Genomic DNA, 44,103 nt, shown 5'->3' with positions numbered 1-44,103 from the left:
AAGTAGGTCGCGACGTTGCCGGCGCTGCACTTGGTCAGGTTGATCGCGAACGGGGTACGACCCGCAACGGCACCGGCATTGGCCAGGGTGTTCTTGGACACGGTCGGCAGGTTGACGGCGAAGTCCTTGCCGCCCGGGGTCGAGATGGTGCAGGTCTTGTCGGTCACCTTGCCGTTGAAGGTGATGGTGCCGTCGGCGGCGTTGGCGGCCAGCGGAGCGGCGGCCAGCATCAGAGCGGCGATGATATTGATCTTGTGCATTCGCTTTTACCTAACCCTACTGAAGAGATGAGAAGTAGAGGAGGAAGCAAGGAGCACTGCCGGGCTATCAAGACCCATCCTTGCGTCTCACCTGTGGCCGGACTCGGACATACCTTCCCCTGAATCCGTGACGCAAGTATAGGCACAACTGTGATGAAAGTCACATTATTTTTCTGAACGACGGTTTATTGACGCCTCAAATGTGACGTGGTAGCCGAAATCGAGTCAGCGGGAGCGAGCGGTCACCCGCAACCTTCGCTGAGGCAGCTGGCTGCGCCGGGCGCGCACGCAAAAAGTCGCTATTTCCCCCTGAAAATCAGCTTTCTTGATGCGCATCACTCTTTCTCGGTGATGGCCCTAGCAGATTCGGATTTGTCCTATTAAAGCCGGGTCCAACCTGTCGCTAACTAGGAAACACCGAACGAACCAGAGAACGTGTCATGAGGAACTCCATCCTGCTGTGTGTGGCCCTGATGTCCGTCAGTGCACTGGCCCAGGCTAGCAGCGGCAGCATCCGTTTCAGCGGTCGCATCGCTGAGCCGGGCTGCACGACGAACCTGTCCCAGGGCGAGTTGAGCCTGGCGGCCTGCCCGCCATCGGCCAAGGGCTCGACGGTGGCCGTGACGGCGCTGGCCGATGGCCAGGCCGCAACGCTGCGCGATGGCAAGCGCCAGGGCCAGAAGCTGTCGGTGTCGGCCAGCGCGATGCGCGCCGGTGATATCGCCTTCTCCGAGCGCTACAGCGTGCAGGCCTCGAAGCAGCAGCCGCTGCAGGGCGCCTACCTGGTGGTGGTCGACTACCTGTAAGACCCGCAGGCCGGCATTACTCCGGCTGCGGCAGCTCGAAGACCTGGCGCAGGTAAGCCAGGTAACCAGGGTCGTCGCACATGCTCTTGCCCGGCGAATCGCTGAGCTTGGCCACCGGCTGGCCGTTGCAGCGGACCATCTTGATGACGATGTTGAGCGGCGTTGGCCCCAGATCATTGGTCAGGTGGGTGCCGACGCCGAAGGCGACCTGGCAGCGACCACGGAAGTAGTCGTACAGGCGCATCACCTTGACGATGTCGAGGCCATCGCTGAACACCAGCACCTTGCTGCGTGGATCGACACGGCGCTGCTGGAAATGCGCCAGCATGCGGTCACCCCAGTCGAACGGATCGCCCGAGTCGTGGCGCACGCCGTCGAACAACTTGCAGAAGTACATGTCGAAGTCGCGCAGGAACGCGTCCAGGCCGACCACATCGGACAGCGCGATGCCGAGGTCGCCGCGATATTCGCGTGCCCATGACTCCAGTGCCGCCACCTGCGAATCACGCAGGCGCGGGCCCAGCGCCTGGAACGCCTGCAGGTACTCATGGGCCATGGTGCCGTGCGGAGTCATGCCATACAGGCGCGCGAAGTGCACGTTGCTGGTACCGACCAGCTGCGGCCCGAGTGCATCGCGCAGCAATGGCAGCAGGCGGGCATGCCAGTCACGCGAGTAGCGGCGGCGGCTGCCGTAGTCGGCGATACGGCACTGCTCGAAGCCGGGGGTATCACGCAGCAACGCGGCCTTGGCCTGCAGGCGGCGCTCGCCTTCGGCGAAGTCGGCGGTGGTGGTGTTGCGGAACCAGACCTCGTTGATGATCGCCAGCAGCGGCACTTCAAACAGGATGGTGTGCAGCCACGGGCCGGTGATATCCAGCTCGATCTCGCCGGGCACCGCTTTCGATGCGCGCAGTTGGATGTACTTGCGGTCGAGGTGGAACAGGCCAAGGAAGTCGGCAAAGTCGGGCTTCACGAAGCGCAGGCCACGCATGTAGTCCAGCTCCACGTCACTGAAGCGCAGGCTGCACAGGTGGTCGATCTCTTCGTCGATCTGGTCGATGTAGCGGGCCAGTTCGATGCCGGGCGTGCGGCACTTGAACCGGTACTGCACCTGGGCGCCGGGATGCTGGTGGAGCACCGCCTGCATCATGGTGAACTTGTACAGGTCGGTGTCGAGCAGGGACTGGATGATAGGCATGGGGCGGATTATGCGCCCGACGGAGTGAACCGTGGGCGCGCCGGCCTTCTGTAGAGCCGAGCCCACGTTCGGCTGGATGTTGCCTGAGCCGAGCGTGGGCTCGGCTCTACAACGACCTGCGCAGCAGGCGCGGCACCAGCATCAGCGCGTGCGCCCAGATCGCGCCCCACACCGCCACGCGTACCGGCAGCGAACGCTGCCTGGCCTCGAACTTCTGGAAATAGCGCCACAGGCCCTTGTGCTTGTGCCACTCGACGAAGAACGGACGTGAGCGGCTGGATACGCCGCGCACGTGGGTGACCTGCAGATCGTTGGCGATCGCCACCACTGCGCCGGCCTCGCGGGCACGACGGCACAGGTCCAGGTCTTCGGCATGCAGGCGGTAACCAGCGTCCCAGCCACCGATACGGTCGAACAGTGTGCGCGACATCATCAGCAAGGCACCGGACAACGCCGGTACCCGCTGCAGTGCCTGCTGCGCGTCACGCGGAACGGCCAGTTTCGAGCCTTTGCCCGGCGAGCGCAGCATCAACAGGAAATCCGGGTCGCGGCGGCGCACGGCCTCATCGGCGTGGCCATGCTCATCCAGCTGTTCGACACCGAGCAGGCAGTCACCGAGCGCGTCGGCGCGGCTGCGCAATCCGGCCAGCGTTTCCGGTTCGACCATCAGGTCCGGATTGATGAAGGCCAGCCACGGGCTGCCCGAATCGGCCACGCCCTGGTTGTTGGCGGCGGCGAAGCCGGGATTGTCCGGATTACCGATGAAGCGCACGCGCGGGTCATGGCTGGCGTGTCGCTGCACGATCTCCAGCGTGCCATCCACCGAGCCATTGTCGATCACCCGGATCTCGGCCACGTCCTGCGCTTGGCGCAGCCGTGAGAGGCAGGCATCGATGGTGCTGCCGCTCTGGTAGGTGACGACGATGGCGGCAATGGCAACATTCAAGCGTGAGGCTCCGGCGCGGATGACGGGACGAACAGGTCACCCTGCTCGGCCGGTATTATCGCCTGCTGCATGCGCTGCTGCAGATCGGCGCGCATCCCGTGCAACGGATCGTGCATCAGGAAATCGGCCAGCCGCGGCACCCAGGCCGGCCAGCGCGCGGCCAGCGCTTCAAGATCGCCATCGCGGCTGATGGCCTCCCCTGCGCGGCCGACGAAGGCTGTTTCGCACAGGACATTGCGCCAGCCCAGCCCGGCCATGCGCAGGCTCAGGTCGACCAGCGCCGCGTTCCACCCCGCATAACTCTCCACGTCCAGGCCACCGGCGCGGCGACGCGCGTTGCCGCGCACCAGTACCGCGTGGGTGACTGCCGAGGGCAGCTCCGGATGCAGCACTGGCAGCGTGGCACAGGCGTGTGCCAGCAGCGCCGGGTCCTCCGGCTCGGGATTGATTTCGCCCAATCGCGGCCACGCGGCGGTTTCGCCGGCATTGCACCACGGTGTTGCGGTGGCGATGGCGGCATCGCGGGCGAAGGCGTCCTGCAGCTGCTGCAGCCAGCCGGGTGCGGGCACGCTGTCCGGCGCCAGCACGGCCACGTCCAGGCCCTCGCAGGCGCGCAGCATCTCATCCAGATGGGCGACCTCGCCCAGCGGCCGCGCGCGGCGGGTGTATTCGGCCTGCAACGGCGTATTCGCCAACCAGTGCTCCACCACCGCCTGCGCACGCGGCCCGGTCTGCGCGTCATCGGCCAGCCAGACCGCGGTTCCCGGCGCGGTGCCGGCATCCAGCGCGGCCAGGCAGCGGTCGAGCGCAGCATCGTCCACGCACAGCGGCAACAACACGATCGCCCCCATCCCGCCTCCGTGGTTGTCGGTGGACACAGCCTAGCACCGGGAGGGTATCGGCCGGGTTGCACCCGGCACCTGCTTCAGGCCGGGACAACAGCAACAGCCGGAGCAGAAGCTGGGTTCCTGGGGGATGGCGGGGTGGGTCCGGTTGCGGGGGACGCTGCAAGTACGTCCATGTAAGCTCGGTCGCCGCTTGCTCGTGTGCGCTGTCCTGCGCACACGGCAAGGCCCGGGTTGGGCGTCCTGCCCAACCCGCCCGAGGCATGCCTCGGGCCCATGCGGCTCACGCCCCCGCAACCGGACCCACCCCGCCTTCGACAGTTTTCCGCGATCTGTCGGGCATTGCCTTCTGTAGAGCCGAGCCATGCTCGGCTCAGATATTTCGGATCTCGAAATATTCGATTTCGATGGAGAGTCATCCACGCATGGCGTGGATCCAGCGTGTCGACCAAGGTCGACACCTACCGACAGCAGCAGGAAACTGTCAGAGGTGGGGCGGTGTGGGTTGGCAGGACCGTTGGCGCCATGGGCCCGAGGCATGCCTCGGGCGGGTTGGGCAGGACGCCCAACCCCGGTCTTGCCGTGTGCGCAGGACAGCGCACACGAGCAAGGCGCCATCGAGCCCCCAAGGACGGGTTTACGGCGTGTCCTTACAACCCACACCGCCCCACCCTCCCCCAGAAATCCGCTGTTGCTGTTGCTGTTGCTGTTGCTCCAGCTCTGGCCTCTGCGGTTGCCGGGCGCAGCCCGGCCGTAAACCCCTTACTTCTTTGCGCGCGGCTGGTTCAGCGGTTCCATTGCGCGGAAGCGCTGGCTGTACTCGTCGGTCAGGTTGCGCGCTTCCTGGCTGTTGCGGACGATGCTCGGCGTCAGCAGCACGATCACTTCCGAACGACGGCTGGTGCGGGTCTTCTGCCCGAACAGCGCGCCCACCACCGGAATCCGGCTCAGGCCTGGAATGCCGCTGCTGCCATCGGTGGCCGTATCGGTGATCAGGCCGGCCAGCATGATGGTGTCACCGCTCTGCACCGCCGCTTCGGTCGACAGCTTCTTGGTGGAGATGCGCGGGTTGCAGTTGCGCTCGGTCGGGTTGCAGTTCTCCGGCACGTCGGAAGCGCTGCTCACTTCCTGCACGATGTCGAGGAACACCGTGCCGTCGCGGGTCACCCGCGGGCGTACCTTGAGGATCACGCCGGTGTCGATGTACTGCACCGAGCTGTAGCTGCTGGTGCCGATGCCGGTGTTCACCGTGGTGGTGTTGATCGGCACCTTGTCGCCCACGTTGAGCGTGGCTTCGGCGTTGTTGCGCACGAACACCGAAGGGGTCTGCAGCAGGCGTACATCGGTGACCTTGTCCAGCGCGCTCACCACCGCTGCGCCATTGTGGCCGGTGAACGCCCAACCAGCGCCTTCGGCACCGGTCACCGCGCCCGCGAAGGTGCTCCACGAACCGCCGGCGGCCGGCGGCAGCGTCAGCGCACCCAGCGCGCCGCCCAGTGCACGCCCGGCTACGGCGTTGTCGAAGAACCAGTTCACGCCGTACTTCAGGTCGCCGGTCAGTGCGACTTCGGCCACCTGCGCTTCGATGTGCACCTGCAGCGGCATCACGTCCAGCTTCTCGATCACCTCGCGGATCGAGCGCCAGGCCTGCGGGCTCGAACGGACCAGCAGGGTGTTGGTCTCTTCCACCGCCGACACGCCGACACGGTCGCCCTCCACTTCCAGGCTGACGCTGACGTTGCCGGCCTGGCGCTGCGGCAGGTTCATGCTGCCGTTGCCGGTACCACTGGAACCACTACCTGACGTCGAACCGAAGTTGCTGCTGTTGTTGCTGTCCATGCCACGATCACCATCGCTGCCCAACTGCGACGGAATCGCGCCGGGCGCCAATGAGCCGGAGCTGGAGCCGCCGCGGTTGCCGCTGCTGGCGAAGGCTTCACTGAGGCGTTCGGCGAGGTCGCGTGCCTTGATGTAGCGCAGCTCATAGGAGAACAGGCGGGCGCTGCCACCGGCGGTATCGATGCGATCCAGCCATTGCTGGATCTGGTCCAGGTAACGCACCTGCGGGGTGATCACCAGCACCGCGTTGGCGTTCTCAAGCGGCAGGAAGCGGAACATGCCGGCGCTGGGGGTCTTGCTCTCTTCACCGAACACCTTTTCCAGATCGGCTGCAACCTGCTCGGCCTTGCCCGACTGGATCGGGAACACGCCCACCGACATGCCCGACAACCAGTCGACGTCGAAGATCTCGACGGTGCGCATGTAGTTTTCCAGCTCGGCGCGAGTGCCACCAAGGGTGATCACGTTGCGGCCGCTGTCGACGTTGACGATGGCGTTGGGGCGCGCGTACGGCTCCAGCACCTTCTTCATTTCAGTTGCGGAGATGAACTGCAGCGGGATCACCCGGACCTCGAAACCGCGTGCGCTGGCCGCCGGCGCCGTACTTGGTGCGACAGTGCCGGCCAATGCCTGGTCGGCAGCCACGATGTTGTAGCGACCACCGCTGTACACCATGCGTGCGTTGTTCCAGCCCAGCACCATCTCCAGCAGGTTCAGCGCCTGCGCCGGCGACACCGGTTTCGGCGTGGCCAGGGTGACCGTGCCCTGCACGCCCGGTGCGATCACGTAGTTCTGCCCGAGCATGTCACCGAGGATGGCCTTGACCACCGCGTGCACCGATTCCCCCTCGAAGTTGAAGGTGGCCTCGCCGGTACTGGCGCCGTGCAGTGCCGGCGCCGGCGCGCGCGCGGCTTCGCGGTTGATCATGGTGCCGGTGCCGCGGCGGATGACCGCCTGGGGCGCGCCCTGGCTGTCACGGGCGGCATCGGCAGCCACTTCCGCCGCCTGGCCGGCATCGGTCGTGGACGTCAGGTTGCCTTTGCGCTGCACGTGCGGCGCGGACACCGTGCTGCAGCCAACCAGCAGCGCGAGGGCAAAGGACCAGGGAAGGAAACGCAGGTTCATGCATTCACTCTATCGGTTGGTGCCATCGCCCGGGGGCGGCGACGGTTGTTGCTGCTGTTGTTGCTGCAGCTGGCGGCGGCGGGCCTGGATGCGTTCGCGGATGGCCTGCATCTGCGCTTCGCTGGGACCGTTGGTGTTGGCGGGAGGCGTAGCGGCCGCCGGTGTGGCCGCCGGTGCTGCGCTGCCACCTGGCGGCTGCTGTGCCGTTGCTGCAGCGGCAGGCGGTGGCGGGGGAGCACCTGCCGGGGGCGGCGCAATGATTCCACCCGCTGGCGGTGCACCGTTGGCGCCGCGCAGCACGGTGGGCGGCTCACCGCCCTGACCGTTGAACACCGCCAGCTCCAGCACCTGGTTGCCACCGGGACCGATCACGGTAGCCTGGCGTGGCGCCAGCGCGACCAGCTGCCAGCCATCAACGGCCTCACCATTGAGGCGCAGGCGCAGCGAGCGGTTCTGTTCGGTAGTGAACGTGGCCATGCCGAAATCGCCGGTCAGCAGCACGCCGGTCAGGCGCAATGCGGCGCTGGCAGCGGGCTCGCTGCCACCAAGCAGATAGGGCTTTGGCTTGCGGTCCTCGGCGAACAACGGGCGCTCGCCGATCGCGCTGTAGCTGTCCGCACTGGCCATGCGTTCGGCGGCAAGCGACGGCAGGCCGGGCAGTGACGGCGCCGCATCAGCATTGCCATCGGCGCCCGGCAACTGGCTGCCGAGGCCGAAGCCGGTGGCCAGCCAGACCGCTGCCGCCCAGCCCGCCAGGGCCAGCAGGAAACCGGTGCGCAGGCTGATCTGCTCAAGTTTCATCAGCCACCTCCTGTCCCTCGGCCGGTGCATCCGGTACCGGTGCAGCCACCGGTGCCGCTGCAGGCGGCTGCGGGGTGGCGGCCGGCCCGTTCGCGGGTGTTGGCGCGGCCCCTTCGGCCGCAGCACCCGGCAACAGATAACCGGCCAGTTCGAAGGACACATCCAGGCCCAGCCCGGATTCGTTCGGCGATTGCTGGAAACGCTGTGCGATCAGGTTGAGGTTGTCGACGAACAGGCGCGGGCTGCCGGTTTCCAGGCTGTGCAGCACGGTGGCCAGTTCGGCCACGCCGCAACGCAGGCGTACCTGCATTGCGACGCGCACGAACTCGGCATCGCGACGGTTGTCGGTCAGCGGCGTACGGTTGCTGATGGTGCAGCTGCGGTTACCCGGGCTGGCCATCGCCACGGCATCCTGCAGCTTGCCACCCAGCGCGGCGGCGGCGGCTTCGGCGGTGGCTTCGCGCAGGAAGCCCGGCCGCTGCTGCAACGCTTCGCGGGTAGCGCGCAGGCGCTGTTCGATCTGCGGCTGCTGCTGCAGCTGCGCCTGTACACGCTGCTCGCGCTCGCGCAGGGCAGCCACATCGGCATCGATCTCACGCAGCGGCTGGGTGAACCAGGGGTGCACCAGCAACAGATAGGCCAGGCCGAGCACTGCCAGCAGCAGTGCCAGTGCCAGCCAGCGGTCACGGCGCGCGCTTGGCATCGGCATCGGCCGCCTCCCCTTCCGGAGCCGCAGCCGCCATCGGCTGCAGTTCAGCGGTCATGGTGAAACGGTCACGGCCACTGGCCGCACCGTCGGCCTGCAGCACGCCGGTCAGGTTGACCTTGCGCCACTGCGGCGCATCCTGCAGCAGCTGCACCAGCTGCGAGGCCTCGCGGCTGAGCCCGATCAGCTGCAGGTTGTTGTTCTCGATGGCCAGTTTTTCCAGGTAGGTGCCCTCCGGCAGGCGCCGGGTCAGTTCATTCCAGATTTCCACCGTGCCGGCGCGCTGGCTGCGCTGCTTTTCGAGGAACGCGGCACCGTCGATCAGCGCCTGCAGCTGCGTACGTTCGCTGGCCACTCCACGCGCACTGCGCGCGCTGCGTTCAACCTGGGCACGCAGTTCATCGGCGGCGGCGCGGCGGTTGTCGAGCAGCTGCAGGGCGGCCAGCACCAGCATCACCAGCGCGGCCAGGGCCAGCAGCAGGTTCCAGCGCCGCATCGGGTCCGGTCGCAGCTGGCGCTGCGCGGGCGGCAGCAGATTCACGTGCAGCGGATCGCCCTGCGCATCAATCGCGTCGACGGCGGCCAACATATCGGCCCACTCGCCCACGCTGCCACGCCAAGCCTCCAGCTGGCGCAGCGGCCAGGCGATCAGTTCAACCTGCAACTGGCCTTCGCCGGCGCTGCCCAGTTCACGCACGTCATAGCTGACCTGGCTGGATTCGAACGGTGTCTGCCGGTCGATCTCGAAGCCGACCACCGCGCGCAGGCGGTCGGCCGCCGCCGCCGGCAGCCGAAGATGGCGGCGCAGCACTTCACTGGCCGGCAACAGCCACACCCGCGGCAGGCTGCGCAGGCGCGGCTCCAGAACGCGGTCCAGTTCAGCCGGCGACAACGGCCACGACAAGGTCGCCACCGCTTCGCGGCGTTCGCCGGCCTCACGCCAGATCTGCAACTGGTCACCCTCGCGCAGCAGCAGCAGGCGCGCCTGTGCCCAACCCAGCGCCCACTGCCAACGTGCCGGCACCCACGCCAGCAGCGATTGCCGCCACCAGCGCAGGAAGCGGCCAGCGCCCGGGCCGATCCGGCCCTGAACCTGCCGCAGACTGTCCTGCCAAGCCGTCATCTTGCTGTCATTCCCTGCTCCCAGCGAAGCACTGTGTAGGACCGCCCGGGAACCCCGCCCGAGCCATTGCGAACCACTGCCTGCAACACCGACCGGCGTCCACTGCCGTCGATGACACGGGACTCGATACTATAGGTGCCACTGCTGCTGGCAAGCGTTGTCGCACCCGCAGCGGTATCGGCATCACGCTCCTGCTGGGCGCGCTGGGCCAGCACGGTGTCGGCATCCAGCCCCAATGCGGTCAACACCGGTGCGCTGGCGAACTGCGGATCCGGGCGTGCCTGGCGGCTGTACAGGGTCAGGTGCGGCAGCATCTTCTGGTACAACGGCCCGGGCATGCCGAGCACCCGCTGCAGTTCGCCCAGGGTCTCGAAACGCTTGTTGCGCGGGCCATACGGCAACCCGGCCGCGGCGTAGTCGGGCGCCTCGGCACCGCCACCGGGCTGCAGTAGGCTGTCCTCGTCGCGCCAGTCGACAATGGCACCGGCCAGCTGCCGTGCGGCTCCTTCGTCTTCGCCCAGCGCCTTGAGGAAAGCGGTCAGCAGAGCCACGTCGGCCAGATTCAGGTTGATCTTGCCGTTCTCGTCCAGCACCTTGATCTCGATGCTGGCGTCATCGAACGTCCAGCGATAGGTACGGCCATCGGCCCGCCACGGGGCCCGCTGCGGATCGGCGGACAGGCGCATCAGCGCGTATTCCAGGCCGGCCCGTGCACGCTCCTGGCCGCGCGCGTCGTCATCGAGCACCCGCTGCTGCAGGTGCTCGACCCGCGCGCTCAGTGCAAAGGCGCCGACCAGTGCAGTCATCAACGCGATCAGCCACAACACCAGCACCAGCGCGGCGCCACCCTGCCGGTTCATCGCGCACCTCCGCTGCCACCGGCACGCGGTGCGACCACCAGCACCGGCCAAGGCGCGCCCTTGGCCGGCACGATCTGTACTTCCACCAGCATCGGCAGGCGCCGCGTATCGTCCCAGCGCGGCAGCCAATCGGTCACCTGGCCGGTGCTGGCGTCAATGCCGCGATAGCGCAGTTGCACCGACTTCAGGCCGTCCACCAGCACTTCCGGTGGACGCGGCGGCGTTTCTGCGATGCGCTCGCCCTCCTGCAGCAGCACCAGGTCCAGCAGCAGGCGCTGCTGGCCACTGCGGCCGTCCACCTGCAACGCGTGCAGGTACGGTCCGCCGCGGCCGAGATAGCCGGGCAGGTCGGCGGCGAACAGCATGCGCTGTTCTTCGCCCTGGAAGAAGATCGGCTCACGGGTGGGGTCGGGTACTTCCAGCGGTGTGCGCAGCGCGCCGGCCAGCTGACGCCGCAGCAGCGCCTGCACCGCGCGCATGCGTTCGCTCTCGGCAGCGATCTGCTCGCCGCGCTGGCTGACCGCCATCGCCGAGCGCACGCTGGCGAACGCCAGGGCCAGGCCACCGGCCAGCAGCACCGTGGCCAGCATCACCTCGATCAGGGTGAAACCCGCAGCGCGCCGCATCATCGCGCGCTCTCCAGATCCGGCGGCAACAGGCGCAGGCTGCGCCAGCGCAGCTGTTCGCGCTCGCTGTCACCCCAGCGCACCTGCAGCTGCAGCTCGGCCAGCCAGGGCGCACCCGGCGACTGTGACTGCACCACGCTACCTGCACGCGGCTCCACCCACGGCTGCACCTGCAGCTCCCAGTGATAGCGGCCCTGCTCCCAGTCGCCCTGCTGGCGGCCGACCTGCAGCGGCGTGGCGACTCCCGTCTCGGCCAGCAGCGACTGCGCATGCAGCACCGCGCGCGTGCGCAGCCCGGCCTCGCGTACCTGCTTCGCACCACCGGACAGGCTGCCCAGCAGCAGCGTCAGCGCCAACCCGAGCAGGGCGAAGGCGATGATCACTTCCAGCAGGGTGAAGCCACGCGCACGCCGCTTCATTGCGCCCGCCATGGGCCGGAGCGCACTTCGCCGGTCAGCCAGCCAACATCGATGCGCCACTCGGCACCGTCGCGCTGCAGGCGGATGCGGCCGCCACTGGAACCACCATCGGGATGGAACTCGATCACGCCCTGCCCTGGTGCGGTGGCCAGCTGCGCGGCGCCTTCGAACTGCACCTGCAGCTGCGCAGGCACTTCACCCTGGCGTTGATTGGCACCTTCCCAGCGGCGTCGCGCCGGTTCAATCACGAAGCGCTGCGGTTCACCCCGGGTGATCGCCTGCGCGCGTACCACCCGCAGCTGGTTGGCGATGTCCTTGCCGGCACTGCGCAGTTGCATGCCGGCAAAGCCACGTGACAGGCCGGCAGCAGTGATCAGGCCGATCGCTGCGGTCAGCGCGATCACCAGCAGCATTTCCAGCAGCGACAGGCCCGCTGCGCGCCTGCCGTGCAGGCGCGGGCGAGGCAGCCGGCGCGGCAGGAAATACGTCATGCAGGATCAAGGCTGGTAGCGGATGTCGGCGTCGACGCTGCTGCCGCCGGCCTTGCCATCCTTGCCGAGGCTGATCAGCTCGTACGGCTGGCCTTCACCCGGCGCACGGTATTCCAGCGCGTGGCCCCACGGATCGTTCAGGTCAGCCGGCTTGGCATACGGACCCAGCCAGCCGCCGACGCCCGCCGGTGCGGTCACCAGATCGTTGAGCGAGCCAGGCAGCTTGCCGGTATCGATCTGGTAGTTGTCGACCTTGGACGCGACGGTCTGCACCTGCGCCTTGGCGATGTTGGCCTTGCCGCGATCGGCGCCGCCCAGCACGCGGCTCGCGACCAGGGTCAGCACCGCACCGATCAGCACGATGACGATGATGATTTCCAGCAGGCTCATGCCTGACTGGTTGCGCGCGGCGGTGAAGGAAAGGCGGATCGGTCGACGGGAAGCAATCATGGTCGGTCCTTTCAGTTACGAAGTGTCGGGGTTGCGTAGGAATCCATCGTCAACCGATGGCATTGGTCAGGTCGTACAGCGGCACCAGCACGGCCACGATCACCGCGCCGACCACCGAGGCCAGCACCAGGGTGATCGCCGGCACCATCGCTGCCAGCAGGCGGTCGATGCGGCGGGCACTGTCCTGTTCGAAGGTATCGGCCGCCTTCAGCAGCATGGTATCGAGTGCGCCGGATTCCTCGCCCACCTGGATCATCTGCAGGGCCAGCCGCGGGAACCGCTTGCCGCGCGACAGCGCCAGCGACAGGCCGGCGCCGTTCTTCACTTCATCCGCGGCGGCCTCGACATCGGCGGCCAGCGCGCGGTTGCCCAGCACGTTGCGGGCGATGCCCAGCGCGCCCAGCAATGGCACGCCGTTGCGCAACAGGGTACCCAGCGTGCGTGCCAGCCGTGCGGTTTCCAGTTCGCCCAGCAGGCGGCCGATGCCGCGCCGCTGCAGCAGCCAGCCATCCAGCGCCAGGCGGAACACCGGTTGCCGCGCCTTGCGTTCGAAGAACAGCGCCAGCACGGCGGGCACCACCAGCAGCAGCACCCACCAGTCGCGCACGAACAGGCCCAACTGCAGCACCGCGTTGGTGAACCACGGCAGCGCCACGTCCAGGCTCTCGTACATCTGCGCGAACTGCGGCACCACATAGCCGAGCAGGAACAGCAGTGCACCGCCCACCACCACCAGCAGGATGGCCGGGTACACCAGCGCGTTGATCACCTTGCCCTGCAGCGCACGGCTGCGTTCAAGGTAGTCAGCCAGCCGCTGCAGGGTGTCGTGCAGGCTGCCACCCGCCTCGCCGGCGCGCACCATGTTCACGTACAGGCGCGAGAACAGCCCGTGCTGACGCTCCAGCGCAGTGGACAGCGGCGCACCACCGCGCACCACGTCGCGGATGTCGGTGATCGCACGCCGCGAACGTTCGTCTTCCGGCAGGCCGAGCAGGATCGACAGCGCGCGGTCGAGTGGCTGGCCGGCACCGAGCAGTGTCGCCAGCTGCTGGGTGAACTGCAGCAGTGCCGCGCCCTGCAGCGGGCGTTGGCGGAACAGGTTGCGCCAGGTGCTGCCGCCGATCGCCCCGCCGTCAGCCAGCTGCGTCTCCATCGGAAGGTGGCCCTGGTCCTGCAGGCGCGCGACCAGCTCGGCCTCGCTGGCCGCTTCCATCTGCCCGTCGAAGATCTCGCCGTGCGTGTTGAGCGCCTTGTAGCGGTAGTTCGGCATGTCAGCCCCTGCGTCCTGCGCGCATCAGCTTTCCTCGGTCACGCGCAGCACTTCCTCGATGGTCGTCTGCCCGCTCAGCGCCTTGGACAGGCCATCCTCGTACATGGTGCGCATGCCGGCCTCGCGGGCGATGCGCTCGATCTCGCCCATGCCATCACGGCGCATCACCGCACGCCGCAGCGCGTCGTTCATCACCAGGAATTCCATGATGGTGGTACGTCCCAGGTAGCCGGTCGGTGCCAGCGCCGAGGGCTTCGGGCGGTACAGGTGGATCGGCCCCTGCGGCTGCAGGCGGCGCAGTTCGAAGCGTTCGATCTCCTCCGGCGAGGCTTCGTAGCGTTCGGCGTGGGTCGGTTCCAGCCGGCGCACCAGGCGCTGGGCGAGGATGCCGTTGATGGTGGAGGTGAGCAGATAGTCTTCCACGCCCATGTCGAGCAGGCGGGTGATGCCGCCGGCCGCATTGTTGGTATGCAGGGTGGACAGCACCAGGTGGCCGGTCAGCGCCGACTGGATCGCGATGCGCGCGGTTTCCAGGTCGCGCATTTCGCCGATCATGATGATGTCCGGGTCCTGGCGCACGATGCTGCGCAGGGCATTGGCGAAGTCCAGCCCGATCTGCGGCTTGGCCTGGATCTGGTTGATACCCTCGATCTGGTACTCGACCGGGTCTTCGACCGTGATGATCTTGACGTCGGCAGTGTTCAGCTGGCTCAGCGCGGTATAGAGCGTGGTGGTCTTGCCCGAACCGGTCGGGCCGGTCACCAGCAGGATGCCGTGCGGCTGTTCCAGCACCTTGCGGAACTGCGGCAGGAAGGCGTCGGTGAAGCCGAGGCGGTGGAAATCGAACACCACCGTTTCGCGGTCGAGCAGGCGCATCACCACGCTTTCGCCGTGCGCGGTCGGCACGGTACTGACGCGCAGGTCCAGTTCCTTGCCCTGCACGCGCAGCATGATGCGGCCATCCTGCGGCAGGCGGCGCTCGGCAATGTTGAGCCGGGCCATGATCTTGATGCGACTGATCACCGCCGCGGTGAGGTTGGCCGGCGGGCTTTCGCCCTCCACCAGCACGCCATCGACGCGGTAACGGACCTTCAACCGGCTTTCGAACGGTTCGACATGGATGTCCGAGGCGCGCAGCTCCACCGCGCGCTGTATCACCAGGTTGACCAGGCGGATCACCGGCGCTTCCGAGGCAAGGTCGCGCAGGTGCTCGATGTCATCCACCGCACCGCCCTCGCCATCGGCGGTCTCGACAATCGCGCCCATCGCACTACGGCCCTGGCCGAACCAGCGCTCGACCAGATCATCGATCTCGGCGCGCATGCCCAGCACTGGCGTCACCGGTACGCCCAATGCCAGCTGCACGGCCTGCTGCGGATAGGGATCGTGGGCATCGGCCAGCCACAGCCGCACGCCCTGTTCATCAAGCGCCAACGGGCACACATGGAACTGCTTGAGGAAGCGCAGCGACAGCGGCAGGCCCTCGGCCAGCCCCTGTGGCGGCGCCTCGGGCAGCTGCTTGCCTTCCAGCAGCGGCAGCCCCAGCACCTCGGCGCTGGCCTGCGCCTGGTCACGTTCGGAGACCAGCCCCAGCCGCACCAGCAGGCCGAGCAGGCTGCCACCGGCTTCGGCGTGCAGCGGCCGCGCCCGTGCCAGGTCGCCTTCCTTCAGCCGGCCACGCGCCAGCAACGCATCCAGGATGCGACCTTCGGCGGTGTCGGCGGCGGTTGCAGCAAGCGCGTTCACATGACTCTCCTGTCAATCGGTTCGACTTTAGCAGTTAAGCCATGATTTCCGCCGCCCCTCCGCCACCTTTCGTAAAAAGACGAAGCCCGTCACATGGGATGACGGGCTTCGGCCATTCAACTACGACAGTTCAAGCTTACTGCGTGGCGAGAATGCTCACCCCGCTGTAGGCCGCTTCACCCACCACCTTGATGTAGTAGGTGGTCGCCACCGGCTTGGTCACCCGCACTGTCTCGGAGGTGCCCGGACGGGTCGACTTGGCATCATTGTCGCTGGCACTGGGCTCACGGCCTTCAGCCACGTAGACCGAAACGTTGCCGGTGCCACCGTAGGTGATCACGCTGAACTGCTTGCCGGCAGCCGCTTCGAAGCTGTAGAGCCTGCTGCTGCCGGCTGCACCTGACAGGCCACCGATGGCCGCCTTGTTGGTCAGTGGCGTGGCCACCGGCCCGCAGTTCTCGGTGCATGGTTCTTCCAGTGCCTTGGCCAGCGCGGCCTTGGCATCGAGGATGCCGGTACCGATCGGGGTGGCCGCCGGAATGGCGACCGGGAACGGACGCGCGGTTTCCTTCAGCAGGGTGCGCATCGCCGCCGGGGTCAGCGGATCCTTGCCCTTGGCGATCAGCGCGCTCTGCACCAGTGCGGCAACGGCTGCCACATGCGGCGAGGCCATCGAGGTACCGCCCATGCCCATGTAGCCCGGCGTGCCCGATTCCGGCGTGGTCGCCGCATTGGAGCCGGTCTGCCAGATGTAGCCACCGGGATTGCCATCGACGCTGCCGCCACCGCCCGGGCCGGAAAGATCCACGCGGGTACCGTAGTTGGAGTAGTAGGTGATGCCGCCGGTGATGCGGGTGGCACCCACGGTCACCACGCCTTCGCAGCTGGCCGGCTGGTACTTGGACGCGTTGTCGGTTTCATTGCCGGCGGCCACCACCACCGTGGTACCGCGCGAGATGGCGCCGTTGATGGCGTCCTGGTAGGTGCTGGCGCAGGCGCCACCGCCGCCCAGGCTCATGTTGATGATCTCGGCCGGATTGGTGTTGGCCGGGATGCCGGTCACCGTGCCACCCGATGCCCAGACCACCGCATCGGCGATGTCGGACAGGTAGCCGCCGCACTTGCCCAGCACGCGTACCGGCAGCACCTTGGCCTTGTAGGCGACACCGGCCATGCCGACGCCGTTGTTGGTCTGCTCGGCCACGGTGCCAGCAACGTGCGTGCCGTGCCAGGAACTGTCCTCGGCCAGCGAGCCGTCATAGCACTCGTTGTCGTTCTCGACCCAATCACCGTAGTCCTGCGCGCCCGGCACGCGATCGTTGGTTGGGCGCCGCGAGGTCTCCGCATCGCTGATGAAGTCGTAACCCTCCAGCAGGTTGCCGACCAGGTCCGGATGCTGCGGCAGGATGCCGGTATCGATCACCGCCACCACGATGCCCTCGCCCTGCGAGACATCCCACGCCGCCGGTGCGTTGATGCCGCCGACGGCGTTGTGCAGGTGCCACTGGTTCTGCTGGTAGAAGGGATCGTTCGGCACCAGCGCCGGCTGTACGTTGCCGGCACGCAGTTCGGTGCGGCGCAGCTTCACGTCGGCTTCGGCGTACTGCACCGACGGGTCGGCCTTCAGTTCCTTCAGCACGCGCTGCAGTTCGGCCGGGGCCAGGCGGCCCTGCACGCGGATCAGGTCCGCACCGGTAGCGAGCTTGCGTACCACCTGCGGGCCAAGGGTACTGGCACGTGAGGTACCGCCGGACAGGCTGGCCCGGGTCAGCGCCGACTGCACGGTGGACAGCTTCGCCGAGCGGTCGGTGGCGGCAGCAGCGCCGGCCCGGTACTTGACGATGATGCGCTCAGCACCCGGTTGGGCGGTGCTGGCCTGGCGCACCGGCTCACGGGTCGGCAGGCCGGCGGCGTGGACGGCACCGACGGCCGTCATCGACAGCACGGCGGCGGCAAGCACATTGATGCGAAGGTTCTGCTTCTTGATCACGTCGAAATTCCTCTTCTGGGTCATGGTTCGAACCAACACTGCGGCCATCATTCCTTGACGACTCCCGGCCGGCCCAGCCGGGATTGCCGTGACCTCCCCCCAGGCCCTCACTGCAGGTGCTGCGCCGGCGTGGGTGGCCGCCGGCGCGATGGAATGGCTTACCAGCCGAAGCCGGCACCGACGCCGACCGAGCTGTCGTCACTGCTGAAGGCACCGCCGAAGGTGACCGTGGCGCGATCGCTGATCGCACGCTGGTAGCCCAGCGACAACGCCGATTCGCCGCCCTGGAAACCGATGCCGACGCCGACCCGGTTCTGGGTACGGATACCGGCAGCACTGGTGGCCATGTTGAGCATTGCTGCGCTCATCGCGCCCTGGCGGTCGATGCGGCGATCCATGTGGCGCAGGCGTCCGTCGATCTCGCCCTTGAACACATCGAAGCTGTCGGTGACAGCCTGGACGCGGCTGTCGGTGTAGCTGTTGGCCGTGGCCATGCCACGATCAAGCTGGCCCTTGTTGACCGCATCGGTAGCCGTGGTACCGGCCGCCACGTTGGTGACCTGGCGTTCGTTGCCCTCGCTGCCCACCGACACCGTGTTGGCCCGATCGGCGACCGAGCCCTGTCCCAGCGCCACGGCATTGGCCGCACTGGCATTCGCCCCCTGGCCGATGGCAGTGGACGAGGCACCGCTGGCGACGGCGCCATCCCCCATGGCGACGGCATTGAGGCCGCTCGCCGGGGTGCCGACCGGAATGCCGGCACCTGCTGCGGCGGCCGTCGGCGTGCCCTGCACGCGTGCGGTGCTGGCCGCTGCCGCATCCGCCGTCACAGGGGCATCGGCGGTGCTGGCCAACGAAGTGTCATCCAGCGAGGCGCTCATCGCGCGCAGGCTGGACGCACCGGCACGCGTGCCACCGGCGCTGCGGCGGTCGATCTCGCTGACCTTGCGGTCGAGTGCGCCCAGTGCATCGCCGACGTTGCTGTAGGTAGCACCCTGGATCACATAGTTCGGCGCCACGAACACACCCTGCATGCCGACACTGGCACCACCGCCGAGGAAGCTGGCGGCATCGCTGAGCGACTGGAACAACTGGCCGCCGTTGATCGCCTGCCGGCTGCCTGCCGCAATGCTGCCGGCACCGACGTTGTCGATGGTGGTGCCCTGGAAGCCGGACAGGGTCAGGCGATCACGGCTGGCGTCGTCGTAGCCCACCGCGCTGGCCGCCGTGGTTTCAACGGTGGCGATGCGCGAATCGAAATCACCAACGCGGGTTTCCACTGCGCCCACGCGCTGGTTGGTGACGTTGAGCTGCGAACCGGTGATCGCATCGGTGCTGCCGGCGGCGATGCGGCCATCGGCCACATTGACGATGCGGCGCGTGGCCGGACCATCGGTGCCGTTGCCACCACCGACCGACACCACGTTGGCATCGAGCGCTCGCGAACCCGCGCCGAGCGCGACCGAGTTGGCACCCGTTGCACCGGCACTGGTACCCAGGGCCAATGCACCGTTGCCGATGGCCAGCGCATTGGCACCCAGCGCGTTGCTGCGTGCACCACTGGCGCTGGCTGCCGAACCGATGGCTGCGGCGTCGGTACCGCTGGCGCTGGCCGTGCCGTTGCCGGTGGCCTTGACGTAGCGCGCCGTGCCGTCTGCGGTGGCGGCAACGGCATCCAGCTGGCCACGGTTGACCGCATCGGTACGCTCGGTACCGGCGGCGACACGGGTGATCTGGCGATCGCTGCTGGCACTGCCAACCGACACGGTGTTGGCACGGTCGGCAACCGAACCAGCACCCAGCGCGACGCTGCCGGCAGCGCTGGCATTGGCGCTGACACCGACCGCTGTCGCATTGGCGCCGGTGGCCTTGCTGCCATAACCGACGGCGGTGCCAAGACGGCCGCTGGCATCGGCGTAGCTGCCAATGGCCGACGCGCCGTCAGCCGAAGCACTGGCGCGGAAACCATTGGCCTGCGACTGCGTGCCGCTGGCGGTGGCCTGCGCACCGCTGGCGGTGCTGTAGGCGCCCTTGGCCTGGGCGCCGGCACCGGTGGCGCTGGTACCCAGCTCACTGGCACTGGCGCCACTGCCGAGGGCGACGCTGTCGACACCGCTGGCCTGCGCCGTGTTGCCCAGTGCAGCGGCATTGTTGCCGGTAGCCAGCGCATCGAAGCCCACCGCGGTGGCATTGGCCGCCATCGCGTTGGCTCCGCTGCCCAGTGCGGTGGCGCCGTTGCCGATGGCGTTGGCCGCATTACCGGCAGCCAGTGCGTTGTCACCATCCACCAGTGCACCGGCCTCGCCATCGGCATTGCCGCTGGCCTGGAACTGGCGGCTGGTCTTGTCGGCGACACTGGCCACTGCATCCAGCTGGCCCTTGTTCACCGCATCGGTGGCTTCGCTGCCTGCTGCGACATGGGTCACCTGGCGCTCGCTACCGGTCTTGCCGACAGCCACGGTGTTGTCACGGTCAGCCTTGGAACCGGCGCCCAGCGCGACGCTGTTGCTGCCATTGGCGGTGGCGTTGGCACCCAGTGCGGTGGCGCTGCCGCCTGCCGCCCACGAGTTCCAGCCGATCGCCGTGGCGTAGTCTTCGGTGGCCCAGGCGCCTGCGCCGAATGCTGCCGCACCGGTACCACTGGCACGCGACGGGATCAGGCCGAAGAAGGTGCTGCCACCTATCGCCACGCTTTCTTCGCCACTGGCTTCGCTGGACTGACCCACGGCAACGGCGCCGGTACCGGCCGCAGCGGCACCGAAGCCGACTGCCGTGGTGTTGGCACCACTGGCTGCCGAGCCGTAGCCCAATGCCGTGCCGAGCCGACCGCTGGCTTCGGCATAGCCGCCGACGGCGGTGGTGCCATCGGCCGACGCGGCGCTGCGGAAGCCACTGGCCAATGCCTGGGTGCCGCTGGCATTGGCTTCGGCGCCGCTGGCGGTGCTGTACGCACCACTGGCCTGCGCACGCGCGCCGGTGGCACTGGCGCCCAGTTCACTGGCACTGGCACCACTGCCCAGCGCCAGGCTGTCTTCGCCGGTGGCCTGTGCCGTGCTGCCCAGAGCAGCCGCGTTGTTGCCGGTGGCCAGCGCATCGAAGCCTACCGCCGTGGCGTTGGCCGCGATCGCGTTGGCACCACTGCCGAGCGCGGTGGCACCGTTGCCGATGGCATTGGCGGCGTCACCTGCGGCCAGCGCATTGTCACCCTCGACCAGCGCCCCGGTTTCGCCATCGGCATTGCCACTGGCCTGGAACTGCTTGCTGGTCTTTTCCGCCGCAGCGGCCACCGCATCGAGCTGGTTCTTGTTGACCGCGTCGTTGCCCTGGGTGCCGTCGGCCACGTTGGTGATCTGGCGGGTGTTGCCACCGCCGCCCACCGATACGGTGTTGTCGCGGTCGGCAATCGAGTCCGCACCCAGCGCCACGCTGTTGGCACCACGCGATTCGGCGGCGTTGCCCAGTGCGGTGCTGTTGATGCCCCCCGACCAGGCACCACCACCCACCGCAGTGGAGTAGTTGCCCGAGGCCTCGGTGGCCAGCACGCCGAACAGCGAGCCACCGACGGCGACACTGTTGGTGCCGGTGGCCAGGCTGCCCTGGCCGGTGGCGGTGCTGTAGGCGCCGGACGCTTCCGAGTCGCCACCCACTGCCACGCTGTTGGAACCGGACGCATTGGCGAAATTGCCGAACGCCGTGGCATTGAAGGCCGATGCCTGTGCATAGCCACCGATGGCGGTGCTGTAGCCACCGGTGGCTTCGGCACCGATACCGAACGCCGCTGACGCCGTGCCGCTGGCCACGCTTTCGCTACCCACGGCGGTTGCCGCGTCACCGCTGGCATTGCTGAAGTAACCCACAGCTACGGCTTCTTCGCCAGAGGCTTCGGACAGCACGCCGGTAGCGGTACTGCCGGCACCGCTGGCGATGCTGGCCGCACCGAACGCTGCACTCTGCTCGCCGCTGGCCTCGCTTTCCGCACCGTGCGCGGTGGCGTACTCGCCGGTGGCCTGTGCGTTGGCGCCGACGGCGCTGGCATTGGCTGCGCTGGCAAGGGCATTGAAGCCCACCGCCTGCGCATTGTTGGCCAACGCATTGGCGCCGCTGCCCAGCGCAGTGGCGCCATTGCCGATGGCATTGGCCGCATCACCGGCGGCCAGTGCGTTGTCACCGTCCACGAGCGCACCGGCTACGTCATCGCCGTTGCCGCTGGCCTGGAAGAAGCGGCTGGTGGTTGTCGCCGTGGTCGCAACCGCATCCAGCTGCGCCTTGTTCACCGCATCGGTGGCCTGGGTGCCGGCGGCGACGTTGGTGACCTGGCGTTCGTTGCCGGCGCTGCCCACCGACACCGTGCGCGCGCGATTGGCGACCGAACCGGCGCCCAGCGCGACCGTGTTGCTGGCGCTGGCATTGCTGCCGGCACCGAGCGCGATGGCACTTTCACCACCGGCCACCGTATTGGTGCCGATGGCGATGCTGTTGATGCTGTTGCCCAGCGCCTGGAAGCCCAACGCCACGCTGTTGTCGCCATAGCCGAAGGCGCCGCGACCGACAGCGGTGGAGCTGGCACCGTTGGCCCAGCTGTTGTAACCGATGGACGTTGCGCCGCTGCCGCTGGCCCAGGCCGCGTTGCCGAACGCCGACGCGTTGGTGGCAGTCGCCCATGCACCCGAACCGAATGCCGCGGCGCCACTGGCGGTGGCCCAGCTGTATCCACCGACGGCGGTGCTGTCATCGCTGCTGGCGAACGCACTGTCGCCGACTGCAACCGCATAGCTGCCGGTGGCGCGTGACTTGCCGCCTGCGGCGAAGCTGTTGTCACCACTGGCCTTGGCAGCATTGCCGAATGCGCTGCTGGCAGCCCCGGTGGCCTGTGCGCCGCTGCCGACTGCGGTGGCATCGGCAACGGCGGTGGTGCCGACCTGTTGTGCCTTGCCGTCGGCACCGATGATCGGCTGGTTGAATTCATCATAGGCCTGGCCGAGGCCACCGATGGCAACGCCACCATTGCCGGTGGCAGCACTGTTGCGGCCTACCGCCACACTGTCATCGCCGATGGCCGACGCGGCGGCGCCATGCGCAACGGCGCCGGCACCGATCGCATTGCTCGAGGAACCGACGGCGATGGCGCCCTCGCCATCAGCCAGTGCGCCGGCGTCACTGCCCGCCTCCGGCTGCGCCTGGAAGAAACGAGCGGTGGTGTCGGCGGTGCTGGCCACGGCATCCAGCTGCGCCTTGTTCACCGCATCAGTAGCTTCGCTGCCGGCGGCAACGCTGGTGATCTGCCGCTCGTTGCCGGCACTGCCCACCGCCACGCTGTTGGCGCGCACCGCTTCGGAATTCGCGCCGAGCGCGACGCTGTTGGCGCCGCGTGCGGTGGCGTAGTAGCCCACGGCAGTGCTCTGCGCGCCACTGGCCCAGGTCTGAGCGCCGAGGGCACTGGCGTTCTCGCCCGGTGCATAGGCGAAGTAGCCAACGGCAGTGGCTTCGGCACCGGAGGCCTCGCTCAGGCTGCCGTTGGCCACCGCGCGATCGCCACTGGCAATTGCGCCCGCGCCGACGGCGGTCGCGGCTTCGCCACTGGCCTGGGTCTGCACGAAGAAGCCCAGGCCGGGAATCAGATCGGCCGGGCCGCCGATGGCGACGCTGCTGGTGCCGGTGGCATTGCTCTGCGTACCCAACGCGGTGGAGTAATCACCGATGGCATTGGCCACCGCACCGAACGCCGACGCTTGTGCGCCGGCAGCATAGGCACCCACGCCGTAGGACGACGCGGCAAAGCCGCTGGCTTCAGCGCTGGCACCGACGGCAGTGCCACCGACGCCGGCGCTGGTGGCGCCGGTTTCCACCGGTACGCCACCGCTGGTGATCAGCGGGTTGCCGTTGGCGTCCACCGCAGCACCGCCCACGGCAACACTGCCCGGGCCGTTGGCCTGTGCGTTGTTGCCGAACGCTGCACTGTTCTGGCCCGAGGCCAACGCGTTGTTGCCGACGGCGGTGGCGTTCTGCGCGACGGCGCCAGCACCAGCGCCAACTGCAGTAGCACCGTTGCCGATCGCGTTGGCGGCCTCGCCTGCAGCCAGTGCGTCGTCGCCCTCGGCCAGCGCACCGGCATCACTGTTGCTGCTGCCGGTGGCCTGGAAGCGCTTGGCGGTGGCATCGGCCACGGCGGCAACGCCCTTCAACTGGCCGACGTTGACCGCATCGTTATCTTCCGTACCGGCAGCCACGCTGGTGATCTGGCGGGTCAGGCCGTATTCGGCGGCACCGACGGACACGGTATCAACGCGGTCGGCCAGCGAGCCGGCACCGAGCGCCACGCTGCCGGTGGCCACCGCAGCGGAGTTCGAGCCCAGCGCCGTGCTGTATTCACCGACGGCGGTGCTGAATGCACCCACTGCAATCGACGCTTCGTTGGCGGCGGTAGCGCCGCGACCGAGCGCGGTGCTGCCCGGGCCCATCGCAACGGCACCGCCGCCGACGGCCGTCGCACCATCAGCGGTGGCTTCGGACAGTGCACCGAGTGCGGTAGCCGCGCCGTTTTCGCTGGCCGCGGTAGCGCTTGCGCCAACCGCGGTGTCGCCGAGACCGAATGCCGCGGCGCTCTGCCCGACCACGACGCTGGCATCGCCGAGCGCGAGTGCGCCCTGGCCGAAGGCGCTCGCGCCGATGCCAGCGGCGATGGCCTGCGTGCCGACTGCCGTGGTGGCGTTGGCCAGCGACTGTGCGCCGGCACCGGCCGCCAGAGCGCCCTGCCCGTCGATCTTCGCCGCGTCGCTGTCATCGCCAGCGCCGTCGGCCTTGAAATAACGGTTACCGTCTGCGGCGACGTCGGCCAGCGCGGCCTGCGTTGCACGCGCCTGCGCATCGAGCTGCGCCTTGTTCACCGCATCGGTGGCCTGGCTGCCTGCGGCAACATTGGTGATCTGCCGTTCCTTGCCGGTGTCACCGACGGACACGGTGTTTGCACGGGTGGCCTTGGAGCCGGCGCCGAGCGCCACGCTGTTGGCAGCACTGGCGCTGCTGTTGCTGCCGATCGCCACCGCGTTGCTGCCCTTGGCCGTAGCCGTGCCTTCGATCAGGCACTTTTCGAGCAGCTTGCCGCTGAATGCGACGCAGGTGGCGCTGCCGCCGATCTGCACCGACTGTGCCGCAGCGATACCGCTCATGCCCAATCCCAATACCAGGCCCAGTGCCATCGCCAACCGTGCGGGCGCAGCCTGCGTTGCATCGCGGCGCTGGTCGACGACCCCGCCGCTGCTGCCGGAGGAGGCCAGTTCCGAGGCCACCACCAACTGACCCAATGCTTTGTTCCAGACCTTGCGATAAATCCGATTCATCGGTACGGCTCCTGATTGGACTGGTTTTGGGCAAAGCAACGCCACCGCTGGGCTTTCCGGCCCAACGTCCCCTGGGGGCGTTTATTCGCGTGATTTACTGCGGGGTATTGCCGAACGGCGCGCAGCGACAGAAAACCGAGCGCGTGCGCCAAGCGGTTACTGCGAAATGAATGATTCTGAAACGGGGTTCAAGTGTTAACGGCAACTTTGCAGATCGTCAAGACTTTGACACGGCAAATCCTATTGCCGTGAAGCACATCACTATTTCACCTGTTTATGAAAGGATTTTGTTATGCATGCGTGACGATTCCTCGACGCATGAAAATGCATGTAACTAGCGGTCACAACTGGAGTTTCAATCGCGCAAAGAAAAACCCGCCGATCAACGGCGGGTTTTTCCATACGCGTTGGCATTGAGGCCTGCGCGATGCAGTGCGATCAGCCGCACCACACCCGCGCGTTGCGGAACATGCGCATCCACGGCGAATCGCCCTGCCACTCGGCCGGGGCCCAGCTCATGTTGAGCGCGCGCGGGGTGCGTTCCGGGTGCGGCATCATGATGGTGACACGGCCGTCGGTGCTGGTCAGGCCGGTGATACCGTCCGGCGAACCGTTCGGATTCAGCGGGTACTGGCTGGCGACGTTGCCATTGCCATCGATGTAGCGCAGCGAGACGCGCGCGGCGGCCTGGTCGACGGCGTTGTCGAACACCGCTTGGCCTTCACCATGCGCCACCGCCACCTGCAGGCGTGATCCGGCCATGCCACGCAGCAGGATCGACGGCGATTCCACCACCTCCAGCAGTGCAGTGCGGGCTTCGAACTGCTCGCTGGCGTTGCGACGGAACTGCGGCCAGTGCTCGGCACCGGGGATGATGCCCTTCAGCTGGCTCATCATCTGGCAGCCGTTGCACACACCCAGCGCGAAGCTGTCCTCGCGGGCGAAGAACGCAGCAAAGGCATCACGCAGCGCGCTGCGCTCCAGGATCGAGGTCGCCCAGCCACGGCCGGCACCCAGCACGTCGCCGTAGCTGAAGCCACCGCAGGCGACCAGGCCGGTGAAGTCCTGCAGCGCCACGCGGCCTTCGATGAGGTCGCTCATGTGCACGTCGAACGAGCGGAAGCCTGCACGTTCGAAGATATTCGCCATTTCGATCTGACCATTGACGCCCTGCTCGCGCAGCACGGCCACGCGCGGACGCGCACCGGTGCTGATGAACGGAGCGGCCACGTCTTCGTTGAGGTCGAAGCTGAGCTTCGGCTTCAGGCCCGGCGCCGTGAAGGCGCGGGCAATCTCGCGCTCGGCGTCGGCGTTGGCCGGGTTGTCACGGCGCTTCTGCATGGCATGGGTGACCGACCACCAGGCATCGAACAGCGCGTCCCAGCGCCATTCAGCCAGGTTCTCGCCGCCCAGCGACACGCGCACCACCGGTGCGGTGGTCGGCTTGGCGATGCGCTGCGCGCATTCGGTCAGGGCATGGCGCTCGACCAGGTCGGCGAAGGCAGCGCGGTCTTCGCGCGCGATCTGCACCACTGCACCCAGTTCTTCGTTGAACAGGCTGCGGAACGGATCATCGCCCCAGGCATCGAGGGTGATGTCCAGGCCCAGGCGCGAAGTGAAGGCCATTTCGCACAGTGCGGCGAAGGCACCACCGTCGCTGCGGTCGTGGTAGGCCAGCAGCAGCCCGGACTGGCGCGCATCGCGGATCAATTCGAAGAAGCCACGCAGGCGCTGCGGGTCATCCAGATCCGGGGCGGCGCCGGCGAAGGCCGGCAGGTCGCCATGGTCGGCGTGCACCTGGGCCAGGATCGAACCGCCGAGGCGCTGCTTGCCGGCGCCGAGGCCGATCAGCCACAGCTCGCTCTCCACCTCGCGGTCGAGCAGCGGGGTCAACTGCTGGCGCACGTCGGCGACCGGCGCGAACGCGGTGATCACCAGCGACACCGGCGACACGCTCTTGTGCGCCTCACCCTGGTCGTGCCACTGCGCCTGCATCGACAGCGAGTCCTTGCCGACCGGGATGCTGATGTCCAGCTGCGGGCACAATTCCATGCCCACCGCCTTCACCGCGTCGTACAGCAGCGCATCTTCGCCCGGGTGGCCGGCAGCGGCCATCCAGTTCGCCGACAGCTTGATCTCGTCCAGCGCATCGACCGGCGCAGCGCACAGGTTGGTCAATGCTTCACCCACCGCCATGCGTGCCGACGCTGCGGCATCCAGCAGCGCCAGCGGGGTGCGCTCGCCGAGCGCCATGGCTTCACCGGCCACGCCGTTGAAGTCGGCCAGGGTGATCGCCACGTCGGCCACCGGCAACTGCCACGGGCCGACCATCTGCTCGCGCGCGGTCAGGCCACCAACGCTGCGGTCGCCGATGGTGACCAGGAAGTTCTTCGAGGCCACCGTCGGGTGCGAAAGCACGCGCAGGCCGGCTTCCTGCAGGTCCAGGCCGCCGGTCTTCAGCGCCGGCCAGCGCGGTGCCGGCGGGTGCGCAGTGTCGCGGTGCATCTTCGGCGGCTTGCCGAACAGCACGTCCATCGGCAGGTCGATCGGCGCATCGGCCGGAATGTTGCCCGGAACAGCACCGTAGGCCACCACCAGGTGTTCTTCGGCGGTGGCCACGCCGACCGCGGCGAACGGGCAGCGCTCGCGGGCACACAGTGCGGCGAACTCGGCCAGGCGCTCCTGCGCGACACCGAGCACATAGCGTTCCTGCGACTCGTTGCACCACAACTGCATCGGCGACAGCGACGGGTCGTCGGTCGGTACCTTGCCCAGATCGATGATGCCGCCGACCTTGGAGTCGTGCAGCAGCTCGGGGATGGCATTGGACAGGCCACCGGCACCGACGTCATGGAAGAACTTGATCGGGTTGTCGGCACCCATCGCCACGCAGCGGTCGATGACCTCCTGGCAGCGGCGCTCCATTTCCGGGTTGTCGCGCTGCACGCTGGCGAAGTCCAGGTCCTCGGCGCTTTCGCCGGAGGCTACCGAGCTGGCGGCACCGCCGCCGAGACCGATCAGCATCGCCGGGCCGCCGAGCACGATCACAGCGTCGCCATCCTGCAGCAGGATCTTGTCGACCTGCACGCGGTCGATCGCACCGAGGCCGCCGGCCAGCATGATCGGCTTGTCGTAGGCACGCACCAGGTCGGCGCCTTCCGGCAGCTCGAAGCTGCGGAAGTAGCCGAGCAGGGCCGGGCGGCCGAACTCGTTGTTGAATGCAGCGCCGCCCAGCGGGCCGTCGGTCATGATTTCGAGCGCCGGCGCCATGCGCGGGTTCAGCGCGCGCGGCGCCTCCCACGGCTGCGGCAGCTCGGGAATGCGCAGGTGCGAGACCGAGAAGCCGCTCAGGCCGGCCTTCGGCTTGCCACCGCGACCGGTCGCGCCTTCGTCGCGAATCTCGCCGCCGGCGCCGGTCGAGGCGCCCGGGAACGGAGCGATCGCGGTCGGATGGTTGTGCGTTTCCACCTTGATCTGGAACGCGCTGGGCACGCTCGGCTCGCTGCGGTACTCGCCGCTGGCCGGGTCCGGGCGATAGCGCGACGCCGGATGCCCTTCGATCACTGCGGCATTGTCGCTGTACGCGCTGAGCGTGTGCTGCGGGGTCTGCTGGTGGGTGTTCTTGATCATCCGGAACAGCGAGCGGTCCTGCTCCTGGCCGTCGATGGTCCAGCTGGCATTGAAGATCTTGTGGCGGCAGTGCTCGGAGTTGGCCTGCGCGAACATCATCAGTTCCACGTCCGACGGCGAACGACCCAGCGCGCTGAAGCGCTCGCGCAGGTAATCGATCTCGTCCTGCGCCATGGCCAGACCGAGGCGCTGGTTGGCGGCCTCCAGCTGGTCCACCGGCACGCGCTCCAGTTCGCCCCGGGCCGGAGTCGAGAACAGGGACTGACCCTGCTCGACGTTCTCCAGCACCGACTGCGTCATCGGGTCGTGCAGCGCCTTGACCAGCGCCTGCTGGGTGGCGGCATCGGCCGGCCAGCCCTGCACATCGATGCGCAGGCCACGTTCGACCCGGCTGACCGGCTGCCCAGCACCGCGCACCAGTTCGGTGGCCTTGCTCGACCACGGCGACAGCGTGCCCAGGCGCGGCACCACGAAGCGGCTGACCGCACCTTCGGCCACGGCCTCGGCCTGCGGCGCAGCTTCGAGGATGCGGCACAGGGTGGTGAGGTCGGGGGCGGCGCTGCCTTCGGGCTGCACGAAGTAGACGTGCCAGGCACCGCTGATGCGCAGGGAGGGAGCGATGGACTGCAGGCGGGATTCAAGACGTTCGCGGCGGAACGGCGACAGGGCGGGCGCGCCCTCGAGGACCATCATGTCCGGGGAACCGTAGTTGGGAAACGGGCCCGACATTGTACCGGAAGCGGCGGATGGGCTCTGGCCGGGCGGCGCCCGGCACCCGCAGAGGCGCCCAAGCCAAGGCCACAGCCAGAGCAAGGGCAAAAGCCACAGCAATAGCGGGTTTCCTGTGGGATGGCGGGGTGGGTCCGGTTGCGGGGGACGCCGTAAACCCATCCATGGGGGCTTGGTCGCGGCATCCATGCCGCTCACACCCCCGCAACCGGACCCACCCCGCCTTCAACAATTTCCCGCGATCTGCGGTCGATCCACGCCATGCGTGGATGCTCTGCGGTAATGCCGGCCGCTGGCCGGCAACCAGGGAACATCGGAAATCAGGCATTGAAGAGCGAAGCGACCGGCTTCTGCTTTTGATTTTTTGTTCTGCCTTTCGTGGCTGACCGCGCAGGAATCTGTCAGGGGCCGGATGGGTGGGCTGCGCAGGGGCGTGAGCCGCATGGATGCGGCGATCGAGCTTACATGGACGTACTTGCAGCGTCCCCTGCGCAGCCCACCCATCCGGCCCCCCCCCAGAAATCCGCTGTTCGCGGAAAGCCCCAGCCACGAGGGGGCTCCGCCGATGGCTGCCGACCGCGCGCAGCGCCGCTCTCCGCCCGAATCCCCGAACCATGCGCTTGCTCACGGATTGACCACGCGATTGATGACAACGTTGTCCCTACCTGGCGCCGGACTCTCTCCCCGGCCTCCCAGGTACCTCCGTCCGTCCCCCTCCGTCGCCCTCCCGGGCGATGTCCGGACCTGCGTTACGTGCGGCGCCATCCGGGCCCGCGCGCCAACCGATCGATCGGAGACACACCATGTACGACCCGCTTGTGCTGAGTGCCGATGTCCGCAGTGCCGAACGCTCCCTCCACCGCTGTCGCCCGCGCCGTCTGGCCTGGCTGCTGGCCCTTGCCGGGGCCGTTGCCCTGCCCGGCCTGGCGCAGGCCGCCAGCTGTGCCGGGGTGGCCCAGTGGGACCAGGCCAAGATCTACCGGGCCGGCGATACCCTGCAGAAGGGAGGCGTCCTCTATCGGGCGAACCAGGACATCTGGAACGCGCCGCCGGACCATCCGGCCGGTGCGCCCTACTACACCAACCTCGGTGCCTGTGATGGCAGCGGCAGCAACCAGCCGCCGGTGGTCAGCCTGACCTCGCCGGCCAATGGCGCCACCTTCAGCGCCGGCAGCACGGTCAACGTGACCGCCAATGCCAGCGATGCGGACGGAAGCGTCGCCAAGGTCGAATTCTTCCGCGATGGCAGCTCGCTGGGCGTGGCCACCAATGCGCCGTATGCGGCCAGCTGGGCCAATGCCAGCGCCGGCAGCCACACCCTTCGCGCAGTAGCCACCGACAACAACAACGCCACCGCCAGCACGGCGACCATCAGCATCACCGTCAACGCCGCCAGTGGCGATACCACCGCGCCGAGCGTGCCGGGCGGGCTGGCGGTCGGCACCCGCACCGCCAACAGCATCGCGCTGAGCTGGAGCCCCTCCACCGACAACACCGGCGGCAGCGGCCTGGCCGGCTATGACGTGTACCGCAACGGCAGCCTGGTCGGCTCGCCGTCCAGTGCCAGCTATGTCGATGGCGGGCTGACCGCGTCGACCACCTACCGCTACCGCGTGCGCGCCCGCGACAACGCCGGCAATGCGTCGGCACAGGGCACCGAAATCAGCGCCACCACGCTGGCCGGCAATGGCGGCGGCACCGGCAAGCGGGTCATCGGTTACTTCACCCAGTGGGGCATCTACGGCCGCAACTACCGGGTCAAGAACATCGACAGCAGCGGTTCGGCCGCGCGCCTGACCCACATCAACTACGCCTTCGGCAACGTGCGCAACAACCGCTGCGAAGTGGGCATCACCCAACCGTCGGATCCGAACAGCGGTGCCGGTGGCGACGCCTTCGCCGATTACACCAAGGCCTTCAGCGCCGCCGAGAGTGTCAGTGGCAGCGCCGATACCTGGGACCAGCCGCTGCGCGGCAACTGGAACCAGCTCAAGCAGCTCAAGGCCAAGTACCCGGGCATGAAGGTGCTGATCTCGCTGGGTGGCTGGACCTGGTCGCGCGGCTTCTCCAGCGCGGCGCGCCCGGAAAACCGCCAGGCCTTCGTCGCCTCGTGCATCGACGCTTACATCAAGGGCAACCTGCCGGTGACCGACGGTGCCGGTGGCGCCGGTGCCGCGCTGGGCGTGTTCGACGGCATCGACATCGACTGGGAATACCCGGTGGCGTGTGGCATCGAATGTGGCAAGCCGGAAGACAACGCCAACTTCACCGCGCTGATGGCCGAATTCCGCCGCCAGCTCGATGCGGTGCGCCCGGGCCTGTTGCTGACGGTGGCGGTGGGTGCGGGCATCGACAAGATCCGCGTCACCGACCCTGCCGCCTACCACCCGTACCTGGACTACATCAACGTGATGACCTACGACTTCCACGGCGCGTGGGATGCGAAGACCAATCACCAGTCGGCGCTGTTCGATTCACCCAATGATCCTTCGACCGGCGACCAGAAGCTGTACAACAGCAACGACGCCATCGAGGCCTTCATCAGCCGTGGCGTGCCTGCAGCCAAGCTCAACCTGGGCATTGGTTACTACGGGCGTGGCTGGACCGGTGTGGCCAACGCCAACAACGGCCTGTACCAGACCGCGACCGGCGCCGCCCCGGGCACCTACGAGGCCGGCATCGAAGACTGGAAGGTACTGAAGAACCTGGCGTGGCCGGGCTACACCGACAACACCGCCGGTGCCACCTGGATCTACAACGGCAGCACGTTGTGGAGCTTCGATACCCCGGCCAACATCACCCGCAAGATGGGTTACGTGAAAACCCAGGGCCTGGGTGGCGCGTTCGTCTGGGAGTTCAGTGGTGACGACGCGCAGGGCACGCTGACCAAGGCGGTCAGTGACGGCCTGCAATAAGAAAAAGCCGGGGATGCGACACGCGTCCCCGGCCTCGCTCGCATGATGCATCCCCGGGCATGGCCCGGCGGTGTCCTGATCAGCGCTTGGCCGACAGCTTTTCCAACGCGGCGCGCAGCTGCGCCGGCGGCAGGTAGCCGCCCAGCTGGGTACCGTCCGGGGCGAAGATCGCCGGGGTACCGTTCACGCCCAGCTGCTGGCCCAGTGCGTACTGCATCGCCACCGGGTTGGTGCAGTTCTTGGCCGGCACGCTGCCACCGCGCTTGGCGCTGGTCAGCGCCTGGCGACGATCGGCCGCACACCAGACCGAGATCATGTCGGTGTAGTCCTTGCTGCCCAGGCCCATGCGCGGGAACGCGAGGTACTCGACACTGATGCCGTTGCGGTTGAGCTCGGCGATGTCCTGGTGCAGCTTGCGGCAGTAACCACACTCGATGTCGGTGAACACGCTGATGGTGTACTTGGCATTGGGCGCAGCGAACACGATGCGGTCGCCGTGGTTGGCCTTGGCCAGCAGGTCGCGGCGGTAGCCCAGCAGGCCCTCGCTGTTGGCCGGGCCCTTGGCGCGGGTGTCGTAGGGCTGCGACTGGAACAGGTAGCGACCGTCATCGGACACGTACAGCAGCTGGCCGGAGACCACCACTTCGCGGAAGCCGGGGAACGGCGCGGCGCCGATGTAATCCACTTCGAAACCCGGATTGAGCGCGGTCAGCGCGGCACGCACGGCCTGGTCGGCCGAGCCGTTGGCAGCCGGGCTGGCAGCCTTGGCCGCAGCAGCGGTAACGGGTGCCTTGGCGGCCGGCGGGGCCGGCTGGGCGCAGGCAGTCAGGCTGAGCGCACCGAACACGGCGGCGATGGCAAATCGGAGCATGGAGCGGTCCGCAGCAGAAGAAGACCCCGGATTCTGACACAGCCACCTGTACCGGGCCGCGACATTGCGCACGGCCTGGGGCCCGGGTTCAGGCCCCCGCTCAGCCGCGCGGGTGATGGCGGGCGTGCAGTTTCTGCAGGTGTTCGCGCGCCACCAGCGTGTAGATCTGGGTGGTCGATAGCGAGCTGTGCCCCAGCAGCATCTGCAGCGCGCGCAGGTCGGCACCGCGGTTGAGCAGGTGGGTGGCGAAGCTGTGGCGCAGGCCATGCGGGCTGATCCGTGCCGGATCGATGCCCGCCACCTGCGCGTGGCGCTTGACCAGATGCCAGAACGCCTGGCGGGTCAGCGCATGCAGCGTGGGCTCTACAAACAATGGGGTCTGCCCATCGGCCAAGGCCTGCACCTTGCCCTTGCCGACCAGCAGCGGCCGCGACTGCTGCAGATAGCGCTCCAGCCAATGCTGCGACTCCTCGCCCAACGGCACCAGCCGTTCCTTGCTGCCTTTGCCGGTGACCCGCAACACTCCCTGACGCAGGTTGACCGCCGTGGCCGGCAGCAGCACCAGCTCGCTCACGCGCAGCCCGGCGGCATACATCAGCTCCAGCATGGCGCGATCGCGCAGGCCCAGCGGGCTGTCGATGTCCGGCGCCGCCAGCAGTGCGTCGATCTGGCTTTCGGCCAACGCCTTGGGCAGCAGCCTCGGCAGCTTCGGCGGATCCAGCAGTGCACTGGGGTCCTCGCTGCGATCACCCCGGCGCAGACCATCAGCGAAGAACGCGCGCAGCGCCGACAGCAGGCGCGCGTTGCTGCGCGGCGACCAGCCATGCCGGGTACGCCACGCCAGGTAGTCGAACAACCCGGGACGTTCGATGCCGGCCAGGCCACCCTCGCGCCCATCGATCCAGCGTGCCAACCCTTCCAGGTCGCGCCGGTAGCTGTCGAGGGTGGCGCGGGCCAGGCCGTTCTCGGCCCAGATCGCATCGAGGAAGCGCTGGATGCGCAGGCTGTCATCGGCCCGGAGCTCGGGCAGTTGCTGCACCAGCTGGCGGCGTTCGGCGGGGGTGGAAACAAGGGCCATGCGTGCAGGATACGAGGGCGACTGCGGATGCGGCCAGCATTGCGTATGCTCGGCGCATGTCCCGCCCTGCCACCGACACGGCCACTGCGGCCGCCACCGAGATGCCCCGCCCGCGCGCACTGCTGCTGTGGCGCTTGCTGGCAATGGTCTACGACACGTTGCCGGTGCTGGCCCTGTGGATGCTGGCCGGCACGCTGTTCACCCTCGCCTACACCCTCGACGGCCACACCCAGCGCGAGAACATCGCACCGTTCAGTGCCTGGCAGTGGCTGCTGTGGGCGGTGTGCTGGGCGATCACCGGGTGGTACGCCACCGCCAGCTGGCGCCGCGGCGGGCAGACACTGGGCATGCGGCCATGGCGGCTGAAGCTGGAATCAAGCGATGGCACGCCGCTGCGACGCCGGCAGCTGTGGCTGCGTTTCGCAGTGGGCACGCTGTCTCTGCTGCTGGGCGGCATCGGCTTCTGGTGGGCGTGGTTCGACCGCCAACGGCTGACCTGGCACGACCGTGCCAGCGGCACGCGGCTGGTGCGCATGCCGAAGCGGTGATTTGCCACCCTTCAAATCCGATGCTGCACGGCGCTCATGTGGAGCCGAGCCCATGCTCGGCTGGCCTGCGATGCGCGAAAAGCAGCCGAGCATAGGCTATGCCGGCCGTCCTGGCCGGCACCCTTCAGGCCGTCGCCAGCGACGTTGGCAGCGGCTCCTGCCGCTACCTTCGGCTCTACAGAAATCCGCGCGTTGGCCGTCCTGCCCGGCGCTACCGGAATCAGCCCGATTTGCGCCGGAACAGCAGTCCGGATATCGCCAGCATCACGATCGGTGGCAGCGCATAGGCAATGCGGTAATCGAACTTCAGCGCACCGGCCATGCGGCCGAAGAACAGCTGCAGCAACCAGAAGCCCAGCGCGAACAGGATGCCCAGGAACAGGCGCTTGCCCATGCCGCCGCTGCGCAGCGAGCCGAATGCGAACGGCACCGCCGCCAGGCACAGCGCCAGCACGTTCATCGGGTAGAACCAACGGCTCCAGTACACATCCTCATAGTCGCGCGCATCCAGCCCATTGCGTTCGCGGTACTCGATGCTGGTACGGAGCTCGGCCACGCTGAGGTTGCGCGGCTTGGCGATACCGGTCGCCAGCGCGCCGGCATCCAGCTTGGAATTCCACGGCTCGCGCGCCACTTCCTCGCGCGTGGCCGAACGTTCGCCGAACGTATCCCGGCGCACACCGGTCAACACCCAGCCATCGTTGTCGTGCTCGGCGGTGGCCGCGTGGGTCAGCGAGGCGATCTGTCCGTCCTCGGCGATGCGGTACAGGCGCACGTCGCGCAGGATCAACCGCGTGCCCTTGTCACCCACCAGCTGCTCTTCGCCACCGGCGGCGCTGAGGAAGGTGTCGCCCTCCCGCGCCCACAGCCCGGAGTAGCGTGCAGTGGAAATGTCCTGGCCCCATTTGGCGCTGGACTTCAGCGCATCGGCACGATCCTGGCCCCAGGGTCCCAGCGTTTCGGCGCTGAGCACCATCATTGCGGTGAGCAGTGACAGCGCGATCGCCACCGACACGCTCAGGCGCTTGCGCGACAGCCCCAGCGCGCGCAGCGCGGTCAGTTCGGACGTGGCCGCCAGCTGGCCCAGACCCATCAGCGCACCGATCACCGCGGCGGTCGGGAACATGGTGTAAGCGCGGCGCGGCACCGTATACAGCACCCATGCCGCGGCATGGCCCAGCGAATAACCGTTCTTGCCGATGTCCTTGAACTCGCCGGAGAACGCCATCACTACGTCCAGGCCGACCAGCACCGCCCAGGTCAACAGCACCGTGGTGAACACCGACTGGCCCAGGTACAGATCGAAACGCATCGGGCGCAGCCTCATGCGTGGGCTCCCTTCGGACGGCCCAGGCGGCCATCACGTGCATACATCCAGATCGCCAGCCCCAACAGCGGCAGGGTCAGCCACCACAGGCCGAGCGCGGCCGGGATCTTGCCAGTGGCAATCCAGCCGCTGCCGATGAACATCAGGTTGGTGCCAACCATGTAGGCCAGCAGGGCCAGCATCATCCGTCCGTAGCGCTGCTGGCGCGGAGAGCTGCGGCCCAGCGGCACGGTCAACAGGGCGAAGGCCAGTGCGATCAGCGGCGGGGCCAGCCGGCGATGCAGCTGCGCCTGTGCCTCGGGCCGGGCATCACCGAACAGCTTCGTGGTCGGCATCAGCTCCGGATCGTTCTCGGTACGGGTCTGCGCACCGTCGGGCAGGGCCACGTCGTTGCGCGCGAAGGTCGCCAGGCGGTAGTCCAGCCCACCCGCTACCGGGCCCTCCACCTGGTGCCCGTCATCCAGCTCCAGGAAGCGCTGGCGGGCGCCTTCAAAGAACATCCGGCCACCGGCGGCGGACACCACCTCGAGGCGGTCGTCCTTCTGCCGCTGCAGGAACACCTTGCCCAGCCGGGTGCCATCGGGCGAGATCGAGGACAGGTAGACCACGCCGCCATTGGGCAGCGGGGTGAAGCGGCCCGGCTCCAGGCCGGCCATCAGCACGCTGCGGTTGGCCTCGATGATCATCTGCTCTGCCATCCGCCCGGCCCAGGGCCCCAGCCACAGCGAGCAGGCACCCACCAGGGCCACGACCGGCAGCACCAGCATCAGCAGCGGCCGCAGCAGGCGCTTGGGGCCCACGCCCACGGCGGTGATGACCGCCATTTCCGAGTCCCGGTACAGGCGGGCGACCGCCAGCAGCAGGCCCAGCATCAGCGCCAGCGGCAGGATCAGCGGCAGGTAGGCGATGAACTGCAGGCCCAGCTGCGAGAACAGCAGCTTGGCCGGCAGGCGCCCATCGGCGATGTTGCCGAGGATGTCCACCAGCACGCCGCCCACGCTGACCACCAGCAGGACGATCAGGGTAGCCAGGAAACTCTGGACGAAATCGCCCAGCAGGTATCGGTCGAGCTTCAACATGGGGCGGTGGTTTAAACTCTGGGGTTCGTTCGCGGTGCCGCCCAGTCTACTGTCTGGGCGTAAACGGTCCGCGATTGTACGGACTTGCCAATGGAATCTGCTCAATGGCTCTCGAATTCACCCTGAACCACCTCGCCGCGGCTTCGGCCGCCGTTGATTGCCTGGTCGTCGGCGCCTATGCCGACCATACCCTGACTGCGGCCGCTCAGGCACTGGATGCCGCCAGCGGTGGCCGCCTGGCCGCCCTGGCCCAGCGTGGCGACCTGTCCGGCAAGACCGGCGCGACCACCCTGCTGCACGACCTGCCGGGCGTGACCGCCCCGCGCGTGCTGGTGGTCGGCCTGGGCGAAGCGGCCCGTTTCGGCGTGCCGCAGTACCTGAAGGCGGTCGGCGATGCCGTACGCGCGCTGAAGGCCGGCGCTGTCCGCAGCGCACTGTTCACCCTGTCCGAAGTGGCAGTGAAGGACCGCGACGCGGCCTGGGCGATCCGCCAGGCGGTGATCGCCGCCGACCACGCCGCCTACCGCTACACCGCCACCCTGGGCAAGAAGAAGGCCGATGACGCCGGCCTGGCCCAGTTGGCGATCGCCGGTGACGATGCACTGGCACTGGCGCTGGCCCAGGGCCAGGCCATTGCCGCCGGCGTCGAATTCGCCCGCGAGCTGGGCAACCTGCCGCCGAACTACTGCACCCCGGCCTACCTGGCCGAGGTCGGCGTGAAGTTCGCCGGCGAGCACGAGGGTGCCGAAGCCGAGATCCTCGACGAGCACCAGATGGAAGCGCTGGGCATGGGCTCGCTGCTGGCCGTGGCCCGTGGCTCGGCCAACCGCCCGCGCCTGGTCGTGCTGAAGTGGAACAATGGCGGCGACGCCAAGCCGTACGTGCTGGTCGGCAAGGGCATCACCTTCGATACCGGTGGCGTCAACCTGAAGACCCAGGGCGGCATCGAAGAGATGAAGTACGACATGTGCGGTGGCGCCAACGTCATCGGCACCTTCGTCGCCGCGGTCAAGGCCAAGCTGCCGTTGAATCTTGTGGTGGTGGTCCCGGCGGTGGAAAACGCCATCGACGGCAATGCCTACCGTCCGTCCGACGTCATCACCTCGATGTCGGGCAAGACCATCGAAGTGGGCAACACCGACGCCGAAGGCCGCCTGATCCTGTGCGACGCACTGACCTACGCGCAGCGCTTCGAGCCGGCTGCGCTGGTCGACGTCGCCACCCTGACCGGCGCCTGCATGGTTGCCCTCGGCCACCAGACCGCCGGCCTGATGAGCAAGCACGACGACCTGGCCAATGAGCTGCTGGCCGCCGGCGAGCAGGTGTTCGACCGCGCCTGGCGCCTGCCGCTGTGGGACGAATACCAGCCGATGCTGGATTCCAGCTTCGCCGACGTCTACAACATCGGCGGTCGCTGGGCCGGTGCGATCACCGCCGGCTGCTTCCTGTCGCGCTTCGCCGAAGGCCAGCGCTGGGCCCACCTGGACATCGCCGGTGTGGCCAGCGATGAAGGCAAGCGTGGCATGGCCACCGGCCGCCCGGTCGGCCTGCTGAGCCAGTGGCTGCTGGACCAGGTCGCCCGCGCCTGATGCCGTACCCGACCCTGGCCGGCGCCCGCCGGCCAGGGCCTCGCCCGGCAGCGCCGGGCCCCTGCCTGACCCGGATCCTGCCATGCCCCGCGCCGACTTCTACCTGATCGCCAAGCCCCGCTTCCTGACCGAGCCGCTGCGCCTGGTCTGCGAGCTGGCGCGCAAGGCCAACGACGCTGGGCTGTTCACCCTGGTGCTGGCCCGCGACCAGGCCCAGGCCGAGGAGCTGGACGAACTGCTGTGGGCGTTTGACAACGATGCCTACATCCCGCACCAGATCGCCGGCGAAGACATGGACGAGGAAGAAGCCCTGGTGCTGATCGCCGTGCCCGGCACCGAAGCGCCAGCCCGCCCGCTGGTGATCAACCTGCGCGACGAACCCTGGCTGGGCCAGTGCGAGCGCGTGCTGGAAGTGGTCCCGGCCGACCCGGAAGCGCGCGAACCGCTGCGCGAGCGCTGGCGCCAGTACAAGGCCGCCGGTTACGACCTGAACAAGCACGACATGTAAGTCCAGCGAGGCCCCCTTGATGCGCCTGCTGATCGCCCTGATTCTTCCCTGGCTGTCCTTTTTCACCATCGGCCGGCCGTTTGCCGGCATCGTCTGCCTGATCCTGCAGATCACCCTGATCGGCTGGCTGCCCGCCGCCATCTGGGCCGCCTACGCGGTCAGCCAGTACCACACCGACCAGAAGATCCGGCGCGCCCTCGGGCCGCGCTGATCTCCCTTCCGCCTTGATTACCGGTTGCCCCGCATGACCCAACTCGCCTCCAGCTACGACCCGAAGTCCTTCGAGACCGACCTCTACGAGGCCTGGGAGAAGGCCGGCCACTTCAAGCCGTCCGGCACGGGCGAGCCGTACACCATCCTGTTGCCGCCGCCGAACGTGACCGGCACCCTGCACATGGGCCATGCCTTCCAGCAGACCCTGATGGATGCGCTGGTGCGCTACCACCGCATGCGCGGCTACGACACGCTGTGGCAGGTGGGTACCGACCACGCCGGCATCGCCACCGAAATGGTGGTCAGCCGCAACCTGGCGCTGGAAGGCAAGGGCGAGACCCGCGATTCGCTGGGCCGCGAGGGCTTCATCGGCAAGGTCTGGGAGTGGAAGCAGCAATCCGGTGACATCATCGAACGCCAGATGCGCCGCCTCGGTACCTCGGCCGACTGGTCGCGCAGCACCTTCACCATGGATCCGCAGCCCTCGGCGGCGGTGAACGAAGCCTTCGTGCGCTGGTACGAACAGGGCCTGATCTACCGCGGCCAGCGCCTGGTCAACTGGGATCCGGTGCTGAAGACCGCCATCTCCGACCTGGAAGTGGAGAGCGCCGAGGAAGACGGCTTCCTGTGGTCGATCGCCTACACGCTGGATGACGGCCTGAGCTACGAGCACGTCGAGCGCGATGCCGACGGCGTGGAAACCCTGCGCGAAACCCGAGACTACCTGGTCGTCGCCACTACCCGTCCGGAAACCCTGCTGGGCGATACCGCGGTGATGGTGCACCCGGAAGACGCGCGCTACGCGCACCTGATCGGCAAGAGCGTGGTGCTGCCGCTGACCGGCCGCCGCGTGCCGGTGATCGCCGACGACTACGTCGACCGTGCCTTCGGCACTGGCGTGGTCAAGGTCACCCCGGCGCATGACTTCAACGACTACGAAGTGGGCGTGCGCCACAGCCTGCCGATGATCAACCTGTTCACCCCGGTGGCGGCGCTGAATGAAAATGCGCCGGAACGCTTCCAGGGCCTGGACCGCTACGAAGCCCGCAAGGCCGTGCTGGCCGAGCTGGAAGACCTGGGCATCCTGGTCGAGACCAAGGCGCACAAGCTGCAGGTGCCGCGCGGTGACCGTACCGGCCAGGTGATCGAGCCGTACCTGACCGACCAGTGGTTCGTGAAGATGGACGACCTGGCCAAGCGTGGTCTGGAGCTGGTCGAAGACGGCAGTATTTCCTTCGTGCCGCCGAACTGGATCAACACCTACCGCCACTGGATGAACAACATCCAGGACTGGTGCATCAGCCGCCAGCTGTGGTGGGGCCACCGCATTCCGGCGTGGTTCGACGAAGCCACCGGCAGCTGCTACGTCGGTCGCAGCGAAGAGGAAGTGCGGGCGAAGCACAACCTGGGCAGCGACGTGGTGCTGAACCAGGAAAGCGACGTGCTGGAGACCTGGTTCTCCTCGCAGCTGTGGCCGTTCTCCACCCTTGGCTGGCCGAACGAGCAGGCCATGGCCGAGCGTGGCTTCGACCGTTACCTGCCGTCGTCGGTGCTGATCACCGGTTTCGACATCATCTTCTTCTGGGTGGCGCGCATGATCATGGCCACCGACAACCTGGTCGGGAAGATCCCGTTCAAGGACGTCTACTTCACCGGCCTGATCCGCGACGGCCAGGGCCAGAAGATGTCCAAGAGCAAGGGCAACGTGCTCGACCCGCTGGACATCATCGACGGCATCAGCATCGACGACCTGGTCGCCAAGCGCACCGGCGGCCTGATGCAGCCGAAGATGGTGGAGAAGATCGAGAAGGCCACCCGCAGGGAATTCCCGGACGGCATCGCCGCCCACGGTGCCGATGCGCTGCGCTTCACCATCGCCGCGCTGGCTACCCACGGCCGCGACATCAAGTTCGACATGAACCGCGCCGAGGGCTACAAGAACTTCTGCAACAAGCTGTGGAACGCCAGCCGCTTCACCCTGATGAACACCGAGGGTGCAGCGTTCACCGGCGTGCCGACCCCGCGGACCGATGCGGAGCGCTGGATCCTTTCGCGCCTTGCGGCCGTGTCCAGCGAGGCTCAGGGCCACTACGCCAACTACCGCTTCGACCTGCTGGCGCAGTGCCTGTACGAGTTTGCCTGGAACGAGTTCTGCGACTGGTTCCTGGAACTGAGCAAGCCGGCGCTGAACGGTGCCGATGCCGCCGACGCCGAAAGCACCCGTCACACCCTGCTGTACGTGCTGGAAGCGCTGCTGCGCCTGCTGCACCCGCTGACCCCGTTCATCACCGAACAGCTGTGGCAGCAGCTGGCGCCGCGCCTGGGCTTGGCCGAAACCACGCTGTCGCTGCGCCCGTACCCGACCGCCGCTGAGTTCGAAGGCGATTTCGCCCAGGCCGAGGCCGACGTCGAATGGCTGAAGGCCGTGATCAGTGCAGTGCGCCGTGTGCGCAGTGAACTGAACGTCGCGCCCTCCAAGCTGGTGCCGCTGCGCCTGCAGGCCGGGCTTGAGCAGGATCGCGTGCGCATCGAACGTTTCAGCGCGTCGCTGTCGTTCCTGCTCAAGCTGGACAGCATCCAGTGGCTGGCTGAAGGCGAAAGTGCACCGCCAGCTGCCGCCGCGATCGTCGGTGAGCTGAAGCTGCTGGTGCCGCTGGAAGGCCTGGTTGATCTCGACGCCGAGCGTGCGCGCCTGGACAAGGAGATCAAGCGCGTGGAAGGCGAGCAGGAGAAGAGCGAGACCAAGCTGGCCAAGTTCACCGACAAGGTGCCACCGGCGGTGGTCGAGCAGGAGCGCGTGCGTCTGGTCGACTGGAACACCCAGCTGGCCGGCCTGCGCGAGCAGCGCGCGAAGCTGTAAGCGCCGGGCTGGTGGGTGCGGACCTCGGTCCGCACCAATGCAATGTGCCAACCAGGGTTGGCAACCACCGAAGCAGAATCGGAAACGCTGGGCGATGCCCGGCGTTTTCATTTCCCCGCATGGCATCATCGCTGGATGCCTCTTTCCATCTTCCTGCTGGTCCTCGCGGCTGCGGCCCTGCATGCCAGCTGGAATGCGATCGTCAAGCGCGGACCAGACAAGTTCCTCGGCACGGTGCTGGTCACCGGCAGTGCCGCGCTGCTGTCGGCCGCTGCCCTGCCCTTCCTGCCATTTCCCGCAGCACACAGTTGGCCGTGGCTGGGCGCGTCGGTGCTGCTGCAGGTGACCTACTACGGCCTGGTCGCACGTTGTTACCAGCAGGTCGACATGAGCCTGGCCTATCCGCTGATGCGTGGCAGCGCACCGATTCTGGTTGCCCTGGCGGGCACGCTGCTGGGCGAGCGGCTGCCACCGGCGGCGTGGCTGGGCGTTGTGCTGGTCAGCACCGGCATCCTCTGCATGGCACTGGGTGCGCGTGGCGGCCAGCTGCGCCTGCCGCTGCTGACCGCGGCGATGATCGCCACCTACACCCTGGTCGATGCGCAGGGCGCGCGCCAGTCCGGCAGCGCGCTCAGTTACACGCTGTGGCTGTTCCTGCTGTCAGGCATTCCACTGCCACTGTGGGCGTTGTACACCCGCGGCGGCTCGGTGCTGGCCTATGCGCGGCAGCATTGGCCGCTGGGGCTGGCCGGCGGCGCTGGCACCACCGCCTCTTACGCGATGGCGCTGTGGGCAATGACCCAGGCACCGGTGGCGATGGTTTCAGCGCTGCGCGAATCGTCGATCCTGTTCGCGCTGCTGATCTCGGCATTCCTGTTGCGCGAGCGCGTTCCGCGTGCGCGATGGCTCGCGGCGGCGCTGATCGTAGGCGGTGTGTTGGCGTTGCGGTTGGCGTGAGCAGGGCGTGCCAACCAAGGTTGGCCGCTACCGGAGATGCCATTGCACGCCTTGGTAGTGGCCGACCTTGGTCAGCGCATTCCTGCCAACCAAGGTCGGCAGCTACTGGTAGTGCCGGCCGCTGGCCGGCAACCCTTCTTCGTTACAGCGGCGGCATCACCTGCAGGTCACCGTGGACCAGTTCGATCGCCATCACCACCGCGTCCTCGCGGCCCTGTGCCGCCGGGTAGTAGCGCGGGCGACGGCCGATCTCGTTGAAACCTTCACTGTGGTACAGCGCCAGCGCCGGTGTATTCGAAGGCCGCACTTCCAGGAACACACGCTGCGCGCCACGATCGCCGGCCAGTTGCACCAGCGCGCGCAGCAACTGGCGACCCAGGCCACGCGACTGCGTCAACGGATCGATGCAGATGTTGAGGACATGTGCCTCGTCGGCGGCGATGCTGAGCATGCCGTAGCCGATCAGCTCGCCGTCGCGCTCCATGACCAGGCCGGGGTAACCGGCACGCAGGCAATCCACGAAGATGCCGCGGGTCCAAGGAAACGGATAACCGCGCACCTCGATCGCCATCACCACCGTGAGGTCGCTCTCGCGCAGCGCGCGCAGGCTGACCGGACCGGGCTGCCGGACCGCACTCACGGCGTACCCCGCTTGCGCAGGGCGCGCAGCTGCGGCCACAGCGCGCGTTTGGCGGCCGGATCGTGACGCAGCTGGTCCAGCGGCCACCCCTCCATCAGTGTCTGTGTGGCCGGATCGTTGGGATTGCAGCCGGAGGCGCGCAACAAGGCGATCTGCAGACGATCCGGCAGGCGCACGACCGGCTGCCGCGCATTGCCGCTGGGCAGCGGCCGGGCCGGCGCAGGCGCCGTATCCGGTGCGCTGACCGGCGTCTCGCGGCGCGGCGGAGCCGGGCGTTCCGCACGGAGCGCGGGGACGGCTTCGGCAGGGTGCTCGCGGGCG

General features: G+C 67.9%; 32 protein-coding genes (1 of these 32 running past the window's edge). 8 read left to right on the top strand and 24 right to left on the bottom strand.

Going from position 1 to position 44,103, the window contains the following annotated elements:
- Nucleotides 1-260, bottom strand: a 260-nt coding sequence (locus AC07M7_RS14815) for a fimbrial protein (RefSeq protein ID WP_495207740.1), incomplete at its 3' end; no start/stop codon positions are given.
- Between the two features lie 440 nt (nt 261-700).
- Between AC07M7_RS14815 and AC07M7_RS14810 the strand changes: the two genes are divergently transcribed.
- Nucleotides 701-1,066 (top strand): hypothetical protein, encoded by a 366-nt coding sequence (locus tag AC07M7_RS14810; RefSeq protein ID WP_014645902.1) that lies wholly within the window; start codon nt 701-703, stop codon nt 1,064-1,066.
- A 16-nt stretch (nt 1,067-1,082) separates the two neighbouring features.
- Here AC07M7_RS14810 and pncB read toward each other — a convergent pair whose 3' ends face one another.
- From pncB to purL, 17 genes are all read right to left on the bottom strand, one after another.
- Nucleotides 1,083-2,264 carry a nicotinate phosphoribosyltransferase gene (gene pncB, locus AC07M7_RS14805; protein WP_495207739.1) on the bottom strand — a complete coding sequence of 394 codons (1,182 nt, stop codon included), beginning with the start codon at nt 2,262-2,264 and terminating at the stop codon, nt 1,083-1,085.
- Nucleotides 2,265-2,370: 106 nt separating this feature from the next.
- Nucleotides 2,371-3,210, bottom strand: a complete 840-nt coding sequence (locus tag AC07M7_RS14800; protein WP_495207738.1) for a glycosyltransferase family 2 protein — start codon at nt 3,208-3,210, stop codon at nt 2,371-2,373.
- Complete coding sequence (locus AC07M7_RS14795; RefSeq protein WP_495207737.1) at nt 3,207-4,061, bottom strand: glycosyltransferase family 2 protein; 855 nt, start codon at nt 4,059-4,061, stop codon at nt 3,207-3,209. The genes AC07M7_RS14800 and AC07M7_RS14795 overlap by 4 nt, the downstream gene beginning before the upstream one ends.
- A 756-nt stretch (nt 4,062-4,817) precedes the next feature.
- Entirely contained in the window at nt 4,818-7,019 is a 2,202-nt protein-coding gene (gene gspD / locus AC07M7_RS14790; protein ID WP_136638596.1) for a type II secretion system secretin GspD, read from the bottom strand.
- Nucleotides 7,020-7,028: 9 nt separating this feature from the next.
- On the bottom strand, nt 7,029-7,820 hold the full coding sequence (locus tag AC07M7_RS14785) for a type II secretion system protein, XpsN-like (protein WP_495207736.1): 792 nt from the start codon (nt 7,818-7,820) through the stop codon (nt 7,029-7,031).
- Nucleotides 7,810-8,529: a type II secretion system protein GspM gene (gspM, locus tag AC07M7_RS14780; protein ID WP_426354401.1), complete on the bottom strand. Its 720-nt coding sequence runs from the start codon at nt 8,527-8,529 to the stop codon at nt 7,810-7,812. The genes AC07M7_RS14785 and gspM overlap by 11 nt, the downstream gene beginning before the upstream one ends.
- The gene (locus AC07M7_RS14775) at nt 8,504-9,649 is read right to left on the bottom strand and encodes a PilN domain-containing protein (RefSeq protein ID WP_495207735.1); all 1,146 of its coding nucleotides are present in this window, start codon (nt 9,647-9,649) and stop codon (nt 8,504-8,506) included. Before AC07M7_RS14775 ends, gspM begins: the two co-directional genes overlap by 26 nt.
- Nucleotides 9,646-10,509 (bottom strand): type II secretion system minor pseudopilin, encoded by an 864-nt coding sequence (locus AC07M7_RS14770; RefSeq protein WP_004142842.1) that lies wholly within the window; start codon nt 10,507-10,509, stop codon nt 9,646-9,648. Before AC07M7_RS14770 ends, AC07M7_RS14775 begins: the two co-directional genes overlap by 4 nt.
- The gene (locus AC07M7_RS14765; RefSeq protein WP_495207734.1) at nt 10,506-11,138 is read right to left on the bottom strand and encodes a type II secretion system protein J; all 633 of its coding nucleotides are present in this window, start codon (nt 11,136-11,138) and stop codon (nt 10,506-10,508) included. Before AC07M7_RS14765 ends, AC07M7_RS14770 begins: the two co-directional genes overlap by 4 nt.
- On the bottom strand, nt 11,135-11,554 hold the full coding sequence (xpsI, locus tag AC07M7_RS14760; RefSeq protein ID WP_136638601.1) for a type II secretion system protein XpsI: 420 nt from the start codon (nt 11,552-11,554) through the stop codon (nt 11,135-11,137). Before xpsI ends, AC07M7_RS14765 begins: the two co-directional genes overlap by 4 nt.
- Nucleotides 11,551-12,045: a type II secretion system protein XpsH gene (xpsH, locus tag AC07M7_RS14755; protein WP_495207733.1), complete on the bottom strand. Its 495-nt coding sequence runs from the start codon at nt 12,043-12,045 to the stop codon at nt 11,551-11,553. Before xpsH ends, xpsI begins: the two co-directional genes overlap by 4 nt.
- 6 nt (nt 12,046-12,051) lie before the next feature.
- Nucleotides 12,052-12,495 (bottom strand): type II secretion system major pseudopilin GspG, encoded by a 444-nt coding sequence (gene gspG, locus AC07M7_RS14750; protein ID WP_004142831.1) that lies wholly within the window; start codon nt 12,493-12,495, stop codon nt 12,052-12,054.
- 49 nt (nt 12,496-12,544) lie between these two features.
- On the bottom strand, nt 12,545-13,765 hold the full coding sequence (xpsF, locus tag AC07M7_RS14745; RefSeq protein ID WP_136638603.1) for a type II secretion system protein XpsF: 1,221 nt from the start codon (nt 13,763-13,765) through the stop codon (nt 12,545-12,547).
- Between the two features lie 24 nt (nt 13,766-13,789).
- Nucleotides 13,790-15,511 (bottom strand): type II secretion system ATPase GspE, encoded by a 1,722-nt coding sequence (gspE, locus tag AC07M7_RS14740; RefSeq protein WP_136638604.1) that lies wholly within the window; start codon nt 15,509-15,511, stop codon nt 13,790-13,792.
- A gap of 136 nt (nt 15,512-15,647) precedes the next feature.
- The gene (locus tag AC07M7_RS14735) at nt 15,648-17,501 is read right to left on the bottom strand and encodes a S8 family peptidase (protein WP_295380585.1); all 1,854 of its coding nucleotides are present in this window, start codon (nt 17,499-17,501) and stop codon (nt 15,648-15,650) included.
- Nucleotides 17,502-17,659: 158 nt separating this feature from the next.
- Nucleotides 17,660-24,838 (bottom strand): ESPR-type extended signal peptide-containing protein, encoded by a 7,179-nt coding sequence (locus AC07M7_RS14730; protein ID WP_495207732.1) that lies wholly within the window; start codon nt 24,836-24,838, stop codon nt 17,660-17,662.
- Between the two features lie 438 nt (nt 24,839-25,276).
- The gene (gene purL, locus AC07M7_RS14725) at nt 25,277-29,161 is read right to left on the bottom strand and encodes a phosphoribosylformylglycinamidine synthase (RefSeq protein ID WP_495207731.1); all 3,885 of its coding nucleotides are present in this window, start codon (nt 29,159-29,161) and stop codon (nt 25,277-25,279) included.
- A gap of 839 nt (nt 29,162-30,000) precedes the next feature.
- Here purL and AC07M7_RS14720 point away from each other — a divergent pair.
- Entirely contained in the window at nt 30,001-32,112 is a 2,112-nt protein-coding gene (locus AC07M7_RS14720; RefSeq protein ID WP_253077834.1) for a glycosyl hydrolase family 18 protein, read from the top strand.
- Between the two features lie 79 nt (nt 32,113-32,191).
- Here AC07M7_RS14720 and AC07M7_RS14715 read toward each other — a convergent pair whose 3' ends face one another.
- Both AC07M7_RS14715 and xerD read right to left on the bottom strand, forming a co-directional pair.
- Nucleotides 32,192-32,983, bottom strand: a complete 792-nt coding sequence (locus AC07M7_RS14715; RefSeq protein ID WP_495207730.1) for a DsbC family protein — start codon at nt 32,981-32,983, stop codon at nt 32,192-32,194.
- A gap of 100 nt (nt 32,984-33,083) precedes the next feature.
- On the bottom strand, nt 33,084-34,061 hold the full coding sequence (gene xerD / locus AC07M7_RS14710; RefSeq protein WP_046983858.1) for a site-specific tyrosine recombinase XerD: 978 nt from the start codon (nt 34,059-34,061) through the stop codon (nt 33,084-33,086).
- Between the two features lie 56 nt (nt 34,062-34,117).
- Between xerD and AC07M7_RS14705 the strand changes: the two genes are divergently transcribed.
- A complete protein-coding gene (locus AC07M7_RS14705; protein ID WP_430766219.1) occupies nt 34,118-34,609 on the top strand; it encodes an RDD family protein in 492 nt (163 codons plus the stop codon).
- A gap of 220 nt (nt 34,610-34,829) precedes the next feature.
- On the opposite strand, the gene lptG is transcribed toward AC07M7_RS14705, so the two are convergent.
- Together lptG and lptF are read right to left on the bottom strand one after the other, a co-directional pair.
- Entirely contained in the window at nt 34,830-35,936 is a 1,107-nt protein-coding gene (gene lptG / locus AC07M7_RS14700) for an LPS export ABC transporter permease LptG (RefSeq protein WP_046983856.1), read from the bottom strand.
- Nucleotides 35,933-37,015 (bottom strand): LPS export ABC transporter permease LptF, encoded by a 1,083-nt coding sequence (lptF, locus tag AC07M7_RS14695; RefSeq protein ID WP_136638610.1) that lies wholly within the window; start codon nt 37,013-37,015, stop codon nt 35,933-35,935. Before lptF ends, lptG begins: the two co-directional genes overlap by 4 nt.
- 104 nt (nt 37,016-37,119) lie before the next feature.
- Between lptF and AC07M7_RS14690 the strand changes: the two genes are divergently transcribed.
- The 5 genes from AC07M7_RS14690 to AC07M7_RS14670 all read left to right on the top strand — a co-directional run bounded on the left by AC07M7_RS14690 (nt 37,120) and on the right by AC07M7_RS14670 (nt 43,142).
- Nucleotides 37,120-38,604 (top strand): leucyl aminopeptidase, encoded by a 1,485-nt coding sequence (locus AC07M7_RS14690; RefSeq protein ID WP_495207729.1) that lies wholly within the window; start codon nt 37,120-37,122, stop codon nt 38,602-38,604.
- A gap of 82 nt (nt 38,605-38,686) precedes the next feature.
- The gene (locus tag AC07M7_RS14685; protein WP_005415211.1) at nt 38,687-39,112 is read left to right on the top strand and encodes a DNA polymerase III subunit chi; all 426 of its coding nucleotides are present in this window, start codon (nt 38,687-38,689) and stop codon (nt 39,110-39,112) included.
- 19 nt (nt 39,113-39,131) lie between these two features.
- Nucleotides 39,132-39,323, top strand: coding sequence for a YqaE/Pmp3 family membrane protein (locus AC07M7_RS14680; RefSeq protein WP_012510005.1), 192 nt, complete (start codon nt 39,132-39,134; stop codon nt 39,321-39,323).
- A gap of 33 nt (nt 39,324-39,356) precedes the next feature.
- Nucleotides 39,357-42,185: a valine--tRNA ligase gene (locus AC07M7_RS14675; protein WP_136638612.1), complete on the top strand. Its 2,829-nt coding sequence runs from the start codon at nt 39,357-39,359 to the stop codon at nt 42,183-42,185.
- 135 nt (nt 42,186-42,320) lie between these two features.
- Nucleotides 42,321-43,142, top strand: coding sequence for an EamA family transporter (locus tag AC07M7_RS14670; RefSeq protein ID WP_253077837.1), 822 nt, complete (start codon nt 42,321-42,323; stop codon nt 43,140-43,142).
- A gap of 142 nt (nt 43,143-43,284) precedes the next feature.
- Here the strand turns inward: AC07M7_RS14670 and rimI are convergent, their stop codons facing one another.
- A complete protein-coding gene (gene rimI, locus AC07M7_RS14665; protein WP_046983852.1) occupies nt 43,285-43,782 on the bottom strand; it encodes a ribosomal protein S18-alanine N-acetyltransferase in 498 nt (165 codons plus the stop codon).
- Nucleotides 43,779-44,103, bottom strand: the 3' portion of a protein-coding gene (locus AC07M7_RS14660) for a hypothetical protein (RefSeq protein ID WP_426354416.1). 179 nt of this gene lie beyond the right edge of the window; 325 of the gene's 504 nt are visible here — the last part of the coding sequence; the start codon falls outside the window, past its right edge — the gene reads right to left on this strand; it ends in the stop codon at nt 43,779-43,781. The genes rimI and AC07M7_RS14660 overlap by 4 nt, the downstream gene beginning before the upstream one ends.

It is taken from the genome of Stenotrophomonas sp. GW821-FHT09E08, from assembly GCF_059416125.1.
Note: the sequence above shows the minus strand (reverse complement) of the source record. Positions and strands in the feature narration are given on the sequence as shown.

What these genes read in the sequence shown, in the direction of transcription:
- AC07M7_RS14810 (WP_014645902.1), top strand. Translation starts at nt 701, where the DNA reads ATGAGGAACTCCATCCTGCTGTGTGTGGCCCTGATGTCCGTCAGTGCA.
- pncB (WP_495207739.1), bottom strand. Translation starts at nt 2,264, where the DNA reads ATGCCTATCATCCAGTCCCTGCTCGACACCGACCTGTACAAGTTCACC.
- AC07M7_RS14795 (WP_495207737.1), bottom strand. Translation starts at nt 4,061, where the DNA reads ATGGGGGCGATCGTGTTGTTGCCGCTGTGCGTGGACGATGCTGCGCTC.
- gspD (WP_136638596.1), bottom strand. Translation starts at nt 7,019, where the DNA reads ATGAACCTGCGTTTCCTTCCCTGGTCCTTTGCCCTCGCGCTGCTGGTT.
- AC07M7_RS14785 (WP_495207736.1), bottom strand. Translation starts at nt 7,820, where the DNA reads ATGAAACTTGAGCAGATCAGCCTGCGCACCGGTTTCCTGCTGGCCCTG.
- gspM (WP_426354401.1), bottom strand. Translation starts at nt 8,529, where the DNA reads ATGCCGATGCCAAGCGCGCGCCGTGACCGCTGGCTGGCACTGGCACTG.
- AC07M7_RS14775 (WP_495207735.1), bottom strand. Translation starts at nt 9,649, where the DNA reads ATGACGGCTTGGCAGGACAGTCTGCGGCAGGTTCAGGGCCGGATCGGC.
- AC07M7_RS14770 (WP_004142842.1), bottom strand. Translation starts at nt 10,509, where the DNA reads ATGAACCGGCAGGGTGGCGCCGCGCTGGTGCTGGTGTTGTGGCTGATC.
- AC07M7_RS14765 (WP_495207734.1), bottom strand. Translation starts at nt 11,138, where the DNA reads ATGATGCGGCGCGCTGCGGGTTTCACCCTGATCGAGGTGATGCTGGCC.
- xpsI (WP_136638601.1), bottom strand. Translation starts at nt 11,554, where the DNA reads ATGAAGCGGCGTGCGCGTGGCTTCACCCTGCTGGAAGTGATCATCGCC.
- xpsH (WP_495207733.1), bottom strand. Translation starts at nt 12,045, where the DNA reads ATGACGTATTTCCTGCCGCGCCGGCTGCCTCGCCCGCGCCTGCACGGC.
- gspG (WP_004142831.1), bottom strand. Translation starts at nt 12,495, where the DNA reads ATGATTGCTTCCCGTCGACCGATCCGCCTTTCCTTCACCGCCGCGCGC.
- xpsF (WP_136638603.1), bottom strand. Translation starts at nt 13,765, where the DNA reads ATGCCGAACTACCGCTACAAGGCGCTCAACACGCACGGCGAGATCTTC.
- AC07M7_RS14730 (WP_495207732.1), bottom strand. Translation starts at nt 24,838, where the DNA reads ATGAATCGGATTTATCGCAAGGTCTGGAACAAAGCATTGGGTCAGTTG.
- purL (WP_495207731.1), bottom strand. Translation starts at nt 29,161, where the DNA reads ATGATGGTCCTCGAGGGCGCGCCCGCCCTGTCGCCGTTCCGCCGCGAA.
- AC07M7_RS14720 (WP_253077834.1), top strand. Translation starts at nt 30,001, where the DNA reads ATGTACGACCCGCTTGTGCTGAGTGCCGATGTCCGCAGTGCCGAACGC.
- AC07M7_RS14715 (WP_495207730.1), bottom strand. Translation starts at nt 32,983, where the DNA reads ATGCTCCGATTTGCCATCGCCGCCGTGTTCGGTGCGCTCAGCCTGACT.
- xerD (WP_046983858.1), bottom strand. Translation starts at nt 34,061, where the DNA reads ATGGCCCTTGTTTCCACCCCCGCCGAACGCCGCCAGCTGGTGCAGCAA.
- AC07M7_RS14705 (WP_430766219.1), top strand. Translation starts at nt 34,118, where the DNA reads ATGTCCCGCCCTGCCACCGACACGGCCACTGCGGCCGCCACCGAGATG.
- lptG (WP_046983856.1), bottom strand. Translation starts at nt 35,936, where the DNA reads ATGAGGCTGCGCCCGATGCGTTTCGATCTGTACCTGGGCCAGTCGGTG.
- lptF (WP_136638610.1), bottom strand. Translation starts at nt 37,015, where the DNA reads ATGTTGAAGCTCGACCGATACCTGCTGGGCGATTTCGTCCAGAGTTTC.
- AC07M7_RS14690 (WP_495207729.1), top strand. Translation starts at nt 37,120, where the DNA reads ATGGCTCTCGAATTCACCCTGAACCACCTCGCCGCGGCTTCGGCCGCC.
- AC07M7_RS14685 (WP_005415211.1), top strand. Translation starts at nt 38,687, where the DNA reads ATGCCCCGCGCCGACTTCTACCTGATCGCCAAGCCCCGCTTCCTGACC.
- AC07M7_RS14680 (WP_012510005.1), top strand. Translation starts at nt 39,132, where the DNA reads ATGCGCCTGCTGATCGCCCTGATTCTTCCCTGGCTGTCCTTTTTCACC.
- AC07M7_RS14675 (WP_136638612.1), top strand. Translation starts at nt 39,357, where the DNA reads ATGACCCAACTCGCCTCCAGCTACGACCCGAAGTCCTTCGAGACCGAC.
- AC07M7_RS14670 (WP_253077837.1), top strand. Translation starts at nt 42,321, where the DNA reads ATGCCTCTTTCCATCTTCCTGCTGGTCCTCGCGGCTGCGGCCCTGCAT.